Raw genomic sequence first — 57,671 nt, 5'->3', positions numbered from 1 at the left:
ATGCGCAGGGCGTCGTCGGCGAGCAGGCCGAAGTCGCGGCTGCGGAAGGAGTAGCCCACCGTCCGCTTGTCGTACGCCAGCGTGACGACGCCCGCCCTGGCCAGCCACTCGGCCTGCTGGGTGAACTCCCCGCCGTCGCCCGAGCCCGAGCCCTGCACGAACACCATCGCGGGATGGCGTCCGGGGGACAGGGGCGCCCGGATCGTCGCCTTCAGCGTCTCGTTCTTCGCCGGCACGAGGAGCGTCTCGGTGCGGAACCTGTCGGTGCGGGCGACCGGCCGCACTTCCGTGGCGGGCTGGGGAGGTAAGTCGCGGAACTGGGGCGAAGTGGACAGGGGTGGGGGATCGAAGGCCGGCGGGGAGAGCAGGTGGCCGACGGCGGCGAGCGCCACCATCAGCACACCGGCGATCATCCCGAGAGTGCCCCGGCCGACGTTCATGAGGCCGCTCCCCCATGCGTACTCGTGATACCGAACCCAGGCTAAGTCATTACTCCTTCTTTGCGTCGTGCACCAGAGGGGCGGTTGGGGCCGCGTTTGTCGGCGGGACCTGTTAGCTTCCTGCGACATGCGTGTCCTGCACAGCTCCGACTGGCACCTCGGCCGGTCGTTCCACCGGGAGAGCCTGCTCGGCGCCCAGGCCGCGTTCGTCGATCACCTGGTCGAGACCGTGCGGGCCGAGCACGTGGACGTCGTCGTGGTCTCCGGCGACGTCTACGACCGCGCCCTGCCTCCCGTCGACGCGGTCGCGCTGTGCAACGAGGCGCTCGCCAGGCTCAAGGCACTCGGCGTGCACACCGTGCTGATCAGCGGCAACCACGACTCCGCCGTACGGCTGGGCTTCGGCGCCGACCTGATGGAGCGGGTGCACCTGCGCACCGACCCCGGCCGGGCCTGGGAGCCGATCGTGATCGGCGACGTGGCGTTCTTCGGCATCCCCTACCTGGAGCCCGAGCTGGTCAGGGGGCCGTGGGAGCTGGCCGAGCGCAGCCACACCGCCGCCGTCACGTACGCGATGGACCGGGTGCGGGCGCATCCGGCGGCGCGCAAGGTCGTGCTCGCCCACGCGTTCGTCACCGGGGGAGAGGCCAGCGACAGCGAGCGGGACATCAGCGTCGGCGGGGTCGCGCACGTGCCGTTGAGCGCGTTCTCCGGGGTCGACTACGCGGCGCTGGGGCACCTGCACGGCCGTCAGGTGATGAGCGAGACGGTCCGCTACAGCGGCTCGCCGATCGCCTACTCCTTCTCCGAGGCCGGCCACACCAAGGGCTCCTGGCTGGCCGACCTCGACGCCGGCCGCACGGAGTTCGTCCCCGCACCGGTGCCCCGGCCGGTGAGCACCGTGCGGGGACGAATCGACGACCTGCTGACCGACGGCCGCTTCGAGCGGTACGAGGACCACTGGCTGCAGGTGACGCTGACCGATCCGGTGCGTCCGCGCGAGGCGATGGAGCGCCTGCGCCGGCGCTTCCCGCACACGCTGGCGCTCGCCTTCCAGCCGGACGGCGTGGCGGAGGGACCGGCGGGGAGGGCGAGGCTCGCCGGCCGGGCCGAGATCGAGGTGGCGCTCGACTTCGTGCGCGAGGTCCGCGGTGAGCCCGCGGACGACGACGAACGGCGCCTGCTGCAGGAGGCGGTCGAGGCGTGCCGGATCAAGGAGAGCGCGTGAGGGAGCGGAGCGGTGGGCGCCGGCGTACGCCAGACCCGCGGACGAGTGAGGAGGTCCGGTGAGGCTGCACAAGCTCCGCCTGGTCGCGTTCGGGTCGTTCCCCGGCACGGAGGAGGTCGACTTCGACGCGCTCGGCGAGGCGGGCCTGTTCCTGATCCACGGGCCGACCGGCGCCGGCAAGACGACCGTGCTCGACGCCGTCTGCTACGCCCTGTACGGCAGGGTGCCCGGTCAGCGGGAGAGCGCCCGTAGCCTGCGCTGCGACCACGCGCCGCCCGACCGCGGGCCGTCGGTGACGCTGGAGCTGACGATCCGGGGCAGGCGCCTGCGCATCACCCGTTCGCCCGCCTGGATGCGGCCGAAGCTGCGGGGTTCCGGCCTGGTCGAGGAGAAGGCCAAGGCTCGCGTCGAGGAGCTGACCGAGCCCGGCGGGCAGTGGGTCGTGCGCAGCACCCGCAGCGACGAGGCAGGCGACTTCGTGAACACGCTGACGGGCATGACCGCGGCCCAGTTCTGCCAGGTGGCGATGCTGCCGCAGGGCGAGTTCGCGAGGTTCCTGCGGGCCGGCGGCGAGGAGCGGCGGGAACTGCTGGAACGGCTCTTCTCCGTGCGGGTGTTCAGCGACGTGGAGCGGTGGCTGGCCGACCATCGCACGCGCACCTGGCGGGAGGCGCAGGAGCTCGGCCAGCGGGTCGAGTCGGTGCTGGACCGCATGCGCGGCGCGGCGGGCGACGACCTGCCGCTGCCCGAGGAGGCCGGCGACCCCGCGGCCTGGGCGGGGGAGGTGCTCGACCTCGCCCGCGGCGCGCTCGCCGACGCGGTCGCGGCCCGTGCGGCGAGTCAGGAGGCGCTGCTGTCGGCCCGCGCCCGTCTGGAGGAGGGCCGGGCCCTGGCCGACCGGCAGCGCAGGCACGCCGCAGCCCTCGCGCGGCGGCAGGAGCTCGACGGGGCGGCGGACGAGCGGTCGGACCTGGAGGCGATGCTCGACGAGGCGGCGCGCGCCGACCGCGTGGCGCCGCTGATCCGGCAGGCCGCCCAGCGGGCGGAGGCCGCCGCCAAGGCGCGGCGGGTGGCCGCCGACGCCGTGCTTCGCGCGCTTCCCTGCCTCGGGCCGGAGCCCGGCGGGGAACCGGCCGCGGACTGGCCGGAGGCCACGCGGCAGGGTGTCATGCAGCCGGGGACCGGGAGCGTCGCCGCCCGGCCCGGCGCGCAGGACCCGGATCCGATGGGCACTGCTTGGATCGATGCCGAGCTGCCGGATCTGGAGCGGATCGACACGGAGCTGCCGGATCCGGAGCGGGTGGCCGTGCTGGAGCGGGAGCGGCGCGACGAGGTCGCCCGGGTGCGCCAGATCCTTCCGGAGGAGGCGCGCCTGCGGCAGGTGCGAGGCGAGCGCGCGGACGCCGAACGCGCGCTGGCGGAGCTGGCCGGAGAGGAGGCGGGGCTGACGCGGCGGCTGGCGGCCCTGCCGGCCGAGCGGCTCGACGTCGAGGAACGGCTCGCCGGGGCGCGTGCGGCGGCGGCGTCCCTGCCGGGCCTGACGGCCGCCAGGGACACCGCGCTCCGGCTACGCCAGGTCACCGGGCAGGCCGCGCTGCTGGACGCCGAACTGGCGCGGCTCGCCGAGGACGAGGCCCGGGCCCGGGCCGCGCAGGCAGAGCTGCCGGAACTGCTGGCCGGGGCAGAGGAGCGGCTCAGGGGCCTGCGCGACATGGCCGCGCGCGTCCCCGCGCTGGAGGCCGCCGCTCAGATGGCGGGGGAGCGGCTGGAGGCCGCGCGGTTGCGCGACGCCCTGACCGCCGACCTGGAGCAGGCCGAGCACGACCGGCGCGCCGCCGTCGACCTGGCCCAGGAGCGTCGCGACCGGCTCCAGGAGGTCCGCCAGGCCAGGATCGACGGGATGGCCGCCGAGCTGGCGGCCGGGCTCGTGGCCGGTGCGCCCTGCGCCGTCTGCGGCGCCACCGAACACCCCAGCCCCGCCGCGCCCGCCGGACGGACCGCGACCGCGGACGACGAGCAGTCGGCGCAGGAGGCGTTCGAGGCCGCGCAGCGGGCTCGCGAGGAGGCGGAGACGACCGTCGCCGCGCTCTCGTCGCGGCTCGGCGACGCGGCGGCGCGAGCCGCGGACCTGTCCCAGGAGGACGCGTCCGCCGCCCTCGCGGACGCCCACGAGGAGCTGACGCGGCTGAGCGCGGCCGAGACGGCGGTCGCGGCGGCCGAGGCGGAGGCCGGACGGCTCGCGGCGGAGCTGGAGTCGGCGCGAGACCGGGCCGCCGAGCTGACCGGGCTGCTGACCGAGACCAGGACCAGGAGGAATGCCCTGCTCGCGGAGGGCGAGCGGCTCGCCGCCGGTCTGAAGGGCGACCTCGCGACGGCGGAGGCGGAGCTGGAACGCGCCCGCTCCCTGGCGGCCGCCGAAGAGGAACTGACCGCCCGCGCCGCCCGGCTCGCGGCCGAACTGGAGGAGCTGGGCGCGCGGGCCGCGCGCACCGGTGCGGCGCTCGCCGAGGCACGCGCGCAGCGGGACGGGCTGGAGGCCGACGAGCGCAGGCTGGCCGAGGTGATCGACGCCGCCCGGGGCGAGGACCCCTCGCTCGCCGCCCGCCTCGACCGGCTGGGTGAGGAGGCGGACCTGCTCAGGGAGGCCGCCGAGGCGACGGCCGCGGCGGCCGTCGCCGATCGCGAGAGCGAGACCGCGGTCGCCGAGGCGGCCAGGGCCGCCGGCGGGGAGGGGTTCGCGAGCGTGGAGCACGCGGCGGCCGCGGTGCGCACGCCGGAGGACCGGGAGACGATGTCCGAGCGGCTGGGACACCTGGACGCCGAGCGCGCCACGGTCGAGGGGCTGCTCGCCGATCCCGAACTGGTCGCGGCGGCGGCCGAGCCCACCGCGGACCTGCCTGAGCTGGAAGCCGGTCACGAGCACGCCGAGCGGGACCACACCGGCCGCACCTCGGCACGCGACCGGGCGAAGGGCAGGCTCGACCAGCTCACCGGGCTCGCCGGCGAACTGGACGCCGCGCTGCGCGCCTACCGGCCCGCCGAGGAACGGCACCGCCTGGCGCGCCGGCTCGCCGAGCTGGCGACCGGCACGTCCGGCGACAACCGGTGGCACATGAGGCTGTCGGCGTACGTGCTGGGCGAACGCCTCCGCCAGGTCGTCGACGCGGCGAACGAGCGGCTCGATCGCATGTCGAGCGGGCGCTACCTGCTGCGGCACGATCTGAACCGGTCCGCGGGCGACCGGGGCCGGTCGGGCGGCGGGCTGGGCCTGCGCGTGCTCGACGCCTGGACCGGCGTGGAACGCGACCCGGCCACGCTTTCGGGCGGCGAGAGCTTCATCACCTCGCTCGCCCTGGCGCTGGGCCTGGCCGACGTGGTGACCGACGAGGCGGGCGGGGCGGAGATCGGCAGCCTCTTCGTGGACGAGGGCTTCGGCACGCTCGACGACGAGACGCTCGACGACGTGCTCGACATCCTCGACGGCCTGCGCGAGGGCGGCCGGGCCGTCGGCGTGGTCAGCCACGTCGCCGAGCTCCGGGTGCGCATCCCCGCGCAGCTCCGCGTGGTCAAGGGCCGGTCCGGATCCACCCTGTCGCACCGCTGACCTGCGTTTCGTCCCCCGGCTCCGGCGGTTCCACCTGCGTGGGTCGCGAGGCGCCCAGCAGGGCACGACGCCCACATCGTGAGGAGGCCACCCGCCGGCGGCGGTGACCTCCGAGCCTGTGGCGCTCTTGACCGGCCACGGGCAGGAGCGCCGCAGGCAAGGGAAGGTCAAGCACTCTGCAACCCTCGGGCCCTATCAACGGCTTGTACGACCTGCGGAGTCCACCACAGGGCTCCGCCCGACCGGCCGACCGCCCGACTGGCCGAGCGGCACAGCGGCCGATGAGAGGTGAGCACGTCATGAAGAGCATCCGCAGGAGCACGATCATGGTCGTCGCCGTGGGCGCCCTCGCCCTCGGTCTGGCGCTCCCCACCGGGACGGCCAACGCGTCCGCCGGCTACAAGACGTTCACCTGGAAGAGCGGCTCGACCGCGGGCGACTGCACGATGTACAGCGGCGGCGCCGGCTGGACGGCCCCGACATGGACTCTCTATCCGGACGGCACGGCCCGGTTCGACGCCACGCTCACCAGCCTGTCAGGTGACGACGCCTGGCTGATGTGGGCGCATCTCAAGGACGAGAACGGCGCACTGCTCGCTGACATACGCATACCCGGCAGCACCGGCACCAAGTTCGTCAAGAACCTGCCCCTCGCCTGGCCGCGGAAGTATCGATGGCTGGCCGAAGGCCGGTTCGACCCCAGCCTGTACCCCTTGATCAAACGCATGTCACTGAGCAAGCACTGCTGAGGACGTCCACACCGGAACCGCCGGGCTCACCAAAGGGCGAGCGAACGGGTCAGGATGCCGGCGAGGTCCTCCTCCCGTACGGGCCTGGGGGAGGTGGTGAGCAGCCGCTGCTGCTTCATCGCCCCCTCGACCAGCGCCGGCACGTCGGCCTCCGCGTATCCCACGCCGCCGATGCCGTTCGGGATGCCGACGTCGCGCATGAGCGCGGTCAGCACGCCGGGCAGGAGCTCCGCCGGCTCGTCCGGCACGGCCGCCGTGGGATCGAGCAGTTCGGCCGCGCGCAGGTGCCGCGCCGGGTCCGCCTCGAAGGTGAACCGGAACGCCTCGGGCGCGGTCAGCGCGACGGCCATGCCGTGCGGCACCATCGGCTCGCCGCCGGGATAGCCGCGCGGGTGGAAGTCCTTCACCCGGCCCGCGATCGGATAGGCGTTGGCGTGGGGGATGTGCACGCCCGCGTTGCCGAACCCGAGCCCGGCGAACGTCGCCGCCAGGGCCATCGCGCCCCTCGCCCGCACGTCGTCGCCGTGCCGTACGGCGGTGCGGAACGAGCCCGCGAGCAGCCGGAGCGCCTGCTCCGACCACATGTCCGCCACCGGGTTCGACCCGCAGTACGGCACGCGCTCCTCCGGCCGCCTGCGCTCGTAGGAGGTGTACGGCCGGGCGGTGTAGCTCTCCAGAGCGTGGCAGAGGATGTCCATCCCCGCCGCCGCGGTCACCTCGGGCGGCTGCGTCATCGTGAGGTCCGGGTCCACGACGGCCAGCACGGGACGGAGGCGGGCGTGGCTGATTCCCGTCTTGACCTTCAGGCCGAGCACGTCGAGCACGCAGATCGTGGTGCTCTCCGAGCCGGTGCCCGTGGTCGTGGGCACCGCGACCAGCGGCTTGAGCGGTTCGGAGGGGACACGCCCGGCGCCGATCGGCGCGTTGACGTAGTCCATCAGCTCGCCCGGATTCGTCGTGAGCAGGTTGACGGCCTTGGCCGTGTCGATGCTCGATCCCCCGCCGACCGCAACGAAGGCGTCCCACGGGCCGCTCGCGCGGGCGTGCCCGATCGCCGCGAGCAGGCTCTCGTCGGTGGGCTCGACGTGCACGCCGTCGTACACCTCCGCGTGCATGCCGAACCCGGCGATCTGCTCGGCGATCCGCGCCGGAGCGCCCGTCGCGGCCACGCCCGCGTCGGTCACGACCAGCACGCGGCGCACGCCGTACTGCCCGAGGTCGAAGCCGATCTCGGCGGACGCGCCGGCGCCGAACTTCAGGGCGGGCGCGCCGTACGTGAAGACGGACTCGGGATTGCTCGGGACGATCACGATCGCCGGGCCTTTCACTCGCGGGGTCATGAGGGCACAGTCCGGGGGGCTACGCGGTGCGCGGCATGTCCGATGGGCAACGTGACATGTAGCATGCTGCATGTCAATGCGCCGCCGTACGCGGCCGGACCCACTCCGGAGGGTGGTCAGACGGTGCGAGCGGTCGCCGGCACCTCCAGTCTCACCGAGCAGGTCATCGAGGCGGTCAGAGAGGCCATCCACTCGGGGGAGCTGCGGCCAGGAGAGCTCTATTCGGTGTATCGGCTGGCCGAGCAGCTCAACGTCTCCCGCACCCCCGTACGCGAGGCGATGCTCCGCCTGGCGGAGGCCGGTCTGGTGCGGTTCGAGCGGAGCCGGGGTTTCCGGGTGCTGCGCCGCGATCCCCGGGAGATCGCCGAGGTGTTCCACCTGCGGCTGCTGCTCGAGGTGCCGGCGACCAGCCGGGCGGCCCGTCACGCCGGTCCCGGCCTCGCCCGCGCGCTGCGCGAGGAGCTGGAGGCCATGCGCGCCGCCGCGGCCGACCACGACGAGCCGCGCTTCATGCGGCACGACCGGGCGTTCCACGACGCGATCCTCGCCGCGGGGGCCAACCGGCGGCTCGCCGAGGTCGTCGCCGGGCTGAGGGACGCCACGGTGACGCTGGGCGCCTCCACCGTCGACCGCTCCCGCTCGCTGGCGGACGTCGCCGCGGAGCACGAGCCGATCCTCGCCGCCGTCCTCGGGGGCGACCCGGACGCCGCGGCCGCGGCGATGCGCGCCCACGTGGCGCACACCGGCGAGCTCCTCGTGGCCCAGGCCGCCGCCGAGAACGGCCGCCCCGCCGATCCCGCCGACGTCGCCCTCATTCACGACACAACCGGCGGATCTACAACGTAAAGGACCAGGCGGGCTGCGACGACGAGCGACCGCGCACATGATCGGAATATGGATGAGAACCGATCAGTACGAACCGTCGTCATCCCCCGGCGCGACGACCTGGAGCATGCCAGGCGGGTGGTGCGGGCCCACCTGCGCCCCACACCGGTGGACCTGGGGGCGGGTACGCCCGGCGATCCCGCGCTGAAGCTGGAGAGCCTGCAACCCACGGGGTCGTTCAAGGTCCGTGGCGCGCTCAGCGCCGTGGCCGCTGCACCCGCACCGCGTGTGATGACGGCGTCGGCCGGCAACCACGGGCTGGGCGTCGCCTTCGCCGCGAACGCGCTCGGCGGCAAGGCCACGGTGGTGGTGCCGAGGACCGCCTCGGCCGCGAAGACAGACCGGCTGCGCCGCCTGGACGCCGACCTCGTGTGCGTCGGTGAGAGCTTCGACGAGGCGGAGGAACACGCGCTCGCGCTCGCCGAGGCGTCGGGGTGGTGCTACATATCGGCCTACAACGATCCGTACGTCATCGCGGGTCAGGGCACGATCGGATTCGAGCTGGACGAGCAGCTCGACGGGCCGCTGACCGTGGTGTGCGCGGTCGGGGGCGGAGGGCTCGCCGCCGGGCTGGCGCTGTGGGCCGCGGGCCGGGCGGACGTACGCGTCGTCGGCGTGGAGGCCGCGGCCTCCACCGCCGTGTCCACGGCGGTTGCCGCGGGCCGCCGCGTGTCCGTCGAGGTCGGCCCGACCCTCGCCGACGGCTTGGCCGGGAACATCGAGCCCGGATCTGTCACCGTCGGCCTCGTCGCGCGGTATGCCCACCAACTGGTCACGGTGACCGAGGACGAGATCCGCGCCGCGCTGCGCTACCTGGCCGCCGAACGTGGATACGTGTCCGAGGGCGCAGGAGCGGTACCGGTCGCCGCCCTGCTCGCCGGAAAGGTCGCCGCGTACGGACGGGTCGTGGCGGTGGTCTCGGGCCGCAACATCGCCGCCACCGCGCTCGCATCCGTCCTCGCGGTCCTGTGAAGGCGCCGCCGTAAGCCGGGGCGTCTCGACGGACGTCGGGTCAGGGGGCGCGTTCGCCGGTGGTCGTCGTGGTGAGCGCGGCGACGGCGCGCAGCGTCGCCGCCGGGTCGTCGGCGAAGAACCGCACCCGCCGGACGGCCGCCGCCGGGCGGCCAGGCTGCCAGGGACGGCGTGGATGAGGCACCTCGATCGGTTCGCGCAGCTTGACCACGAGGTTGGTCTGGGACGAGACCGCGAGGGCGAGTTCGCCGTCCGACAGGCGCACGAGCCTCTTCTCGTCGTAGCGGCGGTCGAGCCGCGCAGACGCGATCAGCTCCGCCGGGACGTCCAGGCCGAACATCCGGCCATACCTCAGGCGCAGCCCGTCCGGCGACACGACGTGCGGCCGGCGGGCGCAGCTCACCATGACGCCGAGGACGGCGAGGGCCGACGACGCGTCGAGTGCCAGGATCACCAGGCGCGGCAGGTCCGGCAGCCCGAACCGGCGCAGCAGCAGGTCCATGGCCACGGTCTCCAGGACCATGACGAACAGCAGCGCCGCCATCGTCGGGGTCTGCTCCCGGCTGTAGCCCGCGGCGTGCCTCACGACGGCTCTCCGCCCGCGACCAGCGCCATGGCCTGCCGTACGACCTCGGCCTGCGCGGGGGACAGATCGGCGAGGAACGCCTGGGCGAACGGGTCGTCGGCGCCGGGCATCGTGCGGGCCAGCGAGGCGGCGAGTTCGGGGGGCAGGTGGGCGGCCAAATCGGCGGCGAGGGCGGCGACGCGGGAATCGGCGGGGTCGGCGCCGTCCAGCTCCGCCAGCCTCCGGTGCAACGTCTCGGCCCGGGCCAGCGCCTCGGGCGTGGTCATGGGCCGCATCAGCTCCAGCAGGCGGTCCCGGTCCTCCGGCTCCGCCGCGGTGTCGAGGAGGGCGAGCAGCTCGGCGTCGGCCGCCGCGAACGCGGAGCCGCGCACGGGTTCGAGGCATCGCAGGAACTCGGCCATCCTCGGCGAGACGGCGTCGTCCGGCGACGGCGAATCCTCGCTCAGCAGGGCCGCGAGCCGCTCGCGCCTGGCCCGGATTCCCGCCTCCTGCCGGGCGAGGTCGGCGTCCAGCTCCAGCAGGATCTCCCGCAGCTCACGGGCGGAGTCGCCGGCCAGCACGTCGCGCACCTCGTCCAGCGACAGGCCCAGCTCGGTCAGCCTGCGGGCCCGGGCGAGGCGGAGCGCGTCGCGCAGGCCGTACTCGCGATAGCCGTTGACCCGCCTCGGCGGCTCGGGCAGCACGCCCTGGTGGTGGTAGTGCCGCACGGTACGGGTGGACACCCCGGCCAGCGCGGCGAGTTCTCCGATCCGCATGCCCTCATTAGAGACGTTGTCGCCGCGTCAAGGTCAACGGCTCAGAAAGGGAGCCAGCGGGCGGTGAGGAGATATCCGCCGTAGACGAACGCGGCGGCGGAGACGAGCAGGAACAGCAGCACCCAGAGCGTGCCGGGCACGCGGGTCAGCCGGGCGAGCTGGTCGGCGTCGGAGTCCGGGGCGCGGCCGAGGCGGCGCTTGGCCTGCAGCTCCAGGATCGGCCGCACCCCGCCGAGCAGCAGGAACCACGCGGCGACGTACGCGCAGGCCGACTGGACATGGGGCGGGGCGAACCACGACAGCGCGAAGACCGCGCCGCCCACGGCGAGCAGCGACACGGCGCCGAAGAAGTTCCTGATCATCAGCAGCATGCAGGTCAGCAGCGCGAGCACGGCCCACAGCAGCATCGTGATCCGGCCGTCGGAGACCAGCCAGGCCGATCCGAGCCCGATCAGGGAGGGCGCGACGTACCCCGCCGCGGCTGTGGCGATCATGCCGGGGCCCGTCGGCCTGCCCCTGGTGAGCGTCACGCCCGAGGTGTCCGAGTGGAGGCGGATGCCTCGCAGTTTGCGCCGGGTCACCACCGCGACCAGCGCGTGGCCCCCCTCGTGCGCGATCGTGATCAGGCCGCGTGAGATGTGCCACGACGCCGGGTAGGCGACGACGGCGAGTGCGGCGAACCCGGACAGGGCGACCAGCCAGAGCGGGGGCGCGATCTGGACGGCGGTCAGGTGGTTCCACAGGGCCTTCAGGGGGTTCACCCCCGAGATCGTACGGCCCGCCGCACCGGCCCGCGCTCCCCGTGCTCCCCGGGTTTCGACCCTCGGCCCCCGCGGTCCGTCCGAGTAAGGGTGACGATGGAGGTTACCTTCTACGTGTGGCTGAGCGGCGTATGCGTGGACTGCGCGGATTGAGTGGGTTGATGAGGGCGAAACCGGAGCAGGCTCCCGAGCACTCCATGGACCCCCGCGCGGACCAGGGGGAGACGTTCAAGCAGAGCGTGATCGACAACGCGGTGTACGAGGACGGCGAGCGCGTGGACTCGCCGCTGTCGCTGGGCGACGCGATCGCCTCGCTGCGCTCGCGGCCGGGGGCGATGGCGTGGATCGGCCTGTACCGGCCGGAGGAGGCCGAGCTGATCAAGGCGGCCGAGGAGTTCGGCCTGCACGAGCTCGCCATCGAGGACGCCATCGTCGCCCACCAGCGGCCCAAGGCCGACCGGTACGGCGACACGCTGTTCGTGGTGCTGCGGGCCGCCCAGTATCTCGACCAGCCCGAGAAGGTGGCCTTCGGCGAGCTGCACGTCTTCGTCGGCCCCGACTTCGTGCTGACCGTGCGGCACAGCGAGGCGCCCGACCTGTCCAAGGTGCGCCGGCGCATGGAGTCGGACCCCGACCTGCTCCGCCAGGGGCCGCAGGCCGTGCTGTACGCGATCCTCGACGCGGTGGTGGACGGCTACGCCCCGGTGGTCGCCGGGCTGCAGAACGACATCGACGAGATCGAGGTGCAGGTCTTCGGCGGCGACCCGGCCGCGCCCCGGCGCATCTACAGCCTGTCGCGGGAGGTCATCGAGTTCCAGCGGGCGACCAGCCCGCTGGTCCCGATGCTCGACGGCTTCATCGCGGGCTCGCCCAAATACGGCGTGAACGAGGAGCTGCAGCGCTACCTGCGCGACGTGTCCGACCACGTCATCACGGTCACCGAGCGTGTGGCGGGCTTCCGGCAGATGCTCCAGGACATCCTCGTCGTCAACTCCACGCTCGTCAGCCAGCAGCAGAACGAGGAGATGACCAAGCTCACGGCCGCGAGCATCGCCCAGGGCAACGAGGTCAAGAAGATCTCCGCGTGGGCGGCCATCCTGTTCGCCCCGACGCTGGTCGGCACGATCTACGGGATGAACTTCGACCACATGCCCGAGCTGCACTGGCTGCTCGGATACCCCGTGGCGATCATGCTCATGGGAGTCGTCTGCCTCACGCTCTACCTGGTCTTCAAACGCCGCGACTGGCTCTGAGCCGCCGGGCACGGACTTTCACGAAGAGCGCGGTTCACTCCTCGCGGCGCTCCCGGAAGATCGCCACGAGCACGCGCAGCGCGAGGATGGCGCTCACCACCAGCAGGTTGTAGCCGATGAGCTGATAGAGAGTGACGGTGGGGGTCACCCGCGGCCCGCGCTCGGAGTCGAGCAGCAGCACGGCCATGATCCCCGCGGTGGCCGCCAGCACCGTCAGGAGTGCCTGGTGCAGCAGACCGGTCATGTGCCGCCGGTCCCGTGCGTCGGCGAACAGCCGCACGTTGACGCTGAACCTGCCGCTCTCCGCCGCTCCGACGATGCGATCCACGCTCCGGGGCAGCCGTCGCAGCAGGGGCAGCAGGCGCACCGCCTCCTGGGCCACCGCGGTCCGGATCTCCTCCCGGCCGCCGGGCGCGGACAGGCGGCGGCCGGCGAACTCCCGCGCCTCCTTCACGATGTCGAAGCCGGGCGCGAGGCCGGTGAGCGTGCCCTCGATGGTCCCGAGCGCCCGGAACACCGCCGCCACCTCCGGCGGCACCGACAGCCTGTGGGCGAACACCAGGCGGAACAGGTCGGCGAACATCCGGGAGTCCGGGACGATGCCGGGCACCAGGTGGCGGGCCATGAAGCGGCCGATCTCGCGCTCCAGCTCGCGCTCGTCGATCTCGTCGGGCCGGGGGACCAGCTCCAGCAGGGCGTCGCCGACGCCCGCGGGATCGGCCAGGTCCAGCGCGGCGAGCAGGCGCTGGAGCGCGGCCCGCAGAGCGCCGTCGAGACGGCCGACGGACCCGTAGTCCAGCAGGGCGACGCCCCCGCCGGACAGCAGCATGATGTTCCCCGGATGAGGGTCGGCGTGGAACACCCCGTTCAGCAGGATCTGCTCCAGCAGCGCGTGCAGCACGGCCCTGGCGACCTCCTCGCGCTCGGCGGGGCCGAGGCCGGCCTGGCCGGTGGCGAGCGGAACGCCGTTCAGCCGCTCCATCACGAGGAGGCGTCGGCCGCTCAGCCGCGGATGGGGCACGGGGGACCGTACGGCCGAGCCCTTCGACGTCGCGGCGACGGCGGCCATGTTCGCCGCCTCGACCCGGAAGTCGAGCTCCTCGCGCAGCGCCTCGGCGAACCCGCGAGCGAGGTCGCCGACGCCCACCCCGCGGGCCCAGCGCGTGCGCCGCTCCGCCGTACGGGCGAGGCGGGCCACGATGTCGAGATCCCTCTCCACCACGGGGGCGATCCCGGGCCGCTGGACCTTGACCACCACTTCCTCTCCCGACCGCAGCCGCGCGAGGTGGACCTGCGCGATCGACGCCGCCGCCAGCGGCTGCCGCTCGAACGAGGCGAAGACCTCCTCCACCGGTCCGCCCAGTTCCCCGGTGACGACGCGCTCGATCTCCTCCCAGGGGGCGGGCTCGACCCGGTCCTGCAGCAGGCGCAGTTCCCCGACGAACTCGGGCGGCAGCAGGTCGGCGCGGGTGGACAGGATCTGCCCCAGCTTCACGAACGTGACCCCGCCCTCGTCGAGCGCCTCGCGCAGCGAGCGGGCCAGTCGTAATCGGCTGGAGGGGGCGCCCAGGTCGGGGTCGCGGCCGCGCAGATAGGGGCCGAGGCCGTGGCGGATGAGAATGCGGGTGATGCGCAGATAGCGTCGTGATCGCCCTGCTCGCCGCCGGATGGCCGCCAGCGCCTCCAGCGGGCCGGGGATCGATCCCGTCGGCACCAGGGCCTCGGCGATCGCCAGGAACACCATCGAGGCCAGCAGCGAGCAGGCGAACGCGAGGATGATGAACCACAGCGGCGTGATTCCGGCCTGGTTCCCCGCCACCGGGCCGACCAGGGCCTGCGAGACCGGGCCGACCAGCAGGACGGCGAGGGCGGCGCCGAGCAGTGTGCGGACCGTCCCGAAGCGCAGGCCGAGAAGCCGCCGGGCGGCCAGGGCGAAGGCCGCGACCATCATGACGGCCGTCACTGCGAAGGCGATCAATATCAGCGCGTCCAACCGTCGCCCCCGATGCAGTGCTCGCAGTGTTCACTGTGATCGGCGAAACTCTAGCCGCCCCGGCCGACAGACGATCAAGGACGTGAACCGGCCCGGGGCGTGCGATACGCCCCGAGCCGGTTCAGCGATTCTCAGGTGGATCCTCTAGCGCTTCACACGCACCCAGTCGATCCGGCTGGTGGAGCGGTCGGCCTCGCCGTTGCCGGCGAAGACGACCTTCCAGTAGCCGGACGCCGACGCCGTGGTCTTGCCCCAGAACCTGCCGGTGCTGTTCGTCCACAGCGTCTTGACGTAGTGCCAGGAGCCGCCGGCCTTCTTGAACCACACGGTCACCTTCTGGTGGCCGTAGCCCTCCCAGCGGTGGTCCCACGCCTGGAGCTCGCCGCGGAAGGTGAGGTATCGGTGATACCCGACCGGCTCGGGCGCGGCGTTGAACTGGACGACCCGGGTGTGGGCCTTGGGCGCGGGCGGCGGAGGCGTCGGCCGGGGCACGCGGACCGCCACGTAGTCGGTCGCGCTCGCCGAGTAGCCCGCCTCGCTCGCGCCCTCGAACTCGGCCCGCCACCAGCCGGAGGTCCTGGCCTTGACGTCGGCCGAGAAGCGGCCGTAGGAGTCGGTCCAGTCGGAGGTGACGTGCTGCCAGTTGTAACCGCCGGCCGGCTTGAAGAGGATCTTCACCTGCCGGCTCGGGTAGCCGCTCCAGCCGGCGAAGCCGGAGATCTCCAGCCGGCCGCGAAGGTGCAGGGTCTTACCGGCGTCGACGGGCTCGGGGGAGGCGTCGAATCCGGTGATCCGGGTGCGGCCGGCCTGGGCCCTGACGTCGACCCTGTCGCTGTCGCTCGTCGCGGGCTCGGCGTCGGAGGCGCCCTCGAACTCGGCGCGCCACCAGCCGGTCCTGTCCGCCGTGCGGTCGACCGAGAAGCGGCCGCGCCGGTCGGTCGTCACCGAGCCGACCCGGCTGTAGGAGCCGCCGACCGGCTTGAAGGCGAGGTACACCCGCTGCCCGTCGTACGCCTGCAGGCCGTGGCCGTCCCGGTAGGCCAGCGCGCCGGTAAGCCTGATCCGGTCGCCCCGGTCGACGACGTCCGGCGCCGCGTCGAAGTCGAGGTCGGTGGTCCAGTGGACCTGGAACTCCGTGGTCGCGGTGCGGCCGGCGGCTCGCACCTGCAGCTTCCAGACGCCCGGCTCGTCCCTGAAGGTGAAGCCGTACCTGGCCGCGTAGGTGCCGGAGCCCGCGGGGCCGGGATCCAGCGTGACGGTGCGGCCGTCGCGGTCGACCAGCCTCGCCGCGCCCTCCTCGGACGCCTTGTAGGTGAAGGTCGCTGTCGTGCCCGCGCCGCTGCCGACGACGACGGGACTGGGGGAGACGGTCAGGTCGCTCGGACCCGCTGCCGTCGCCGCGCCGGCGGTGGCCGGGAGCGCGACGAGGACCGCCCCTCCCAGGGCCACCGCCGCGATCGCGGCATGAATGCGTTTCAACATTCCGGTGAACCATCCTTCCGGTGGTTGAACGCGGCCTGAGGGTGCCACGTCATTACAACGAGTAGACGGCCGAATACCGGCGACGGTTTAACCGTCTGACTTATCGTCATCGATTTGTGTCAAAGCATGATCCATAACCGTTCGTGGATGGAGTTGTCGCTGTGCGGGACGGAGCGTGCATCGTGCGACATAATCGACCGTGTGGTGCGGGACGCTGTGGAGACGCATTTCGTCGAGGCCGTCGGGTCGCTGACCCCTGGACCCTCCAGGGATCCGGACCTGCCGGTGCGGCCGGGCACGGGCCTGACGGGCACGCGGTGCCGTGAGCTGTTCGCGGTGCAGCTCGGCAGCCGGCTCCTCGACGTCGCCGCCCGCGTCATGCGCGAGCGCGACGAGGGCTTCTACACGATCGGGTCGTCGGGGCACGAGGGCAACGCCGCCGTGGCCGCCGCGCTGCGGGTGGACGACCCCGCGCTGCTGCACTACCGGTCCGGCGCCTTCTACTTGACGCGTTCGGCCCAGGCCGGCCGGCTGGCCGAGGAGGGGCTGCGCGACGTCCTGCTGGGGATCACGGCGTCGGCCGAGGAGCCGATCGCGGGCGGCCGGCACAAGGTGTTCGGCCACCCCGGCCTCGCCGTCATCCCGCAGACCTCCACGATCGCCAGCCACCTGCCGCGCGCCGTCGGCGTCGGCTTCGCCATCGAGCGGGCGCGCATGCTCGGCCTGCCCTCACCCTGGCCGGGGGACGCCGTCGCCGTCTGCAGCTTCGGTGACGCGTCGATGAACCACGCCTCCGCGCTGACGGGGCTGAACACCGCCGCGTACGGCCGGTTCCGCGGGCTGCAGATCCCGGTGCTCTTCGTGTGCGAGGACAACGGCCTCGGCATCAGTGTGAAGACGCCGCCGGAGTGGGTCGCGCAGGCCAGGCATCCCCTGCTGGAGTACTTCCAGGCCGACGGCTGCGATCTGGCCGAGACCTACGACGCGGCGCTGCGCGCCGCCGAGCACGTGCGCGTCAACCGCACCCCGGCGTTCCTGCACCTGCGCACCGTGCGCCTGATGGGCCACGCCGGCTCCGACGTGGAGATCGGCTACCGCACCCGCAAGGAGATCGCCGCGGACCTGGACCGCGACCCCCTCGTCCGTACGGCGCGGCTGCTCGTGGAGGCGGGCCTGGCCGAGCCCGACGACCTGCTCGCGCGCTACGAGGCCGAGCGTGACCACGTGCTGAAGCTGGCGTCGGAGTGCGCGCGGCGGCCCCGGCTCACGACGGCCGCGGAGGTGATGGCCCCGCTCGCGCCGCGTCGTCCCGAGGCGGTGGCCGCCGAGGTCGCGCGGTCCGCGCCCGCCGAGGCGCGCGAGCGCGCCTTCGCCACCCTGCCGGAGCAGGAGGGCAGGCTGACGGTCGCCCAGGCGGTCAACCGCGCGCTGACCGACGCGATGGCGGCGGACCACGGGGTCCTGGTGTTCGGCGAGGACGTGGCCCGCAAGGGCGGGGTGTACGGCGTGACGCGCGGGCTGCTGCGCAGGTTCGGGGCCGAGCGGGTGTTCGACATGCTCCTGGACGAGCAGGCCATCCTCGGCCTCGCGCTCGGGGCCGGGGTGTCGGGGCTGCTGCCGGTTCCGGAGATCCAATACCTCGCCTACCTGCACAACGCGCTCGATCAGATTCGCGGCGAGGCGTCGACCATGCAGTTCTTCTCGCAAGGCGCGTATCGCAACCCCCTTGTTGTGAGAGTCGCCTCATATGCCTATCAAAAGGGCTTTGGGGGACATTTCCACAATGACAACTCAATTGCCGCATTGCGCGATATTCCCGGGGTGATCGTCGCGTCTCCGGCGCGGCCCGACGACGCGGCCGCGATGCTGCGCACCTGCCTGGCCGCCGCCCGCGCGGACGGCAGCGTCTGCGTGTTCCTCGAACCCATCGCGCTGTACCACACGCGTGATCTCTTCGAGGAGGGCGACGGGGGCTGGCTCGCGCCGTACGTGCCGCCGGCGCGCTGGGCCGAGACGCACGTGCCGGTGGGCCGCGCCCGCTCGTACGGCGACGGCCGCGACCTGACCATCGTCACGTACGGCAACGGCGTGCGGATGAGCCTGCGGGCGGCGGTCAAGCTCACGGTGGAGGACATGAGCTGCCGGGTGCTCGACCTGCGGTGGCTGTCGCCGCTGCCGGTCGACGACATCATGCGCGCGGCCGAACTGACCGGCCGCGTGCTGATCGCCGACGAGACCCGCCACAGCGGCGGCGTCTCCGAGAGCGTGATCGCGGCACTCGTCGACAACGGCTTCCGCGGCCCGATCGCCCGGGTGACCTCACAGGACAGCTTCGTGCCGCTCGGCCCGGCCGCCGGCACCGTCCTGCTGTCGGAGTCCGACATCGAGCGCGCCGCCCGCAAGCTGCTCACGGCGTGATCGTGTAGTTTGCCGCACGTACGGGTTCTGACCTGCCTGTCTCTGTTTCGTGATCTTGCATAAAATCCGGCCCATGACTTGTGACCTCGGCCATCCTGCTCCGTGATCTTGCAGTTGAAAGATCACGGAAGGCGTACGCGCTAAACTACAAGATCACCCCCAAGGGGGAGAGGGCGGCGCGGGCCATGGCGCGGAGCAGGTCGGCCATGGCCTCGGGGGCGAGCTCCCCTGCGCTGCGCGGGGTGGAGTTGAGCAGGCCGAAGACCGCGTGCGTGGCGGCGCGCAGCCGTGCGGGCGGGCACGCGGGGTGCAGCTCGGACAGCACGGTCACCCACTCCTCCGCGTAGAGCCGCTGCAGCCGCCGGATGGCCCGGCGGGCCTGCTCCGGCACGTTGTCCAGCTCGCGCTCGTGCACGCGAATCAGCGCGGGGTGAGTCAGCGCGAACTCGATGTGCCCGGACAGCAGGGCGTCGAGCGCGGCCTCCGCGGTGTCGGGGTCGGCGGTGGTGGCCAGCCGTGCCCCCTGCTCGCGCAGCCGCTCGCTGATGTCGAGCAGCATCTCGGTGAGCAGGGCCTCCTTGCCGCTGAAGTGCCGGTAGAGCGCCGGCCCCGATACGCCCACGGCCGCGCCGATGTCCTCGATGGACACGCCGTGGAAGCCGCGCGCCGCGAAGAGGCCCGCGGCCGCGTCCAGGATCTCGGCCCGCCGATTGCGGGTAGGGGTCTTCTCGGTCCTCCCGGTCTTCACGGCACCATGGTAGACGGAGTCTGTTAACGGTGATTAACATTCCGAGCATGAGCACGAGTGACTGGCCGGTGCTGGAGAGCCGGTGCGACCCGGGCGGCGAGCCGTACAAGCGCAACGCGGAGGCGAACGAACGCCTGGTGGCGGAGCTGCGGGAACGGCTCGCGGCGGCGGCGCGCGGCGGCCCCGAGCGGGCTCGGACCAGGCACGTCCAGCGCGGCAAGCTGCTGCCGAGGGACCGCGTCGACACGCTTCTCGACCCCGGCGGGCGTTTCCTGGAGCTGTCCCCGCTCGCGGCCACCGGCATGTACGACGACCAGGCCCCGGCCGCCGGGATCATCACCGGCGTGGGGCGCGTCGCGGGACGGGAGGTCGTGATCGTGGCCAACGACGCCACGGTCAAGGGCGGCACGTACTACCCGATCACGGTCAAGAAGCACCTGCGGGCCCAGGAGGTCGCCCTTCACAACAGCCTGCCGTGTGTGTACCTGGTTGATTCGGGCGGCGCGTTCCTGCCCAAGCAGGACGAGGTCTTCCCCGACCGCGAGCACTTCGGCCGCATCTTCTACAACCAGGCCACCATGTCGGCGCGGGGCATCCCGCAGATCGCGGCCGTGCTCGGCTCCTGCACGGCGGGCGGCGCGTACGTCCCGGCGATGAGCGACGAGGCGGTGATCGTCCGCAACCAGGGCACGATCTTCCTGGGCGGGCCGCCGCTCGTGAAGGCCGCGACCGGCGAGACCGTCACGGCCGAGGAACTCGGCGGCGGCGAGGTCCACGCCCGCGTCAGCGGCGTCACCGACCACCTCGCCGAGGACGACGCGCACGCCCTGAAGATCGTGCGGGACATCGTCGCGTCGCTCGGGCCGAGAAGTCCTCGCCCGTGGGAGGTGGGCCCCGCGGAGCCGCCGCTCCACGACCCGCACGACCTGTACGGCATCGTCCCCCAGGACACCCGCCAGCCGTACGACGTGCGCGAGGTGATCGCCCGCGTGGTCGACGGCAGCCGGTTCCTGGAGTTCAAGGCCGAATACGGCCCGACCCTGGTCACCGGGTTCGCCAGGATTCATGGGCACCCCGTGGGCATCGTGGCCAACAACGGCATCCTGTTCGGCGAGTCGGCGCTCAAGGGCGCGCACTTCATCGAGCTGTGCGACCGGCGGTCGATCCCGCTGGTGTTCCTGCAGAACATCAGCGGCTTCATGGTCGGCAAGGCGTACGAGGCCGGGGGCATCGCCAAGCACGGCGCGAAGATGGTGACGGCGGTCGCCTGCGCCCGGGTGCCGAAGTTCACGGTGATCATCGGTGGCTCGTTCGGCGCGGGCAACTACGCGATGGCCGGCCGCGCCTACTCGCCCCGCTTCCTGTGGATGTGGCCGAACGCCCGCATCTCGGTCATGGGCGGCGAGCAGGCCGCCACCGTGCTCACCATGGTCGGCGACGCCGACGCCGACGAGATCCGGGCCCAGTACGAGCACCAGGGCAACCCCTACTACTCGACCGCTCGCCTGTGGGACGACGGGGTGATCGACCCGGTGGACACCAGGACCGTCCTCGGCCTGGCGCTCGGCGCCGCCGCGAACGCCCCCCTCGAACCCGTCGGCTACGGCGTCTTCCGGATGTGAGGCAGCGACATGACGCGTTCACCGGCTCCTCGCCCGCTCCCCGGGCGGCCGACCCGTCACGGGGTGCGGTCGTGATGTTCTCCAGTGTCCTGATCGCCAACCGGGGCGAGATCGCCGTCCGGATCATCCGCACGCTGCGCGCCCTGGGCGTGCGCGCCGTCGCCGTCCACAGCGACGCCGACCGCGACGCGCGCCACGTGCGCGAGGCCGACCTCGCCGTACGGCTCCCGCGCGGATACCTCGACATCGACGGGATCGTCGAGGCCGCCCGGACCAGCGGCGCCGAGGCCGTCCATCCCGGGTACGGCTTCCTCGCCGAGAACGCCGAGTTCGCCCGGCGCTGCGCCGAGGAAGGCCTGGTGTTCGTCGGCCCGCCCGCCGGGGCCATCGAGGCCATGGGCGACAAGATCCGGGCCAAGGAGACGGTCGCCCGCGCGGGCGTGCCGGTCGTGCCCGGCGGCGCGGAGCCGCACGACGACCTGGCCGAGGCCGCCGCGCGCATCGGCTTCCCCGTGCTGATCAAGCCGTCCGCGGGCGGGGGCGGCAAGGGCATGCTGCGGGTCGAGTCCGCCGACGGCCTGGCCGCGGCCGTCGAGTCGGCCCGCCGTACGGCGACGGCGGCCTTCGGGGACGCCACCCTGCTGATCGAGCGGTTCGTGGACCGGCCCCGGCACATCGAGATCCAGGTCATGGCCGACGGCCACGGCGACGTCGTCCACCTGGGCGAGCGTGAGTGCAGCCTGCAGCGGCGCCACCAGAAGATCGTGGAGGAGGCGCCCTCGCCGCTGCTCGACGACGAGACGCGGGCCCGCATGGGCGCGGCGGCGGTGCAGGCCGCCCGGTCGGTCGGCTACGTCGGCGCCGGCACGGTGGAGTTCATCGTCCCCGGCGACCGCCCCGGTGAGTTCTTCTTCATGGAGATGAACACCCGGCTGCAGGTCGAGCACCCGGTCACCGAGATGGTCACCGGCCTCGACCTGGTCGAGCTGCAACTGCGGATCGCCGCGGGGGAGCCCCTGCCGTTCCGCCAGGACGAGGTGCGCCTGCGCGGGCACGCCGTCGAGGCCCGCGTGTACGCCGAGGACCCCGCACGCGACTTCCTGCCGACCGGTGGCCGGATCCTGGCCCTGCGCGAGCCCGCGGGCGAGGGCGTGCGGTTCGATTCCGGGCTGGCCGAGGGAACGGTCGTGGGCAGCGACTACGACCCCATGCTGGCCAAGGCGGTCGCCTGGGCCCCGGACCGGGCGGGCGCGCTCGCCGGCCTCGACCGGGCGCTGGCCTCGACCGTGATCCTCGGGGTCACCACGAACATCGGGTTCCTGCGCGCGCTGCTGGCCGACCCGGAGGTCGCGGCCGGGCGGCTCGACACCGGGCTCGTCGAGCGGCGGCTCGGCGAGCTGGTGAGCGGCGAGGCGCCGGACGAGGTGCTCGCCGCAGCCGCGCTCGTCTTCCACTCCGGCTTCGACCGCTTCGCCTCGGGCGATCCGTGGGACGTCACGGACGGCTGGCGCGTCGGGGAGCCCGCCTGGACCGTGCACCGGCTCGGCGTGCCCGTACGGGTGCGCGGTGCAGCCGGCGACGCGGAGATCGAAGTTAACGACCGTTCACTTGGCCGTGCCCGGCTGGAGTGGACGGGCGCCGACGAGGCGGCGGTCACCCTCGGCGGCGTCACCCGGAGGTACGCGGTGGTCCGGAGCCGCGACACGGTGTGGCTCGCCGAGGGGGGCCGCGCATGGCCCGTCACCCGGCACGAGCCCGGCGACCCGAAGGACCGGCAGGGCGGGACGCTCGCCGGCGACGGAGTCGTACGCAGCCCTATGCCGGGAACGGTGCTGCTGGTGAAGGCGGCGGAGGGCGACCGGGTCACCGCCGGGCAGCCGCTGGTCGTCGTGGAGGCGATGAAGATGGAACACACCCTGACGGCGCCGGCCGACGGCGTGCTCGCCGAGCTGCGGGCCAGGCCGGGGCAGACGGTGGAGCTGGACGCGGTCGTGGCGAGGGTGACGCCGTGCGAGTGACGATCTACGAGGTCGGCCCGCGCGACGGCCTGCAGAACGAGTCCGCCGTCGTGCCCGTCGAGGTCAAGCGCGAGTTCATCGGGCGGCTGGCCGAGGCCGGGCTGACGACCATCGAGGCGACGAGCTTCGTCCACCCGAAGTGGGTGCCCCAGCTCGCGGACGCCGGGGAACTGCTGGAGAGCCTGACCCGGGTGCCGGGAGTCCGCTACCCGGTGCTCGTGCCGAACGAGCGGGGCCTCGACCGGGCGGTAGAGCAGGGCGTCACCGACATCGCGATATTCGGCAGCGCCACCGAGTCGTTCGCCCAGCGCAACCTGAACCGGACCGTCGAGTCGCAGTTCGAGATGTTCGCCCCTGTCGTCGAACGGGCCCTCGCCCACGGCATGCGGGTCAGGGCGTACGTGTCGATGTGCTTCGCCGACCCCTGGGAGGGGCCGGTCGCGCCCGAGCAGGTCGCCCGGGTCGGACGCAGGCTGCTCGACCTCGGCTGCTACGAGCTGTCGCTCGGCGACACGATCGGCGTCGGCACGCCCCGGCACGTCGAGGCGCTGCTCGACGCCTTCGCCGAGGCGGGGGTCGGGCCCGACCGGCTGGCCGTCCACTTCCACGACACCTACGGGCAGGCCCTGGCCAACACGCTCACCGCGATCAAGCGGGGGATCACGGTCGTGGACTCCTCCGCCGGCGGCATCGGCGGCTGCCCGTACGCCAAGAGCGCCACCGGCAACCTCGCGACCGAGGACCTGGTGTGGATGCTCGACGGCCTCGGCGTCGAGACCGGGGTGGACGTCAGGTCGCTGACCGCCACCAGCCTCTGGCTCGCCGAGATCCTGGGCCGGCCGAGCCCCTCCCGCGTCGTCCAGGCTCTTGCCAAGGAGATTTGAGATGCTGAACGACGAGCACGTCGAGCTGCGCAAGTCGGTCGAGGAGTTCGCCCGCGAGGTGGTGGCCCCCGTCATCGGGGACTACTACGAGCGGTGCGAGTTCCCGTACGACATCGTCCGCAGGATGGGCGCGATGGGCCTGTTCGGCCTGCCCGTCCCGGAGGAGTACGGCGGCATGGGCGGCGACTACTTCGCGCTGTGCCTGGCCCTGGAGGAACTCGCCAGGGTCGACTCCTCGGTGGCGATCACACTGGAGGCGGCGGTCTCGCTGGGCGAGATGCCGATCCTGCGGTTCGGCACCGACGCCCAGAAGCAACGGTGGCTGCCGAAGATGGCGGCCGGGGAGGTCCTCGGGGCGTTCGGCCTGACCGAGCCCGGCGGCGGGTCCGACGTGCCGGGCGGCATGCGCACCACGGCCGTCCTCGACGGCGGCGAATGGGTGATCAACGGCTCGAAGGCGTTCATCACCAACTCGGGCACCGACATCACCGGCGTCGTCGCCGTGGCGGCGATCACCGGCCGCAGGGAGGAGGGCAGGCCGGAGATCTCCACGATCCTCGTGCCGTCGGGCACGCCCGGCTTCACGGTGTCGAAGAAGTACTCCAAGGTCGGCTGGTCGGCCTCCGACACCCGGGAGTTGTCGTTCGCCGAATGCCGGGTGCCGGAGGAGAACCTGCTGGGCGAGCGCGGCAGGGGCTACGCGCAGTTCCTCCAGACGCTGGACGAGGGCCGGGTGGCCATCGCCGCGCTGTCGGTCGGCCTCGCGCAGGGCTGCGTGGACGAGTCGCTGCGGTACGCGCGGGAGCGCCGGGCCTTCGGCCAGGAGATCGGCCGCTACCAGGCCATGCAATTCAAGATCGCCGACATGGAGGCCAGGGTGCACACGGCCCGCCTGGCCTACTACCACGCCGCCGAGCGCATGCTGGCCGGCCTGCCGTTCAAGAAGGAGGCGGCGATCGCCAAGCTCGTCTCGTCCGACGCCGCGATGGACAACGCCCGCGACGCCACCCAGATCTTCGGCGGCTACGGCTTCATGAACGAGTTCCCCGTCGGTCGCTTCTACCGCGACGCGAAGATCCTGGAGATCGGCGAGGGCACCAGCGAGGTGCAGCGCATGCTCATCGCCCGCGAACTCGGCCTGCCAGCCTAGGTCGCTGTTACCTGGAGATACGCCGTGCTCGATCGTGCGAGCCGGGGTCGCGTACACGCATCCGGAGGCCGTCGTCGCCGGGGCGTCCCCCCGCGGCAACGAGCAGCTTGCCCCGAAGACGGCCTCAGGCGCTCGTGGCGCTCGGCCGGCGGGTGAGCGGCCGAACGTCGATGATCGCCATGCCCGCCGCCTGGGCGGCGGCGATGCCTTCGTCGCTGTCCTCGTACACGGTGCAGCTGTTTGGGGGGACGCCGATCAGCTTCGCCGCACGCAGGAAGATGTCCGGCGCGGGCTTGCCCCGTTCGACGTCGTCGCGGGTGACCACGGCGCCGAACCGGTGGCGGATCGGCAGGTGGCGGAGCGTGATCTCGATCACTCTCCGGGCGCCGCCGGAGGCCACGGCCATGGGCAGCCTTCCGTGGAAGGAGGAGACCACGGCCTCGATCTCCGGGTGCACGCGGATCTCGTGCGCCGTCCGCAGGAACCGTTCGTCGCGATCCGCCACTATCTCCTCCACGGGCCGCCGGAGGGTGAGCCCGCACTCGCGTACCAGCAGACGGACCATCTCGGCCGAGGAGAGGCCGGTGCGCGCGTCGAACCATTCCTGGTCCAGCTGTACGCCCTCCTCGGCCAGAGCTCCGGCCAACGCGACATAGTTCGCCCGCTGGCTGTCCACCAGCGTTCCGTCCCAGTCGAAGAGCAGGGCACCGGCGTCTCCGGGATGGAGTTCAGGCAACAAGGTCCGCCGCCTTCCGACGAGGGTGATCGATTCTCACTGTCGCACCGTACGCGTCTTGTCAATGGAGGGCCACGGCTCAGGCCCGCTCCGCACGCGTCCGACTTCGGCCTCCGCGAGGGGGTGGCCGGTCACAAAAGCTGAAGGACGCTGATCCGGACGCCGGAGGCGTTCAGCGGGGGGCGAAGTGCCGGACCTCGTCCCGGGTGTCTGGCAGCGAGGCAAGTCTGCAGGAGACGGAGGGCGGCATGGCGGTCGAGATCGTGTACGAGACGCATTCGATCACGGAGGACAACGAGAGGGGCATCGCCACCGGATGGCTGCCGGGCAGGCTCTCCGAAGCCGACCCACGGCTGCGCGAATGCGACTACGGCCCGCTCAATGGCGGCCCGGTCTCGCTGGTGGCCGCCCGGCGGGCCGCGCACATCGACGTGCCCTTCATGGGCGGCCAGAGCTACCGTCAGGTGGTCGAGGCCACGGGGAGCTTCCTGCATGATCTGGTCGCCGGCTGGGACGGCGCCCGCGTGCTGATCGTCGCTCACTCGGCCAACAGGTGGGCGCTGGACTGCCTGCTGACCGGCGCGCGCCTGGAAGACCTGGTGGACGCCCCTTTCGCCTGGCAGCCGGGCTGGCACTACACGCTGCACACCGGCTGGCGCGGGCCCGGAGACTGACCGTCCTCCGTGTGCGGCGGTCCCGCTTGCCGGCCACGCAGCTCTTCTCCTGCTGCCGCCGGGTCGGCGCGAGGCATAGGGCCTCGATCATGAGACGGATGTTCGTGCTCATGGGCGCGGAAGTCGCGGCCCTGGCCGGTGCGGCGCCACCTCGTCCCTGGACGGCGGCGGGCGCTGCTGATGGGCCCGCATCCCGTCAGGGCATGGTCCGGGGCGGGAGGACGGTGAGGTACAGCGGGGCGTGGCCGTCGTAGCCGAGTGCGTGCTGGTTCCAGGGGACGTCCGCGGGCCGGGGCTGGACGTTGCCCGCCTTGTCGCGGGCGCGTGACATCACGCGGTATCGGCCCGGCCGCGCCGCTCGCCACGGCACCTCGAATCGCACCCAGATCAGCGGCTCGGGCGGGGCGAGGAGCCCCGCCCTGCGCCAGGGCATCTCCGCCACCCAGCGCCCGGGGGCGATCATTCGCTCGATCGTGACGTCGACGCGGTCGATCGTCCCGGCGCCGGACCAGGCCCGGCCGTGCAGCGTGTGGTCGCCCGGCGCGAGCGTGACGCCCTCGTCGAGTTCGAGGGCGCTGCGGACCCGGCCGACGGTCGGCCGGACGGGGGTGGGATAGGCCGGGCCGACCAGTACCTGGTTGCGCTGCAGGGCCTGCGCGGGCAGACGCCGTACGGACGCCTCGATCGTGCCGAGCCACTTGACGGCCGTGTTGGCGCCCCACCCGGACATGAGGGCGCGCAGCGGGTAGCCGTGGTCGACGGGCAGGTCGGCCCCGTTCATGTGGTGCACCAGCAGGCTGTCGTCCCGCAGGGCCTTGTCCGCGGCGACGACCTCCGAGTAGTGCACGGTCCCCTCCGGGATGGCGATCTCGTCCAGGCCGGTGAACCGTACGTCGACGGCGTGGCCGAGCCCGGCCGCCGCGAGCACGTCCCTGACCCGTACGCCGGTCCACTCGGCGGCGCCGACCGCGCCGAAGTGCCACTGGGTGTAGCCGGTGGGAAGCCATTGGCCGTCGCCGGAAGGCGGGAGCTCGGGGAAGAAGGCCGAGCAGTTCGCGCCGCAGTCGAGGGTGCGGCGCACGGTGACCTGGGGCAGCGCGAGCAGGTCGGCGTACGAGAACGACCTGGGACGGGAGACCGCGTCACCGGTGATCTCCAGGTGCCACGACGAACGGTCGATGTGCGGCGGGCGGGCCCGGTTGTGGATGTAGAACCGGTCGTTGGGGATCAGGTCCCCATATCCGCCGACCGGGCCCCACCTCATCTCCTCCGAGCCGTTTCCCCGGTGGGAGAAGTAGCGGGACGGGGTCTCCTGCGCGACGAAGTCCTGCCGGGCGGATCCGGGGCCGGTCCGCCGCGGCGGCGCCTGTCGTACGCCGGCGAGGGCCAGCGGACCCGCCGCCGAGTAGACGAGGAACCTGCGGCGGGAGCACCCGGTCTCCCCGCTTCCGGACCGGTCTTGCCCGCGATGATCTTCCATGGCCCTCACCTCGAGCTGTATCTGCCCGTTTCGGGGCAAATGTCGCAATCAGGCGATGGTGTAGCGGAGTTCCGGGCGGCCGGGGCCGCCGTATCGCGGGACCCGTCGTGCGACGCCGGTGTCGACGAGGTGTTCCAGGTAGCGCCGGGCCGTCACCCGGGACACGCCCACGGCCGTGCCCACGGCCTGGGCCGACAGGCCGTCGGCGGCGTCCCGCAGCGCGCCCGCCACGGCCTCCAGGGTGTCGGCCGTCATCCCCTTCGGCAGGTGGGGGCGGGCGGTCCCGCGCAGGGTGGACAGCGCCCGGTCCACCTCGCCCTGGCCGCTGACCTCGCCCGGCCCGCTGATCGACGACCGGAACGCCGCGTATCGTTCGAGTTTCTCCTGCAGCAGGGCGAAGGTGAAGGGCTTCAGCAGATACTGCACGACCCCGGCGGACACGGCCGACCTGACCACCGACAGATCCCGCGCGGAGGTGACGGCGATGACGTCGGAGGGGAGGCCCGCGGCCCGCATGGCCCGGCAGACGTCCAGCCCGTGCATGTCCGGCAGGTAGAGGTCGAGGAGCACGAGATCCACCGGCTCGCGGCGCAGCGCGCGGACGGCCTCGCCGCCGGACCTGGCCACGCCGGCGACCCGGAAGCCGGGCACCCGCTCGACGTACAGACGGTTCGCCTCGGCGGTGAGCTCCTCGTCCTCCACGATCAGAACCGAGATCACGGCCGCACCTCCGCGCGTGCCGGGCCGCCGCAGGAAGCGCCCGCGGGCGTGGCCGCCCGGGGCGGCAGCGGGAGCCGCACGGTGAAAACCGCCCCCCGACCATCGGCGGCCTGATCACCGATGTCCTGACCACCGGGGCCTTGACCATCGGGGTCTTGACCACGGGGGCTTTGACCACCCGGGCTTTGACCATCGGGGTCCTGACCGCCGGCGCACGCCTCGATGCCGCCGCCCAGGCGCCGGGCCGCCTGCCCCGCCATCGCGAGGCCGAGCCCCCGGCCGTCCCCCTTCGTGGACCAGCCGCGCCGGAACACGTCCCGTACGACGCCGGGGTCGATCCCGGGACCGCTGTCGGCGACCCTGATCAGGAACGTGCCGTCCTCGGCGCGCAGGCATACGCGGACCCGGGCGGGCGGGGCGCCCTGTACGGCGGCGTCGATCGCGTTGTCGATCAGGTTGCCCACGATGGTCACGAGGTCGCGGGAGTCGAGGGCGACGTCGCCGAGCTCGCTGTCCGGGCTGATCACGAGGTCGACTCCGCGTTCGGCGGCCGCCGCGCTCTTGCCGAGCAGCAGTGCCGCGAGGACGGGTTCGCGGATCGCGCCCACCACGCGGTCGGTGAGCCGCTGGGCCGCCCGCAGCTCCGCGGTGGCGAACTCCACGGCCTGGTCGGCGCGGCCCAGCTCCACGAGCGCGACGACCGTGTGCAGCCGGTTGGCCGCCTCGTGCGCGGCCGAGCGGAGCGACTCGGCGAAGCCGCGTTCGGCGTCGAGCTGCCCGGTGAGGGCCTGCAGCTCGGTGTGGTCGCGGAGCGTGACCACCGTGCCGAGTGAGCGGGCGCCGGAACGCACCACGGCGGCGCTCGCCACCAGCACGCGCTCCCCGGTCAGGTGGATCTCGTCCGACCGGCTCTCCCCGGAGCCGAGCATCGCGGCCAGCGAGGGCGACAGGCCGAGGTCGCCCACGTGCCGTCCCTCCGCGTCCCCGGGCAGGCCGAGCAACTCGCGGGCGCCGTCGTTGGCGAGGGTCAGCCGGCCGTCCCGGTCGACGAGCAGCAGCCCCTCGCGCACCGCGTGCAGGATCGCGTTGTGGTACTCGTACATGCGGCTCAGCTCCGCCGGGCCCAGCCCGTGCGTCTGACGGCGCAGGCGGGCGCCCACCAGGTAGGCGCCGGCGATGCCCGCCGCCAGGCCGAGCAGGCCGGTGAGGACGGCCGAGCCGATCTGCCCGCGCACCTCGGCACTGATCTTCGCCACCGTGATGCCGGCGCTGACCAGCGCCCGGACCCGGCCGGCGGCGTCCCGCACGGGGGTGACGGCCCGTACGGACGGACCCAGCGTGCCGGTGTAGGTCTCGGTGAACGTGCGCCCGGCCAGCGCCGGCGCCGTGGTGCCGAGGAAGTGCCCGCCGATCTGCCTAGGGTTGGGATGCGTGTACCTGCGGCCCTCCCTGTCCATGATCGTGATGAAGTCCAGCCCGGCCTCCGCGCGCACCCGCTCCGCGTACGGCTGGAGCACGGCCGAGGGATCGGGGTCGTCCAGCGCGTCGAGCACGGTGGGCGCGTCGGCCACGCTGATCGCCACCGCCCTCGTCGTCCTCGCGGCCTCGTCGCCGAGAAGCTCGCGCGTACGCAGGAAACCGAGGAGGGTGGCGCCGGCCACGGTGATCCCGACGACCAGGATCTGCAGCACGAGCACCTGCCGGGCCAGGCTCCAGCGTCCGAGCCTGGCGGTCATCGTCGTCACGGCTTTCAGCGTCCTCGCTCCCGGTGCGGGTCGTACGCGGATTCACGGCCGCGGGGCGCGCCGGTGAAAACCGCCGTGAACGAAATGTACGCAATAGTGACCCAGGTCACTACCGCGCGCATAGTCACCGACCAGATCGCATCTTCGCCCGCGTCGCGGGCCGCTTGAGGACGAGGAGGGTCGCGTGACGACCACACCGAACCCGGCACCACTGAACCCGGCACCCCGTGACCGGACCCATTATCTGTACCTGGCAGTGATCGTCGCGGTCCTCCTCGGGATCGCCGTGGGGCTGGTGGCGCCGGACGCCGGGGTCGCGCTGAAGCCGCTGGGCACGGCCTTCGTGGCCCTGATCAAGATGATGATCAGCCCGATCATCTTCTGCACGATCGTGCTCGGCGTCGGCTCAGTGGCCCAGGCCGCGAAGGTCGGCAAGGTGGGCGGGCTGGCCATCGGCTACTTCCTCGTGATGTCCACGGTGGCGCTGGCCATCGGCCTGCTCGTGGGCAACGTCCTGCACCCCGGCGAGGGGCTCCAGCTGACCGACGAGCTGCGCAAGGCCGCCGAGGAGCAGGCGGCCAAGGGCGGCGAGAGCGACACGACGTCCTTCCTGCTCGGTATCATCCCGGCGACGTTCGTCTCGGCGTTCACCGAGGGCCAGGTGCTCCAGACCCTGCTGGTCGCGCTGCTGACCGGCTTCGCGCTGCAGGCGATGGGGGAGCGGGCGGCGCCCATCCTGCGGGGGCTCGGCCACCTGCAGCGGCTCGTCTTCCGCGTCCTGGCGATGATCATGTGGGCGGCCCCGGTCGGCGCGTTCGGCGCGATGGCCGCGGTGGTCGGCGCGGGCGGGTTCGACGCGCTGCGCAGCCTGGCCGTGCTGATGGGCGGGTTCTACCTGACCTGCCTGCTCTTCGTGGGGGTCGTGCTCGGCGCGGTGCTGTGGCTGGGCGCGCGGATCAACCTGCTGTCGCTGCTGCGCTATCTCGCCCGGGAGTTCCTGCTCATCCTGTCCACGTCCTCCTCCGAGTCGGCGCTGCCGCGCCTGATCGCCAAGATGGAGCACCTGGGGGTGAGCCGCGCGGTCGCCGGCATCACGGTCCCGACCGGCTACTCCTTCAACCTCGACGGCACCGCCATCTATCTGACCATGGCGACGCTGTTCGTGGCGCGGGCGACCGGTTTCCCGCTCTCCGCCGGGGAGCAGATCGGCCTGCTGGTCTTCATGATCATCGCGTCCAAGGGGGCGGCGGGCGTCACCGGCGCCGGGCTCGCCACGCTGGCGGCGGGCCTCCAGTCGCACCGGCCCGCCCTCGTGGACGGCGTCGGCCTGATCGTGGGCATCGACCGGTTCATGTCGGAGGCCCGGGCGCTGACCAACTTCGCGGGAAACGCGGTCGCCACCGTCCTGATCGGCACGTGGGTGGGCGACTTCGACCGCTCCCGGGCCGAGGAGGTGCTGGCCGGCCGGCTTCCCTTCGACGAGGCGACGTTCGTGGACGACGAGGGCGCCGCCCCGGCCCCCGAGGCGGACCGCGCCCCCGCCGCCGCCCCAGCGGCTCAGTAACCGGATCAGCGGGCGGGCGGCTGGAACTCCGGCTGGTCGAGCACCCGCAGCCAGCTTCCGTCGGGCTGGCGCCGTACGACCTGGGCCCGGGCGCCGGCGCCGTCCTTCGGCGGGGTCGAGGTCAGCGCGATGTCGCCGCTGACCAGCGTCGGGAGGGGCTCCTCCGGCTCGAAGCGGGGGCGGTTCGCCAGCACCTTCTCCCAGAGGGCGCGGATCGCCTCCCGGCCGGCCGTCACGCCGCCTGGCGGGTAGGCCAGCACGGCGTTCTCCTCGTACAGCGCCGCCACTCCCGCGGCGTCGCCCGCGTTCGACCGCTCGACGAACAGGCGGGTGATGTCCTCCGGCCGCATGGCCTTCTCGTATTCCGGCATCTCGTGTTCCGGCATCTCGTGCTCCGGCATCGTTCCTCCCGAACTCTCGTACGGCCTCCAGCCTGCCGATTCGCTTTTCAGAAATCCAACAGATGGATCGGATGGGAACTAGAATCGGCGGTTATGGAACTGCGCCAGCTGGAGTATTTCGTCGCGGTCGCCGAGGAGCGCAACTTCACCCGTGCGGCCGAGCGGGTGCACATCAGCCAGTCGGGCGTCAGCGCCCAGATCCGGCAGCTCGAACGCGAACTCGGCGCCGAGCTGTTCGACCGGTCCGCGCGGAGCGTCACCCTTACCGTCGCGGGGAAGGCCGCGCTCGAGCACGCCCGCGCCGCGCTCGCCGCGGCCGGGGCGCTGGGGCAGGCGGTGGGCGAGGTGACCGGCCTCATCCGGGGCCGGCTCACCGTCGGGATGGTCGTCGGCTGCACCGTCACGCCGCTGTTCGACGCCCTCGCCGCGTTCCACCGGGCGCACCCGGGGGTCGAGATCGCCCTGCTGGAGGACAACTCCGACCGGCTCGTCGAGGGGGTGCGCTCCGGCGCCCTCGACCTGGCCCTCGCCGGGCTCGCCGCCGCTCCGGACGGCCTGGAGACGCTGACGGTCATCAGTGAGCGGATCGTCGCCGCCGTCCCTCCGGACCACCCCCTCGCGGGGCAGGACGGCGTCACCCTGAGCGACCTCGTCTCGCACCCGATCGTCTGCATGCCGTACGGCACCGGCCTGCGCACGGTCTTCGACCGGGCCTGCGCGGCCCGGGGCCTCCAGCCGGTGATCGCGCTGCAGGCCGGGGCGGCCGACGCCGTCGCCGGCCTCGCGGCCCGCGGGCTCGGCGTCGCCGTCCTCAGCGAGTCGATGGCCGCGGCCCACCGGGACCGGCTCGCCGCGCTCACCATCGAGGACGTCGAGACGCCCGCCCTGCTCGCGCTGCTGTGGCGCGCCGGGCAGGGCCCGGCCGTACGCGAGTTCGTGCGGCACGCCCGGCGATCCTTCGCTGTGGCTCCAGCATGAGAACCGCCGCACCCCGGATTGGACGTATGTGCCTGGGTACTCCTAGAGTCCATTTCATGACGTCTGGTGATCTCCAGCTCCGGAGGGCCGAGAAGACCGACGCGGACGAGATCTTCGCACTCGCCCGCGAGTTCGCGGTGACGTTCCGGCCCGAGCGCGCGCCGTTCGACGCGGCGCTGCCGCAACTCCTGGAGAACGAGGACGCCTTTCTCATCGTCGCCACCGTCGAGGGGACCGTACGCGGCTACCTGCTGGGCTTCACCCACCTCACGCTGTTCGCCAACGGCAGGGTCGCGTGGGTGGAGGAGGCGATGATCGAGAGCGGCTACCGCCGTCACGGCATCGGGCGGCGTCTCCTGGAGGAGTTCGAGACGTGGGCACGCTCACGGCAGGCCGGATACGTCGCGCTGGCGACCCGGCGGGCCGCCGAGTTCTACGGCGCCCTCGGCTACGAGGTGTCGGCCACCTACTACCGCAAGATGCTCAGACCGAAGATGTGAGCTGGGCGTCCAGGCGGTAGCCGTCCACGGTCACGTAGACCGAGTCGCCGGGCCGCGCGTTCAGCCGCATCAGGACCGGCTGGAGCGAGTCGAACACCGGCTGACGATCGCGCCACACCAGCACGACGGCGTTGTCCCCCGGGCCGGTGACCGACAGCAGCGTTCCCGGGCGCATGCCGAGCTGGGCGGCGTACCCCTCGGGGACCGCTACCGGCTCGCCGCGCAGATGGCCGCTGGTGACGTCGATCCGCTGCCAGCGGCGCGGGTCGGAGGCCGGGCTGGAGGTCGGGCGGGGGTTCGGCACGAGATGCGGCCGGGGCACGCCCCCCGCCAGGTTCCCGTTCAGATTGCCGCCCACATTCCCGTTCGGGTTGCCGTTCGGGGTTCCGTTCAGGTTGCCGTTCGTGAGCGCGTTGAGCGCGGCGAGCGCGGTGGCGGCGTCGGGCCCGTTGTTGGCCTGCGAGGGGATCGGGACCCCGCCGCGGCCGTGGTGGTGCCCGTTCGCACCCGGTGTACGGCGGGGCAGCGGCGCGGATCTCGCCGTCTGGTCGGGGCCGTGCCGGGTGGGCAGGGGTCCGTGTTCGGACGGGGAGCCGGCCTGCGGCATGGAGTCCAGCCACGCCTTGGCGGAGTGGGCGCGGATGCCGAGCTGGCCGAGCAGTTCCACGACGTCGGCGTCCGCCGGCTTGTTCGCCAGCAGCTGGCGGGTCTTCTCACGCAGCCCCAGGAGGTCGCCGACCACGAGCCAGCCGTCCTGCAGGCGGCGGTCCGGCATCAGCGTCACCAGCACCCGCCACAGCGGCGTGCCGAGGGCCGGCACCTCGACGGGGTGGGACGGGTCCGCCGCGATGAGCTGCTCCTGGGTGGCCGCCGCGCCCAGCCACTCGGTGAGCCCGAACAGGTGGCCGGTGAGGGGCGCGGAGTCGGGGGAGCGCAGCCACAACAGCACCCGCTCCTCGGCCGCACGCTGGGCCTGGGAGAGCAGTTCGCGGTCCACGTTGAGGTTGTGCGCCAGCGTGCGCAGGCTCACCGGCTCGGCGGCGAACAGCCGCTCGGCCGCGACGGCCCTGGCCAGCGGGTCCCAGCCGCGGAACAGGCCTTCAATGACCGCGACCATCGGGTGCGCGCTGAGGTCGGCCGGCTGCCGCTCCCGTGCCACCTCGGCGGCGGGCTGGGCGGGGGCGGCCGCGGGCTGCGGGAGCGAGGCTCCGGCCTGCCGGGCGAAGGGCTGGGTGGAGGGTTTGACCGGCCCCGCGGCCGGCGCCTGCCCCGCCGTCGGCGCCGGCATAGCGGGCGCGGGCATGCCGGGCGACGGCATGGCGGGGGACGGTATGGCGGTGGACGGCGCGGCGGGTGCCGGAGCGCCCTGCCCCGGCCCGGCGGGCGCCTGCCCCTGCTGCGCCTGCCCCTGCTGAGCCGGGCCTTGCTGAGCCGGCCCGTGTCCCTGCCGCGCGGGCGTCTGGGCGGGTGCCTGAGCGGCAGCGGCCTGACCGGGCGCCGGCGTGGCCGGCCGGGCGAACGGCTGAGACGTGGTTCCCGGGGCGGCGACCTGGGGGAAGGCCTGAGACGAGGTGCCGGGTGCGGCCTGCGGGAACGGCTGAGACGTCGTCTCCGGTCCGGCGACCTGCGGGAAGGCCTGAGAGGAGGTCCCGGGTGCGGCCTGCGGGAGGGGCGCCCCGGCGGGACCGGAAGGTCCCTGCGTCTGGACCTGCGCCTGCGTCTGTGCCTGCCTCTGGGGCGCGGCCTCGTCCCCAGCGAGCGCCTGCGCGGACCGCCCGGACGCCGGCTCGCTTTCCAGGCGCCCGAACACCTCACGGAACACCGTGGTCAGGAGGACCTCGGGCGAGGCGGGGGCGGCCGGGGCCTGAAGGTCGCACGGCGTCAGGCGGCGCAGCCGGTACCAGCCGCCGAGGTGGTTGACCACCGTGCGTACGGGATCCGGCCAGCCGGGCATGGCCGGGTCCACCGTGTGCACCTGGAGCGCCGGAAGCAGATCGGTGAGGGGCAGGTGGTCCCAGCGGCCCACGGCCAGGCGGGCGAGCCGCTCGCAGAGCCAGTCAACGCCGGTCGCCCGTATCGCGTGGCCGATCCCGACGGATGCCCACCAGCCGCCGGGCAGGCGCGGGTCGGCCAGCAGCTCGGCCACCTGCTGAGGACGGCTCCAGCGCAGGGCCGGGACCAGGTCGCTCAGGCAGATCGTTGACTCGGCGTCCATCGGTATGACCGCACCCTCCCGAGAGTGACGCATGTTGCTAATGGTGCAGCTTACGCCGCAAACCAGCAATTGGTGTCAATAGGGTAAAGTTCCCAGGATCCGGCCGGGCGCCGACCTGCGCGACCGCCGCCGCGCCCGCCTCACACCCCTTGCGCAGGGCTTCCTCGGGCGTGCTCCCGGCCATCGAGGCGACCAGGAACCCGGCGGCGAACGCGTCTCCCGCGCCCGTCGAGTCGACCACCTCCGCCGGGGGTGCGGCCGCTCTGGCGACTATACGGCCATCGCGGGCCAGCAGGGCACCGCCGGCCCCCAGCTTGACCACCGCCGTGCCGTAGTGGGCGCTGAGCGTGCCGGCCGCCGCCTCCGGATCCGCGGCGTCCGCGAGCAGCAGCGCCTCCTCCAGGTTGGGGATCACGATGCTCGCCGGGGCGCTCTCCCGGAGGAACCGCTCGGGCCCGAACGCGCGCAGCGGCCCGCAGGAGGCCGGATCGACGCTGACGGGGATCCCGCGCCGGCCGGCCTCGCGCATGGCGAGCCGCGCGAGCTCCAGGCCCGGCTCGGCGAACATCGTGTACGCCGACAGGTGCAGGTGCCCGACCCCGTCGAGCAGGTCGGGCGCCCAGTCCCCGGCCCCGATGTGGCCGCTCGCCCCGCGGTTGGTGAGCATGGACCGCTCCCCGGTGGAGTCGACCATCGCGATCACGACGGCCGAGGGCCGTTCCGGGTCGATCCGCAGGTGCGGCCGGACCCCGGCCTTGGTCAGCTGGGCCGCGTGCCACTCGCCGGTGTCGTACCCGGCCCGCGCGAGCAGGCGGGTGTCCGCGCCGAGCCGGGCGGCCCAGCAGGCGGTGTTCGCCCCCGAGCCGCCCGGGCGCAGCGCGATGTCGGCGGGTGTGTCGGTGCCGGTGGCCGCGGGGCCGTCGTGCAGCGCGACGACGTCGGTGACCACGTCGCCGATCACCAGCAGACCGCTCACCCGGCCGCCCAGGCGGCCGCGATCTCCCCGGCCAGGCGGGTGTTGCCGCGTACGGCCGCGAGGTTGGCCTCCAGCGACGCGCCGCCCGTGCCCTCGACCAGGTACTCCAGCAGGAACGGGGTGATGGCCTGCCCGGTGACCCCGCGCTCCTCGGCGGCGCGCAGGCCCTCCGCGAGCACCCGGTCGTGCAGGTCCGGGTCGAGCTGGAGATCCACCGGAACCGGGTTCGCCACGATCAGCGCCGTGTCCAGCCCGCCGAGCGCGTCCTGGGCCCGCATGACGCCGGCGGCCTCCTGCGGCGTCTCGACGCGCCAGTCCACCGGCTCGCCGGAGCTGTGCAGGTAGAAGCCGGGGAACTCGTCCGTGCGGTAGCCCACGACGGTGACCTGCTTGGTCTCCAGTCGCTGGAGCGTCGCGGGCACGTCGAGGATCGACTTCACCCCGGCGCACACGACGGTGATCCTGGTGCGGCTGAGCGTGTCGAGGTCGGCCGACTCGTCCTGCACCGTGGTCCAGCCGCGGTGGACGCCGCCGAGACCCCCGGTGGCGAACACCCGCACGCCGGCGCGAGCGGCCAGGAACGAGGTGCCGGAGACGGTCGTGGCGCCGCTCAGCCCGAGCGCGGCGGCCGGGGAGAGGTCGCGGAAGCCGAGCTTGCGCAGGCCCGGCTCGGTCGCGATCCGCTCCAGCCCGTCCTTGTCCAGGCCCACCCGGGGGACGCCGTCCAGCACCGCCACCGTCGCCGGCACGGCCCCCGCCTGCCGGACGATGTCCTCCAGTTCGAGGGCGACCTGGAGGTTGCGGGGCTGGGGAAGCCCGTGGGAGATGATGGTGGACTCCAGGGCGACGACCGGACGGCCGGTGGCCAGCGCCTCGGCGACCTCATCGGAAACGCGCATGTCTCTCCTGTGTTTCCCGCTTACCATCGGGGCGCTCACTTCCGCCTGGTCGTGCCGAAGGCGCGCCATTGGCGCTTCCCTCGTCGCGCCTAGTCGCTTCGCTCCCATGCGCTCCTCAGTCCAGATCGGCGGCGCGCCCCTCCGGATCGCTCGGTTTATTTCCCGCACTAGCGGAAGATTGTCCGCTTCGGCATATTCTGCCCGAGTATTGCGGGAGATCTTGCGATAAGTTGCGGGCATCCGCCCAGGCCCACCCGTCGCCGTCCTCCCGTGACCCCTCCAGACCCTCCCATGCCCGCCGCCACGACCCGCATCCGGCCCGCACCCGCCCGCGACACCGAGCCACGTACGACCCGGGAGAACGCCTCCATGCCACGCTCGCACTACGACGTCGTCATCGCCGGCGCCGGGCACAACGGCCTCGTCGCCGCGGCCTACCTCGCCCGGGCCGGGCGCAGCGTGCTGGTCCTGGAACGCCTCGGCCACGTGGGCGGCCTCGCCGTGTCGGCCCGCGCGTTCCCCGGCGTGGACGCGCGGCTGTCGCGCTACTCCTATCTGGTCAGCCTGCTGCCCACGAAGATCGTGAAGGATCTCGGGCTGCGTCTCGACCTGCGCCGCCGCCGCTTCGCCTCCTACACCCCGGCCGGCGACACCGGCCTGCTCGTGGACAACGAGGACGCCGCGCGCACCGCCGCCTCCTTCGAGGCGGTGACCGGGGGACGGCACGACCTGGCGGCCTGGGAGCGGTTCTACGGGATGACCGCCCACGTGGCCCGGAGGGTCGCGCCGACGCTGCTCGAACCGCTGCGTGCCCGTACGGACCTGCGGGAGGTCGTGGGGGACGACGAGGCGTGGCGCGACCTGTTCGAACGGCCCGTCGGCGAGGTGGTGGACGAGCGGTTCGCCGACGACACCGTGCGCGGGGTCGTCCTCACCGACGCGCTGATCGGCACCTTCGCCGACCCGGCCACCGACCTGCTGGCCAACCGGTGCTTCCTCTACCACGTCATCGGCGACGGCACGGGCGACTGGAACGTCCCTGTCGGCGGCATGGGCGCGGTGACCGCCGAGCTCGCCGAGGTCGCGCGGCGGCACGGCGCCGAGATCCGCACCGGCGCCGAGGTGCTGGCCGTCGACCCGGACACGGGAGAGGTCACGTTCGACGACGGCGCGGAGCACGCGGTGACCGCGGGGAAGGTGCTGGCCAACCTGCCGCCCGCCGTGCTCGCCCGGCTGCTCGGGGAGACGCCCGAGCGGCCCGAGGGCGCCCAGCTCAAAATCAACATGGTGCTGTCGCGGCTGCCCCGGCTGCGGGACCCCGCCGTGGACCCCGCCGAGGCGTTCAGCGGCACCTTCCACATCAACGAGACCCGCGACCAGCTCGCCGCGGCGTACGCGCAGGCCGCCGCGGGGAGGGTGCCGGACCTGCCGCCCGCCGAGGTCTACTGCCACTCGCTCACCGACCCCTCGATCCTCGGTCCGGAGCTGCGGCAGGCGGGGGCGCACACGATGACGCTGTTCGGCCTGCACATGCCGGCGCGGCTGTTCGCCGATCCGGCGGCCAAGCGGGAGGCGCTGGACCGCACGCTCGCCTCGATCGACTCGGTGCTCGCCGAGCCCATCGAGGACTGCCTGCTGCGGGCGCCCTCGGGCGAGCCCTGCCTGGAGGCCAAGACCCCGCTCGATCTGGAGCGCGACGCGGGCCTGCCCGGCGGCCACATCTTCCACCACGACCTGTCCTGGCCGTACGGCGAGGAGGACGGCCACGGGGCCCGGCCGGCTCAATGGGGCGTCGAGACGGCGCACGAGCGGGTGCTGCTGTGCGGCGCGGGCGCCCGGCGCGGCGGCGGCGTCAGCGGCATCCCCGGTCACAACGCCGCGATGGCCGTCCTCGGCAGCGCCTGAGAACGCGCCCGGCGGCGGCACGCTCGCCACGGTCGAGCTTTCCGGCGACCCGTCCGCCGCCTGACCCGTGCGGGCTCGGGACGCGCGCCGGTTGACCGAGCGAGGGCCGTCCAGAGCGCCATGCGGTCCGCCTGAAACCACGATTTCTCTGAGTCCCTAAAGATGCCTTTCTGAGACCTTTGACTACTGACATCCACTCTCGTAGTGATTAAAGTCATTTTGCTGTCGATCTTCGGCGATGCGGCTTACGTCCGCTTCGCTGCCCCTCAAGGAGGGTTTGTGAGAGTGAAGCCTCTCGTAGCGGCCGCTGCCGCCCTGTTAACCGCGGCGGCGCTGCAGATCCCCGGAGCCGGCCCGGCGTTCGCCGACCCGCCGCCCCCTCCGGGCCCGTCCGACAACTCCGCCCACGGCGGACCGATCCTGGATGACGTGCACAACGTCCCGACGACCGCCGTCAAGAGCAACGTCACGTTTGTGGACAACGTCAAAGGCGTGAGCGGCTATTCAGGGCTCAACTTCATCGGCTACGACAAGTACGGCTACGACTTCATGTTCGCCAACGGCACCGGCGGCCTCGCCGTCTGGTCGCTGAAGGATCCCGAGCACCCGGCGCTGGTCTCCACCGTCACGGCGGCCCAGCTCCGTCAGCCGGGGGACACCCAGGACAGGTTCTGGGAAGGCGAGAACATGACCGTCGACCCGAAGCGCAAGCTGGTCTTCCTCAGCAGGGACCCGCGGGGCTTCGGCGGCACCGTCTCGACCGGCCAGTCGGGCGTGTACATCGTCGACGTGAAAGACCCCTGGAAGCCGAAGGTCGTCGTCTTCCAGCCGATCCCGGCCGGACACACGGCCACCTGTATCAACGACTGCTCCTACCTGTGGTCGGTCGGACCGGCCAACACCGGTACGCCGGGCCAGGACCCGTCGTGGAAGGGCGTGCCGGTCCGGGTGACCGACATCCGTGACCTCAAGCACCCGAAGACCCTGGACCTGGCGCTCGACCTCGGCCGGTTCGACGGCGTCACCGACTACGTGCACAGTGTCGACGTCGACAAGAACGGCGTCGCCTGGGTCTCCGGCGAGGGCGGCGTCCGCGGTTACTGGACCAAGGGCAACCACTACGACCCGGTGCGGAAGACCAAGCGGGTGGCGACGGCGTACGACCCGATCCCGTACGCGGGTGGCACGGCCGTGCCGACCAACCCGCAGGGCACCGAATTCTTCGACTACTTCGACCACAACGCGTACCACAACACGGAGAAGCTCGGCTCCTTCGACAAGGGCGAGCTGGTCTACGTGACCAACGAGAACATCACCACCTGCTCGCAGGCGGGCGAGTTCAAGATCGTTTCGTTGAAGGGCAGCTACGACGGCGAAGGCTGGAAGTCCACGCCGGAGAAGCCGCTCCGGCTCGACCTGGTCAGCCACTGGTCGCCGTGGGGCAAGGAGGGGTCGGCCACCAGCGGCAGCTGCTCCGCCCACTGGTTCACCGTCAACGGCAACATCGTGGCGATCGCGTGGTATGGGCAGGGCACCCGGTTCCTCGACGTGTCCGACCCGACCAAGCCCACTCAGGTCGGCTACTTCCGCGTTCCGTCCGGCACGGGTGTGACCGCGGGTTCGGCGTCGGCCTCGTATTGGCACAACGGCCTGGTCTACGTCGCGGACTACAACCGGGGCGTCGACGTGCTGCGGTTCGACGGCAAGCTCGCGGGCGCGCCGGACGACAAGATCTGCTGGAACTCCTGCGACAAGTAACCGCCGGAGCCGGAGCCGGCCCGGGGCGGGGAGCTCCCCGCTCGGGCCGGCTCCGCCCTGACGGAGTGGAAGGGTGACGGTGCGACGCCGACATGTCACGCGGGGGACGACCGCCGCCGTGCCCGCCGCCGTGCCCTGTGCGACGCCTCCCCGGGCCCGGCTGGTCGCGCGGCTCGTGGCGATCGTGTTCCTGGCGGCCGGCGGCCTGGTCGTGGGCCTCCTGCCCGGTGTGGCCGCCCGTCCAGCGTACGCGCACGCCTACCTGCTGGAGAGCACGCCGGTCGACGGCCAGGTGCTGTCCTCGCCCCCGGCCGAGGTCCGGCTCCGCTTCGACGAGGCGGTGAGCCTGGGCCGCCGGTCCATCCAGTTGCTCGACCCCACCGGCAAGGAACTGGCCATCGGCGCCGCGGAGTACGCGGACGGGAAAGCGGACACGGCGCGGGCGAGCCTGCCTCGGGACCTGGCCGAGGGAACCTACGTCGTGTCCTGGCGGGTGACGTCCGTGGACTCGCACGTGGTGTCGGGAGCGTTCAGCTTCAGCGTCGGCCACCCGAGCGCGACGGCCGCCCCCGTTGAGCAGGACACCGGCCGCGTGGTCCCCGTCGTCGCCGCGGTCGGCCGCGCCGTGGCGTACCTCGGGGTGGCCCTCGCCCTCGGCGGCGGGGTGTTCGTGGCCGGGCTCTGGCCCGGGGGCCGCGACGACCGGCGCGGCCGGCGCGTCGTGTGGTCGGGTTTCGCCGCGCTGGCCGCCGGCACCGCGGTGGTACTGCTCGCCCAGGGACCGTACGCCGACGGCAGGCCGCTGACCGCGGTGTTCGACCCAGGCCTGCTGGGCGCGACGCTGTCCACCCGGCTCGGTCACGCGTTGCTGGCCCGGCTGGTGCTCGTGGTCGTCCTCGGCGTGGTCTTCCTGATCGGGGTGGGCCGCCCCTCGCCCGTCACCGGCTCGGAGCCGGCCGATTCCGAGACGGCGCGTGCCGAGACGACGCCTGCCGTGCCCGCCGATTCCGAGACGACGCTTCCGGTGACGACGCTTCCGGTGACGACGCGTGCGGAGCCGGCCGGCGTCGCCCGCAGGACCGTGCTGCCCGCGGTCGCCGTGGTCGGCGCCATCGCCATGACGCTGACCTGGACGCTGGCGGACCACGCGCAGAGCGGCGCGCAGATCTGGCTGGCCGTCCCGGCGACCAGCCTGCACCTGCTCGCCATGGTGCTGTGGCTGGGCGGCCTGGTGACGCTCGCGGTCTGCGTGCTCGCCCCGGCCGGCAGGCGGGACCCCGCGCTGCTCTCCCTGGAGCCCGCGCTCCCCAGGTTCTCCCGGCTCGCGCTGCTCTGCTTCACGGTGATCGCTGTGACCGGGCTGTACCTGTCGTGGCGTCAGGTGGGGACGTGGGGCGCACTCGGCGCGACCGGCTTCGGGAGGCTGCTGCTCGGCAAGCTCGCCGTCGTGCTCGGTGTGCTGGCGCTCGCCTCCGGAGCGCGGCGGTTCGTGCACCGGCGCGACCGCGCCGGGCGTGCCCCCCGGGACCTCGGCGCCGCGGTGCGCAGGCTGCGCCGCTCGGTCGCCGGCGAGGTCGTGCTCGGGGTCGTCGTCGTGTCCATCACCGCCGTCCTGGTCGACACGGCGCCCGCCCGCACGAGCTACGCGCCGCCGGTGGACACCACGGTCCCGTTCCCCGCCGCCGTGAACGCGTCCGGCCCGTACGGCGGGCTGCGCGGCGGCTCGATCCAGGTGAAGATCGAACCGGCGAGACCGGGCGGCAACACGGCCGACATCTACCTGACCGGCCGGGACGGCAGGCTGGTCCCGGTGCCCGAGATCTCCGGTGCGCTCGAATCGCGGGACCGCGCCGTACCGGCGCTGCCCGTCAAGGTGACGGCGGCCGAACCCGGCCACTACGTGGCGGGCTCGATGTCCGTCCCCTACCCCGGGGAGTGGGCGTTGCGGCTGGACATCCGCGTTTCCGACTTCGACGAGACACGCGTACGTGTCCCGTTCACCGCACATTGAGAGGCTGTCGACACATGCGAGGCGCTGACCGCACGGCCCCCGCGCCGCGGGTGGCCCTGGCCGCCGCCGGCGCGATCGCCGCCGGTGTCCTGGCGGGATGCTCCGCCGGGACACCCGAGCCCGTGGCCAAGCCGCCCTACACGGTGGAGACCATCCGCTCCGGCTTCGTCGGCGCCGCCGACCTGGGAAAGGGCGCGATCGCGTTCGAGGACGACGACCACGCCTCGCACACGATCTACACCCCGCCGAACAGCATCCCCACCTGCCCGTACGTCCAGCGTTCCGACGACGTCCAGGTTCCGGTGGAACCGGCGGTCGAGCCGGTGGGCGGCAACCCGACCGGCCGGTTCATCGTCGCCCCGCCGAAGGTCGGGCCGCAGACCCTCCCGGTCGTCACCCAGGGCGCGGTGGTCTTCGAGAGCACCACCCTCGCCGGCAACGCGATGAACGCCGTGACGGCCGAGTCGGCCAAGTGCCCGGCGACGTTCACCATCCTCGGCGGGCCGCCGTCCATCGTGGGCGGCTACACGACCGGCAGCCGGCCCTTCGAACTGGACGGGTGGCGGGGGTTCGCCCAGCACCTCGTGCACACCCCGCCGGCGGACCTGGGCTCGGACACCTATGACGACCTGGTCACCGTCGTGGTGCAGAAGGCGAACGCGGTCCTCTACGTCGGCTACACGCAGATCAAGAAGGTGGGCGAGCGGTCCGACACCGAGGAGAAGGTCAAGGACCTGATGACGACGACGCTTGCCCGCCTCGGCTAGCGCGTCCCGGCAGATCACCGATGAACAGAACGGCGGAAGTCCCGCCGATGGGAGGAACATTGAGCGGCAGAGCACTTCGGGCGGGTGCGGCGCTCGCCCCCACAGGCGCCGGTCCCGCGCACCCGTTCACCCGTGGTGAGGCGGCTGTGCCGGCACGCCCGGGGCCGGCCGGAGCCGCGCACGGCAGGGCGTCCCGTACGCCCCGTATGGTGCGCGCGCTGCGCCGCGCGGCGCGCGGGCTGGTGGTCGCGGCCGTGGCGGCGTGCCTGGTCGCCGTCCTGCCGGCGACCGCGTTCGCGCATGTGAAGGTCACCGCGGACACGGCCGTCCAGGGCGGCTACGCCGCGCTGACATTCAGGGTCCCCAACGAGCGTGACGACGCGAGCACCACCAAGATCGAGGTGCAGCTCCCGGTCGACTTCCCCCTGGCCTCGGTCTCGGTGAAGCCGCACCCCGGCTGGTCGTACGCGATCGAGAAGACCACCCTTGCCACGCCCATCGAGTCGCACGGCGCGAAGATCGGCGAGGTCGCCTCGAAGATCACCTGGACCGCGTCGGGCGAGGACTCGGGCATCAAGCCGGGTGAGTACGACGAGTTCTCGGTGAGCGCCGGGCCGCTGCCGGAGACCGACCGGCTGACGTTCAAGACGCTCCAGCACTACAGCGACGGCGAAGTGGTGCGCTGGATCCAGGAGCAGAGCGGCGGGGACGGGGAGCAGAGCGGCGGGGACGGAGAGCAGAGCGGCGGGGACGGGGAGCAGAGCGGCGGGGACGGAGAGCAGAGCGACGGAGACGAGGAGCCGGAGCGGCCCGCGCCGGTGCTAGGGCTCACGGCCAAGGGGGCCGCCGTGTCAGGCCCGGCCCCGGCCGCCGGATCGGCCGCCGTCGTGTCGGCGGTCGGATCGGCGGCCGTCGTGTCGGAGTCCGGCATGGACACGGGGGTCGCGTGGGCGATCGGGCTGTCCGCGGCCTCGCTGGTGATCTGCCTGGGGTGCGCCGCGGCGCTGGCCCTGCGGTGGCGCCGGACGGGATAGGCGGACGGCCCGGCCGGACGAGCGGCGCCGAGCCGGCCCCCCGGCCGTCACCGCCTGGTGAAGGCGCACGGCACGCAGGGCTGACGGCGTTCGGCGCCGCCCTCGGCGGGTACGTGATGGGCCTTCCGACCGACGAAAGGACTCCCATGGACACGGAGGGCTTCATCGCCCTGCTCAATGAGGACCTGGAGAGCGAGTACCGCTCGATCGTGCAGTACGTGCAGCACACGGCCACCATCAAGGGCGCGGAGTATCTGTCGATCATCGAGGAGCTCAGGCAGCACCTCGGCCAGGAACTCGACCACGCGAGCACGCTGGCCGAGCAGATCGACTTCCTGGGTGGCGTCCCGAGCGTCCGCGTTCCCGAGGTGCCGGTGGCGACCGACGGCGCCGACGCCCTCCGGCTCGACCTGGAGCTGGAGCAGGAGCAGCTGCGCCGCTACCGCGAGCGCGTGGAACAGGCCCAGGAGCTCGGCCTGAGCGACGTGGCCGAGGCGCTGCGCCCGCTGCTGCAGCAGACGCAGGACCACGTCATGGACCTGCGGACCGCGCTGGGAAAGTGACCGGGCGGCTGCAGGTGGAGTGAGGCGGGACGGCGCGGCCGGGGCCGGGCCGCGAGTCCCGCATCCGGGTGCCGGGGACGACCAGCGCGACCAGCCGGCCAGCGCGGCCGGATCAGGGCGGCCGGGCCAGGGCAGCAGGGCCAGGGCAGCCGGATCAGAGCGGCCGGGCCAGGGCAGCCGGATCAGGGCGGCCGGGCCAGGGCGGCCGGGCCGGGGCAGCAGGGCGGCAGGGGTCAGCGCGGCCGGGCGTAGTCGTCGAGGGCGCGCACGATCAGCGCCCTCGCGTCGTCGTGGAAGGCCGCCACCTCACAGAGCTCCTCGAACGCCTCCGCGTAGAAGACGACGTCCTCGACGTCGCGGAGCAGCAGGTCCCTGGTCCTGGTCGCCACCCCGACCAGGCAGTCGTCGTAGATCCAGAACGAGTTCATCAGCGCGGACGGCAACTGCGCCTCGAACGGCAGCAGCCCGAACTCCACGTTCGGCAACGTGGTCACCGCGATCAGCCGGTCGAGCTGGCCGCGCATCACGTCAGGGGGCGCGAGCCGGTAACGCAGCACCGCCTCCGGCATGACGAACCGGAACCGCCGTGCCGGGTCGTACAGGATCTCCTGGCGCCGCATACGGACGCGGATCGCGTTGTCCACGTCGTCGGTGGACTCGTACACCCGCCTGACCTTGCCGAAGATGTGCCTGGCGTACTCGGTGGTCTGCAGCAGGCCGATCACCACGCCCGGCTCGAAGGCCCGGAACAGCCGGGTGCGCGTCTCCAGGTCCCGGACGTCCTGCTGCAGCGCGGCGAGGCCGTTCCTGTTCCGCTGCCGCCAGGTGTCGTGCCGCTCCAGCAGTCCGGCCGCCTGCCGGATCAGGCCGTCGATGGCCTGCGGGTCGGCCTCCACGGCCTTCCCCCACGCGGCCACGTCGTCCTCGGTGGCGGTCTGGCGGGCGTTCTCGATGCGCGAGACCTTCGACGGCTGCCAGCGCAGCCGCTCGGCGAGGTCCTTTCCGGACAGGCGGGCGTTCTCCCGCAACCGGCGTAGCTGGGCTCCCAGGTCCATGCGGGCCTGATGGAAACCGCTCATGCCCACCTCCGGCCGTGGTGCGGTTCAAGGTAGACCCGGCACGCCGGAACATGCCAGAGGGGGGCGCTCAATGGTGATCGGGCAGGGCCCGCCGGGCGATCTCGACGAGGAGTTCCCTCGGCACCTCGACCGCGGTCTCCCCGTCGAGCACATGGCGCAGGTCGGCGCGGGCCTCGCGGTCCACGACCTCCAAGCCCTGGACGACCAACGTGCCGCGGTCGGTCTCGTACAGGGAGGGGCAGGCCCCCGCCTCCGACGTGGAGCCGAGAAAGCGCAATCGCATGTTCTTGTCTCTCGATTGGCGGCGATCGGGCGCAATCCTAGTCATCGGGGAATGGGCACGCACACGGCGCGAAGACGCTCGCCAAGCGCCTTCGCCTGGGCGTCGAGGAGCGGGCTCGCCGCCACGCCCCGGCCCAGGAGCCCATGGACGACGAAGTTCAGCGCGTGCAGGTTCGGCAGCGCGAACCGGTCGATCGGCAGGTCGCCGACCTCCGGCAGCAGCTCCCTGAGCCGGTCCACGGTCAGGAACGCCGCGAGCCACGGATAGCGTGCGGGGTCGCGCACCCAGACGCCGAGGTTGGCGTCGCCGCCCTTGTCGCCCGAGCGGGCGCCGGCGACCGTGCCGAGCGGCGCGACCTGCCCGGCTGCGACATCCCCGGCGTACGGTGGGATCGCGGCGTCGGCCGCGCCGCCGGGCGGCGGTCCGCCCGCCTGCTCGCCCAGCAGCGGCCCGGACGGCGGGGCGTGTGGCACCTCGACGCGGATTCCGTTCACGGTCACCACCGGGAGCACGGCCCGCGCGTCGACCGACGAGGGCCAGTAGACCCCGTAGGGGGAGGCGTCACCTGGCGGCGTCAGGCCGTAGAAGCCGGGGTAGCTCGCCAGGCCGGTCTCCACCACGGCGGAGGAGAACGCCCGCCCGGCCCTGCGCTGATCGGGGTCCATGACCGTGATCCGCAGCAACGCCGTCCCGGCGTCGTCGCGGCGGTTCACCTCCCCACGGCCGCCGCCCGTGTGCCCGGTGCCCGTGTGCCCGGTGCCCGTGTGTTCGGTGCTGGTGTGCTCGGTGCTGGTGTGCTCGGTGCTGGTGTGCCCGGCGTCCATATGCGCGGTGCCCGTGTGCGAGGGGCTCGGGGAGCCGGATCCGCCGTCCGCGCCGAGGGGGGTCAGCTCCACGTGGACCTGCTCGAACGACTCCCGGGGGACGCGCGCCCAGATCGCCTCCTGCGCGATCCGGGACTTGGCCGCGATGTCGAGGCCGGTCAGCACGAGCGTCATCGTGTTGCGGTAGCCGCCGAGGTAGGTGACGGCGACCTTCAACGTGTCCGGCGGGGGTTCGCCGCGCACGCCCGTGATCCTGACCCGGTCGGGGCCCTCGTGCTCCAGCCGGATGGTGTCGAACCTGGCGGTCACGTCGGGCCCGAGGTAGCGGGGCGAGGCGATCTCGTACAGCAGCTGCGCGGTCACGGTTCCGGTCGAGACCAGCCCGCCGGTACCGGGGTGCTTGGTGATCACGCTCGACCCGTCGGCGTACAGCTCGGCGATGGGGAAGCCGCAGTGGGCGAGGTCCGGCACCTCCTCGAAGAAGGCGTAGTTGCCGCCGGTCGCCTGGCAGCCGCACTCGATCACATGCCCGGCGACGACGGAGCCGGCCAGCGGGTCGAGGTCACCCGGGTCCCAGCCGAACCACCACATGCCGGGCCCGGTGACCAGCGCCGCGTCGGTGACCCGCCCGGTCACGACGACGTCCGCGCCGTGCTCCAGCGCCACGGCGATCGGCCGGCCGCCGAGATAGGCGTTGGCGGTCAGCGGGGTCGCCCGCAGGGTCTCACCGGTGTCCGCGTTGACCGGCGGTCCGGCGAGCGGCATGAGGTCGTCGCCCGTGACATGGGCGACGGCCGCGCGCAGCCCGAGCCGCTCGGCCAGGGCGGTGACCGCCTCCGCGCACCCGGCCGGATCGAGGCCGCCCGCGTTGGCGACGACTCTGATGCCGCGGTCGAGGCAGGTGCCGAGGACTCGCTCCATCTGGGTCAGGAACGTGCGCGCGTAGCCGGGGCGGCCCTTGAGCCGGTTGCCGGCGAGGATCGACATGGTGAGCTCGGCCAGCCAGTCGCCCGTCAGCACGTCGATCGGCCCGCCCTCGACCATCTCCTCGGCGGCCGACAGCCGGTCGCCGTAGAAGCCGCCGCAGTTCGCGACCCGGATCGGTCCCGGCCGCCCGGCCTGCGCCGGGATAAGGCCGGCCTCCGGCGTCCTGGGCCCGGCCTCCGGTGTCATCGCCCGGCTTCCGCGGCCGGAGCCTCGGCGGGCACCCAGGCGGCGGGCCGCTTCTCGGCGAAGGCCCGGATGCCCTCCTGCCCCTCCTCCGAGGTGAAGCGCTCGGCCGACAGCGCGGCCATCGCGCGGAACCCCTCCTCGACGGGCAGCTGCGGCACCTCCCGCACGAGCCGCTTCGTGATCGCCAACGCCTCGGGGCCGCCGCGCAGCAGCATGCCGGTGTAGTGCGCCACGGTCGCGTCCAGGTCCTCCTCCGGGGCGGCCCGGGTCAGCAGGCCGATCTCCACCGCGCGCTCGGCGGTGAAGACCTCGCCGGTGAGGAAATACTCCGCCGCGGCCCGGGGCTCCAGGCGGCGCAGGCAGGTGACCGCGATCATGGCGGGCACCACCCCGAGCCGCACCTCGGTGAAGGCGAACGACGCGGTCGCCGGGGCGACGGCGAAGTCGCAGGCCGCCACCAGGCCGAGGCCGCCCGCTCGCGCCGTGCCGTTCAGGCGGCACACGACCGGCTTCGGGCTCTCCCAGATTCGCAGCATGATGTCGGGGAACGACGCGGTGACCGGCGCCCCTCCGCCGCGCTGCTCCTTCAGGTCGGCGCCCGCGCAGAACACCGGTCCCGCGCCAGTCAGCACGATCACCCGTACGGCGGGCTCGTCCAGCGCCCATGACAGCGCGTCGTCGAGCTGCCGCAGCAGCCGGGACGACAGGGCGTTGCGGTTGTGCGGCGAGTCGAGCGTGATCGTGGCCACGCCGCCCGCCTGCTCGCGGCGTACCAGCACATCCTGGGGTTCGCTCACGGCTGCGTCGCCTCCCCGCCCCGATCCGCGCCCATCTGGCCGCCGATCTCCGGGCCGATCTCCGGGCCGGCCTCCGGGCCCAGCTCTCTGCCGGTCGCTGTGCCGGTCTGTGCGGCGATCTCTGTGCCGATTGCTGTGCCGGTCTCCGCGCCGCCCCGCGTGCCCGGATCCGCGCCCGTCTCGGCGCCTGGGCGAGCGCCCGTCTCGGCGCCGGGGGGAACGCCCGTCTCCAGACCCGGGTGCGGGCCGGTTCCCGTACCCGGATGCCCGACGGTGTCCGTTGCCGGATGCCCGCCGATGTCCATCACCGGCGGCGCGCCCGTCGCGGGGCTCGCCTCCGGTCGCGCCTCCGGGAAGCCTTCCGCGCCGGTTGCCGTGCTGGTCGCCGTGTCCGGCTCCGCCGCGGTCCCCTCCGTCTGCGGGCCGCCGTCCGGTTCCCGCGGCGGCGACGGCTCGATCACGGCGAGCGGCACGCCCGCCTCGACCTGCGTGCCCGGCGTCACGTGCAGCGCGGCCACCGTGCCCGAGGCGGGGGACACGATCAGGTGCTCCATCTTCATCGCCTCCAGCACGACCACCGGCTGCCCGGCCTCGACGACGTCACCGGGCTTGACCTCGACACGCAGGACCGTACCCGGCATCGGGGCGGGCAGTGCCCCCGGCGTCACGCGCGCGGCCGGTTCGGGCAGCCGCTCGACCGTGGTGAGCCGCACCGGACCGAGTGGGGAGTCGACATGCACCACGCCGGGGCGAACCTCGGGGTAGGCGGCCACCTCGAAGGTGCGCCGCAGGCCCGCCGTCTCCAGCACCACCCGGCCGGGTTCCGCCGACACGAGCGTGACGTCCTCGAAGCCCTCGGCCCGCAGCCCGTCCCTGGTCAGCCGGTAGGCGACCTCCACGCGTCCGCCGTCCTCGGTGCCGAACGCCGTGCGCTGCGGCTGGGACGGCACGTTGCGCCAGCCGCTCGGCAGCCCGCCCAGCACGCCGTGGCGGCGGGCGGCGGCGCGGCCGGCCGCCGCTCCGGCGAGCGCCGCCGCGAGCGCGGACAGCCGTACGGCCTCGGGACCGGCGAGCGGGGCCGGCACGGGATGCCGGTCGAGGAAGCCGGTGTCGAGCGCGCCGGACAGGAAGTCCGGGTGCCGCAGCACTCCCACGAGCAGGTCGCGATTGGTCGTCAGCCCGTGGATGCGCGCCCGCGCGAGCGCGTCCGCCAGCCGCCGGGCCGCCTCCGCCCGGTCCCGGCCGTACGAGACGACCTTGGCGAGCATCGGGTCGTAGTGGACGCCCACCTCGGTGCCGGGCATCACTCCCGAGTCGAGCCGCAGCCGTGCCCCGAGCCCGAACTCGCCGTCCACGCCGGGGATCTCGAAACGGCGCAGCACGCCGCTCTGCGGGCGGCCCTCGGAGTCCTCCGCGTACAGGCGGGCCTCGATCGCGTGACCGACCGGGCTCGGCGGCAGCGCGGCGAGGTGGGCGCCCTCGGCCACCTCGATCTGCAGCCGGACCAGGTCGACCCCGTAGACGCACTCGGTGACCGGGTGCTCCACCTGGAGGCGGGTGTTCATCTCCAGGAAGAAGAAGCCCTCGTCCGACAGCAGGAACTCGACGGTGCCCGCGCCCTGGTAGCCGATCGCACGTGCGGCCCGGATCGCCGCCTCGCTCAGCTCGCGGCGCAGTTCGGGAGTGACCGCAGGGGAGGGGGCCTCCTCGATCACCTTCTGGTGGCGGCGCTGGATCGAGCACTCGCGCTCGCCGAGCGCCCAGACCGTGCCGTGGGCGTCGGCGAGGATCTGCACCTCGATGTGGCGGGCGCCCTCCAGCAGGGGCTCGGCGAACAGCGTGCCGTCGCCGAAGGCCGACAGCGCCTCCCGCCGGGCCGACTCGACGGCCCCGGCGAGATCGGCCGGATCGCGCACCACCCGCATGCCGCGCCCGCCGCCGCCCGCCGACGCCTTGACCAGCAGCGGAGCCGTCATCTCCACCGGGCTGTCCGGGGACAGCGGGACGGTCGGCAGGACCGGCACGCCGGCCTCCGCCATCAGCGCCTTCGCCTCGATCTTCTTGCCCATCGCGGCGACGGCCTCGGGGGAGGGGCCGATCCAGGTCAGCCCTGCCTCCAGCACGGCGCGGGCGAAGCCGGCGTTCTCCGACAGGAAGCCGTATCCGGGATGGACCGCGTCGGCGCCCGACCTGCGGGCCGCCTCGACGATCCGCTCCGGGTCGAGGTACGCCAGGGGGGCGCCCAGCCGTACGGCCTGGTCGGCTTCGGCGGTGTGCGAGGCGGACGCGTCGGCGTCGGCGAAGACGGCTACGGTCTCGATTCCCAGTTCGCGGCAGGTGCGGAAGACCCGGCGGGCGATCTCCCCGCGGTTCGCGACCAGCAGTCGCCCGATCATGACCCCTCACCCCCGTCGATCCGCGTGAGCCCGCTGCCGGTAAGAACGGTGCCGTTGAGCATGATGCCGTTGAGCGTGGTGCCGTTGAGCGTGGTGCCGTTGAGCGTGGTGCCGTTGAGCGTGGTGCCGTTGAGCATGCCGGTCACATCCGGAAGACGCCGTAGCCGGCCCGGCCCGCGTCCGGTGCTCCCGTCACCGCCGACAGGCACAGCCCGAGCACCGTACGGGTGTCGCGGGGGTCGATGACCCCGTCGTCGTACAGCCGGCCGGACAGGAAGAACGCCGCCGACTCCGACTCGATCTGCGCCTCGACCGCGGCACGCATCGCCGCGTCGGCCTCCTCGTCGTAGACCTGCCCCCGCGCCTGCGCGGCGGCCCGGCCCACGATCGACATGACGCCGGCGAGCTGGGCCGGGCCCATGACGGCCGACTTCGCGCTCGGCCAGCTGAACAGGAAGCGGGGGTCGTAGGCCCGCCCGCACATGCCGTAGTTGCCCGCGCCGTAGGAGGCACCCATGACGATCGTGATGTGCGGCACGGTCGAGTTGGCCACCGCGTTGATCATCAGCGCGCCGTGCTTGATGATGCCGCTCTGCTCGTAGTCCCTGCCGACCATGTACCCCGTGGTGTTCTGCAGGAAGACCAGCGGCGTGCGCGACTGGTTCGCGAGCTGGATGAACTGGGCGGCCTTCTGGGACTCCGCGCCGAACAGCACGCCGCTGGCGTTGGCGAGGACCCCGACCGGGTGGCCGTGGACGCTCGCCCACCCGGTGACCAGGCTCGGCCCGTAGAGCGGCTTGAACTCGTCGAAGTCGCTGCCGTCCACCACCCGGGCCAGGACCTCGCGGGGGTCGAAGGGGACCTTCAGGTCCTCCGGCACGATCCCCAGCAGCTCGTCCTCGTCGTGCAGCGGAGCGGCGTAGCCGGACGCGGGAACGTTCCCGCCTTCGCGCCAGTTGAGCCGCCGCACGATGCGGCGGCCGATCCGCAGCGCGTCGTACTCGTCGGCGGCGAGGTGGTCGGCCAGCCCGGAGGCCCGCGCGTGCATCTCCGCGCCGCCCAGCGACTCGTCGTCGGACTCCTCGCCGGTGGCCATCTTCACCAGGGGCGGGCCGCCGAGGAACACCTTGGCCCGCTCCCGCACCATGACGACGTGGTCGCTCAGGCCCGGCACGTACGCGCCGCCCGCGGTGGCGTTGCCGAAGACCAGTGCGATGGTCGGGATCCCCTCGGCCGACAGCCGGGTCAGGTCGCGGAAGACCTGGCCGCCGGGGATGAATATGTCCTTCTGCGACGGCAGGTCCGCGCCGCCCGACTCCACCAGGTTCACGTACGGCATGCGGTTGCGCAGCGCGATATCGGCGGCGCGCAGGGTCTTGCGCAGCGTCCACGGGTTCGACGCGCCGCCGCGCACGGTCGGGTCGCTGGCGGTGACGACGCATTCGACGCCCTCGATCACCCCGATGCCGGTGACGACGCTCGCGCCGACGGGATACTCGGTGCCCCAGGCCGCCAGCGGGGACAGCTCCAGGAACGGCGAGTCGGGGTCGACGAGCAGCTCGATCCGCTCGCGGGGGAGCAGCTTGCCGCGCTCCCGGTGCCGCTCGACGTACTTCTGCCCGCCTCCCGCGACGGCCTTGGCGTGCTCGGCCTCCAGCTCGGCGAGCTTCGCCAGCATGGCCTCGCGCCGCGTGCCGTACTCGCCGCTGGAGGTGTCCAGCCGGCTCACGAGCACCGTCATCGCATCACCGAACCGAATTCTGTCACCTGATGATCCTCCTGGTGAGCCGCCGCCGCGTCAACGAGCCGGGCCCGGCCGCGGGGCCGGCCCGTGTGGATCAGTCCCCGGCATCGGTCCCGGCGCCTCCCGGGTCACCCCCGGCGGCTTCGGGATCAGCCCCGGTGGTTTCGGATTCAGCCCCGGGATCAGCCACAGTGCGACCACGCGCTGCTCCAGGCGGCGGTGCCGTAGCCGCCGCCCCAGATGACGCACTTGCTCTTGGCCGCGAGCCGGATCGGCCCGGCGTAGGTGGTGTAGCTGCCGGAGTCGGTCTTCGACGACCCGCCCTGGACCTTCAGCACCGCGCTCATCTTGATCTTCCCGGGCACGACGTACTTCGACATCGTGATCACGCAGTTGTAGCCGTTGGACGCGTTGTAGAGCAGGTACGTCGTCGCCTGCCCGTAGGAGTGCGAGTCGACGACGGCGTAGCCGCCGCCGCACACGCCGGCGGCGGTGTACGGGTTGGGCTTGGGCGCCGCGGTCTTCGTCGGGGTGGCCTTGGCCGTCGCGCTGGGCTTGGGGGCCGCGGTGGTCTTCGCCGGAGCCGGGGTGGTCTTCGCGGGCGCCGGCGTGCTCTGCGTCGGCGTGGTGGTCTTGTAGGTGGGCTTGACCTGCTGCGGGACCGTGTGGGAGGGCGACGGCCGCGCCTGGCGGGTGCGCGCGGGGGAGGCGGCCGGCTTCGGCCACACGCTCGGCCGGCGTGCCGAGGGATTCGGCGAGGGCTTCCTGTCCTTCGGCCGCGCCGGGTTGGTGACCAGCTCGGACGGCTGCGGGACGGGCACCTCGTCGTCCAGGGACTGCGTCACCGTGGGCGACGCGGTGGGGCCGAGGGCGTCCTCGGACGAGATCTGCTGGGCGGACACCCATGTCGGCACGAGGAAGGCCGCCGCCGCGAGGACCGACACCCCGAGACCGGCCGCCGTCCACGTCAGCACCGGCCGCCGCGCTCGCGACCCGTCGGCGCCGGGCCCGCGCCGCGCGGGCGGCGTGGGGGCTCCGGCGCCCCGCGGCCCCGGAGCGGGCGCGTGCGGCCCCGGCGCGTGTGGTCCTGGTGCGTGTGGTCCCGGCGCGTGCGGCCCGGGCGCCGGACCGGCGCCGTGCGGCCCCGGCCCCGGCCCCGGTGTGTGCGGCCCCGCTGCGTGTGGGCCCGGTGCGTAGGGTCCGGGCGCGTGCGGCCCGGGTGCCTGCGGACCGGGTGCCTGCGGACCGGGTGCCTGCGGCGCCGACGGGGCGGCGACGGGCCGTACGGGCACGGTGGGCTGTCCGGTGAGCCGCGCGACCACGTCCTCGGCCGAGGGACGCAGCGTGGGGTCCTTCGACAGGCACGCGGCGACGATGTCCCGCAGGGGTGCCGCGAGGTCGCCCAGGTCGGGCTGCGCGTTCAGGATCCGGGTGATCACCGAGGGGATCGAGTCCGCGCCGAAGGCGGGCCTGCCGGTGGCGGCGAACGCCATCGTGACGCCCCAGGCGAACATGTCGGCGGACGCGCCGGCGGTGCCGCCGGAGAGCACCTCGGGGGCCAGGTAGGCGGGCGTGCCGATGGACGCGCCGGTCGCGGTGGACTGGGGCGAGTCGGGCGCCCTGGCCACCCCGAAGTCGATGACGACCGGGCCCTCGGGGCCCATCAGGACGTTGGCCGGCTTGAAGTCGCGATGGGTGATCCCAGCCCGGTGGATGGCGGCCAGCGCCGTCGCCGTGCTGATGGCGAGCCGTTCGAGTGCGGCGCCCCGGCGCGGCCCCTCCCGGTCGACGAGCTGCCGCAGCGAAGGCCCCGGCACGAACTCGCTGACGATGAACGGCTGGTTGCCCGCGAGGTCGGCGTACAGGACGGGGGCCGTGCAGAAGGGCGCGACCCGCTGCGCCAGCGCGACCTCGCGCAGGAACCGCTCCCGCGCCTCGGGATCGGCCGTCAGCCGGGTGTGCAGCAACTTGACCGCGACCTGCTCGCCCGCCGGGCCGCGCCCGAGGAAGACGATCCCCTGGCCGCCCTCACCGAGCCGGTCGACGAGCGTGAACGGGCCCAGGCGGTCGGGATCCCCAGCCTCTAACGCCACCATCGCCCCCGAATAACACGCAACCTGACAATGGGACCAAACGCTACCAGTGGTCAGATGGCCTTACCGGGGTTGAGGATGTTCAGCGGGTCGAACACCTGCTTGATGCCGTGGTGCAGTTCGGCGGCCACCGGGCCGGTCTCCAGGCCGAGCCAGCGCTTCTTCAGCAGGCCGACACCGTGTTCGCCGGTGAGCGTGCCGCCCAGGTCGAGCGCGGCGCGGAAGACCTCGTCGGCCGCGGCCCAGACCTCCTCCGGCGGCTCGGCGAGGCCGCGGTCGAACACGAACACCGGGTGCACGTTGCCGTCCCCCGCGTGGGCGACCGTCGCGATCAGCACGCCGTGCCGGGCCGCGGCCTCCTCGATCGCGGTGATCATCTCGGGGAGCACCGAGCGGGGCACGCACACGTCCTCCACCAGGCACTGGCCCAGACGCTCCTTGGCCTGGTAGGCCAGGCGCCTGACGCCGATCAGCTCGGCGGCCTCCTCCGGCGTGGACGACACCGCGACGAACGACGCGGCGCCGCACAGGTCCGCCATCTCGTCCGCCGAGCCCTCGGCCTGGGCGATGAGCATCGCCCTGGTGGACGGCTCCAGCCCGATGTTCTTCCAGTCGTCGATGGCCTGCAGGGTCGTGCGGTCCATCAGTTCGAGCATCGACGGCTGGCAGCCCGCGGCGACGATCGCCGACACGGCCGCCGCGGCGTCGCGCAGCGAGGTGAACTCGGCGGCGACCGTCGCCATCTCGCGCGGGGCCCGCCGCAGCCGCACGGTCGCGGCCGTGATCACGCCGAGCGTGCCCTCCGAGCCGACGAACAGGCCGGTCAGGTCATATCCGGCCACGCCCTTCATCGTGCGGCGGCCGGTGTTCAGCACCCGCCCGTCCGCCAGCACGACCTCCAGGCCCAGCGCCGAGTCGCGGGTCACGCCGTACTTCACGCACCTCAGGCCGCCCGCGTTGGTCGCCAGGTTGCCGCCGATGGTCGAGATTTCGTACGACGAAGGGTCGGGGGCGTACATCAGGCCGTGCTCGCGGGCCGCCCGGTCGAGGTCGGCGGTGATGACGCCGGGCTCCACGACCGCGATCTCGTCCTGCGGCGACAGCTCGCGGATCGCGGTCATCCGGGCGAGGGACAGGACGACGCAGCCGTCGACGGCCGTAGCGCCGCCGGCGAGGCCGGTGCCCGCGCCGCGCGGGACCACCGGCACCCGGTGCTCGCTCGCCCAGCGCATCGTGGCCACGACGTCGTCGCGCGTCTCCGCCAGGACCACGCCGAGCGGCCTGCCCGGCTGCACGAACGTGCGGTCCCTGGCGTACGAGTCGGTGACGTCGGGATCGGTGAGGACTCGTCCGTCCGGCAGCGCCGCGGCGAGCGCGGAGGTCAACTCGTTCACGTCTGGACTTTACGGCACGGTTCGGTATCGGGTGTCATCCGGAATTATTAACGGTTTTCGGTACAGATCACATT

Annotated in this window: 45 protein-coding genes and 1 pseudogene (1 of these 46 running past the window's edge); 21 read left to right on the top strand and 25 right to left on the bottom strand. The window is 73.1% G+C overall.

What is annotated here, in order from left to right; all coding sequences use genetic code 11:
- On the bottom strand, positions 1–440 hold the 5' end (the start) of the coding sequence (locus BXA11_RS07185) for an alpha/beta hydrolase family protein (protein WP_076433755.1). It extends 1,066 nt beyond the left edge of the window; 440 of the gene's 1,506 nt are visible here — the first part of the coding sequence; its start codon is at positions 438–440; its stop codon lies off the left edge, out of view.
- Between the two features lie 127 nt (positions 441–567).
- Between BXA11_RS07185 and BXA11_RS07180 the strand changes: the two genes are divergently transcribed.
- The 3 genes from BXA11_RS07180 (at position 568) to BXA11_RS07170 (ending at position 6,021) form a co-directional block, all read left to right on the top strand.
- Entirely contained in the window at positions 568–1,668 is a 1,101-nt protein-coding gene (locus BXA11_RS07180; RefSeq protein WP_076433753.1) for an exonuclease SbcCD subunit D, read from the top strand.
- 58 nt (positions 1,669–1,726) lie between these two features.
- Complete coding sequence (locus tag BXA11_RS07175; RefSeq protein WP_076433751.1) at positions 1,727–5,272, top strand: AAA family ATPase; 3,546 nt, start codon at positions 1,727–1,729, stop codon at positions 5,270–5,272.
- A gap of 299 nt (positions 5,273–5,571) precedes the next feature.
- Complete coding sequence (locus BXA11_RS07170) at positions 5,572–6,021, top strand: DUF6294 family protein (RefSeq protein WP_076433749.1); 450 nt, start codon at positions 5,572–5,574, stop codon at positions 6,019–6,021.
- 26 nt (positions 6,022–6,047) lie between these two features.
- Here BXA11_RS07170 and BXA11_RS07165 read toward each other — a convergent pair whose 3' ends face one another.
- A complete protein-coding gene (locus tag BXA11_RS07165) occupies positions 6,048–7,361 on the bottom strand; it encodes a hydroxyacid-oxoacid transhydrogenase (protein WP_076433747.1) in 1,314 nt (437 codons plus the stop codon).
- Between the two features lie 63 nt (positions 7,362–7,424).
- Between BXA11_RS07165 and BXA11_RS07160 the strand changes: the two genes are divergently transcribed.
- On the top strand, positions 7,425–8,207 hold the full coding sequence (locus BXA11_RS07160; RefSeq protein ID WP_083744025.1) for a GntR family transcriptional regulator: 783 nt from the start codon (positions 7,425–7,427) through the stop codon (positions 8,205–8,207).
- 48 nt (positions 8,208–8,255) lie between these two features.
- Positions 8,256–9,218, top strand: coding sequence for a threonine ammonia-lyase (locus BXA11_RS07155; protein WP_076433743.1), 963 nt, complete (start codon positions 8,256–8,258; stop codon positions 9,216–9,218).
- Positions 9,219–9,258: 40 nt separating this feature from the next.
- Here BXA11_RS07155 and BXA11_RS07150 read toward each other — a convergent pair whose 3' ends face one another.
- From BXA11_RS07150 to BXA11_RS07140, 3 genes are read right to left on the bottom strand one after another with little or no spacing between them, the layout of a single operon-like run.
- Positions 9,259–9,804 (bottom strand): hypothetical protein, encoded by a 546-nt coding sequence (locus BXA11_RS07150; RefSeq protein ID WP_076433741.1) that lies wholly within the window; start codon positions 9,802–9,804, stop codon positions 9,259–9,261.
- Positions 9,801–10,559, bottom strand: a complete 759-nt coding sequence (locus BXA11_RS07145; RefSeq protein ID WP_076433739.1) for a MerR family transcriptional regulator — start codon at positions 10,557–10,559, stop codon at positions 9,801–9,803. Before BXA11_RS07145 ends, BXA11_RS07150 begins: the two co-directional genes overlap by 4 nt.
- 41 nt (positions 10,560–10,600) lie before the next feature.
- Complete coding sequence (locus BXA11_RS07140) at positions 10,601–11,311, bottom strand: M50 family metallopeptidase (RefSeq protein WP_143734134.1); 711 nt, start codon at positions 11,309–11,311, stop codon at positions 10,601–10,603.
- A 170-nt stretch (positions 11,312–11,481) separates the two neighbouring features.
- On the opposite strand from BXA11_RS07140, the gene BXA11_RS07135 reads away from it, so the two are divergent.
- Positions 11,482–12,573 (top strand): magnesium and cobalt transport protein CorA, encoded by a 1,092-nt coding sequence (locus BXA11_RS07135; RefSeq protein WP_231513686.1) that lies wholly within the window; start codon positions 11,482–11,484, stop codon positions 12,571–12,573.
- A gap of 34 nt (positions 12,574–12,607) precedes the next feature.
- Here BXA11_RS07135 and BXA11_RS07130 read toward each other — a convergent pair whose 3' ends face one another.
- Together BXA11_RS07130 and BXA11_RS07125 are read right to left on the bottom strand one after the other, a co-directional pair.
- The gene (locus BXA11_RS07130; protein WP_239104914.1) at positions 12,608–14,536 is read right to left on the bottom strand and encodes an ABC1 kinase family protein; all 1,929 of its coding nucleotides are present in this window, start codon (positions 14,534–14,536) and stop codon (positions 12,608–12,610) included.
- Between the two features lie 174 nt (positions 14,537–14,710).
- The gene (locus BXA11_RS07125; protein ID WP_076433733.1) at positions 14,711–16,048 is read right to left on the bottom strand and encodes a hypothetical protein; all 1,338 of its coding nucleotides are present in this window, start codon (positions 16,046–16,048) and stop codon (positions 14,711–14,713) included.
- Between the two features lie 201 nt (positions 16,049–16,249).
- Here BXA11_RS07125 and BXA11_RS07120 point away from each other — a divergent pair, with 201 nt between their 5' ends.
- Positions 16,250–18,466 (top strand): thiamine pyrophosphate-dependent enzyme, encoded by a 2,217-nt coding sequence (locus BXA11_RS07120; RefSeq protein ID WP_204053561.1) that lies wholly within the window; start codon positions 16,250–16,252, stop codon positions 18,464–18,466.
- A gap of 145 nt (positions 18,467–18,611) precedes the next feature.
- On the opposite strand, the gene BXA11_RS07115 is transcribed toward BXA11_RS07120, so the two are convergent.
- Complete coding sequence (locus tag BXA11_RS07115; protein ID WP_030505283.1) at positions 18,612–19,214, bottom strand: SACE_7040 family transcriptional regulator; 603 nt, start codon at positions 19,212–19,214, stop codon at positions 18,612–18,614.
- A 47-nt stretch (positions 19,215–19,261) separates the two neighbouring features.
- Between BXA11_RS07115 and BXA11_RS07110 the strand changes: the two genes are divergently transcribed.
- From BXA11_RS07110 to BXA11_RS07095, 4 genes are all read left to right on the top strand, one after another.
- Positions 19,262–20,836, top strand: coding sequence for a carboxyl transferase domain-containing protein (locus BXA11_RS07110; RefSeq protein ID WP_076433731.1), 1,575 nt, complete (start codon positions 19,262–19,264; stop codon positions 20,834–20,836).
- 74 nt (positions 20,837–20,910) lie between these two features.
- A complete protein-coding gene (locus BXA11_RS07105) occupies positions 20,911–22,854 on the top strand; it encodes an acetyl/propionyl/methylcrotonyl-CoA carboxylase subunit alpha (protein ID WP_076433829.1) in 1,944 nt (647 codons plus the stop codon).
- Positions 22,845–23,738, top strand: a complete 894-nt coding sequence (locus tag BXA11_RS07100; RefSeq protein ID WP_076433729.1) for a hydroxymethylglutaryl-CoA lyase — start codon at positions 22,845–22,847, stop codon at positions 23,736–23,738. The genes BXA11_RS07105 and BXA11_RS07100 overlap by 10 nt, the downstream gene beginning before the upstream one ends.
- A gap of 1 nt (position 23,739) precedes the next feature.
- Positions 23,740–24,888 (top strand): acyl-CoA dehydrogenase family protein, encoded by a 1,149-nt coding sequence (locus BXA11_RS07095; RefSeq protein ID WP_030505279.1) that lies wholly within the window; start codon positions 23,740–23,742, stop codon positions 24,886–24,888.
- A 124-nt stretch (positions 24,889–25,012) separates the two neighbouring features.
- On the opposite strand, the gene BXA11_RS07090 is transcribed toward BXA11_RS07095, so the two are convergent.
- Positions 25,013–25,627, bottom strand: a complete 615-nt coding sequence (locus tag BXA11_RS07090) for an HAD family hydrolase (RefSeq protein ID WP_076433727.1) — start codon at positions 25,625–25,627, stop codon at positions 25,013–25,015.
- A 245-nt stretch (positions 25,628–25,872) separates the two neighbouring features.
- On the opposite strand from BXA11_RS07090, the gene BXA11_RS07085 reads away from it, so the two are divergent.
- Positions 25,873–26,298 (top strand): histidine phosphatase family protein, encoded by a 426-nt coding sequence (locus tag BXA11_RS07085; RefSeq protein ID WP_076433725.1) that lies wholly within the window; start codon positions 25,873–25,875, stop codon positions 26,296–26,298.
- 196 nt (positions 26,299–26,494) lie between these two features.
- On the opposite strand, the gene BXA11_RS07080 is transcribed toward BXA11_RS07085, so the two are convergent.
- The 3 genes from BXA11_RS07080 to BXA11_RS07070 are packed head-to-tail and all read right to left on the bottom strand — an operon-like array spanning position 26,495 to position 30,234.
- Positions 26,495–27,778, bottom strand: coding sequence for a molybdopterin-dependent oxidoreductase (locus tag BXA11_RS07080; RefSeq protein ID WP_076433723.1), 1,284 nt, complete (start codon positions 27,776–27,778; stop codon positions 26,495–26,497).
- A gap of 48 nt (positions 27,779–27,826) precedes the next feature.
- Positions 27,827–28,498: a response regulator gene (locus BXA11_RS07075; protein WP_030505267.1), complete on the bottom strand. Its 672-nt coding sequence runs from the start codon at positions 28,496–28,498 to the stop codon at positions 27,827–27,829.
- Positions 28,495–30,234, bottom strand: coding sequence for an ATP-binding protein (locus tag BXA11_RS07070; protein ID WP_083744035.1), 1,740 nt, complete (start codon positions 30,232–30,234; stop codon positions 28,495–28,497). Before BXA11_RS07070 ends, BXA11_RS07075 begins: the two co-directional genes overlap by 4 nt.
- Positions 30,235–30,427: 193 nt before the next feature.
- Here BXA11_RS07070 and BXA11_RS07065 point away from each other — a divergent pair, with 193 nt between their 5' ends.
- Positions 30,428–31,807, top strand: coding sequence for a cation:dicarboxylate symporter family transporter (locus BXA11_RS07065; protein ID WP_081903174.1), 1,380 nt, complete (start codon positions 30,428–30,430; stop codon positions 31,805–31,807).
- Between the two features lie 5 nt (positions 31,808–31,812).
- On the opposite strand, the gene BXA11_RS07060 is transcribed toward BXA11_RS07065, so the two are convergent.
- Positions 31,813–32,208: a YybH family protein gene (locus BXA11_RS07060; protein ID WP_239104913.1), complete on the bottom strand. Its 396-nt coding sequence runs from the start codon at positions 32,206–32,208 to the stop codon at positions 31,813–31,815.
- A gap of 93 nt (positions 32,209–32,301) precedes the next feature.
- On the opposite strand from BXA11_RS07060, the gene BXA11_RS07055 reads away from it, so the two are divergent.
- Complete coding sequence (locus tag BXA11_RS07055; protein ID WP_076433721.1) at positions 32,302–33,186, top strand: LysR family transcriptional regulator; 885 nt, start codon at positions 32,302–32,304, stop codon at positions 33,184–33,186.
- Positions 33,187–33,242: 56 nt separating this feature from the next.
- Complete coding sequence (locus BXA11_RS07050; RefSeq protein ID WP_030505262.1) at positions 33,243–33,686, top strand: GNAT family N-acetyltransferase; 444 nt, start codon at positions 33,243–33,245, stop codon at positions 33,684–33,686.
- On the opposite strand, the gene BXA11_RS07045 is transcribed toward BXA11_RS07050, so the two are convergent.
- Genes BXA11_RS07045 through BXA11_RS07035 form a run of 3 tightly spaced genes read right to left on the bottom strand, consistent with a single transcriptional unit; the run spans position 33,670 to position 37,776 of the window.
- Positions 33,670–35,901, bottom strand: coding sequence for a hypothetical protein (locus BXA11_RS07045; protein WP_076433719.1), 2,232 nt, complete (start codon positions 35,899–35,901; stop codon positions 33,670–33,672). The genes BXA11_RS07050 and BXA11_RS07045 overlap by 17 nt on opposite strands.
- Positions 35,902–35,938: 37 nt before the next feature.
- Entirely contained in the window at positions 35,939–36,877 is a 939-nt protein-coding gene (locus tag BXA11_RS07040; protein ID WP_076433717.1) for a carbohydrate kinase family protein, read from the bottom strand.
- Positions 36,874–37,776, bottom strand: coding sequence for a pseudouridine-5'-phosphate glycosidase (locus tag BXA11_RS07035; RefSeq protein WP_076433715.1), 903 nt, complete (start codon positions 37,774–37,776; stop codon positions 36,874–36,876). Before BXA11_RS07035 ends, BXA11_RS07040 begins: the two co-directional genes overlap by 4 nt.
- A gap of 291 nt (positions 37,777–38,067) precedes the next feature.
- Between BXA11_RS07035 and BXA11_RS07030 the strand changes: the two genes are divergently transcribed.
- The 6 genes from BXA11_RS07030 (at position 38,068) to BXA11_RS07005 (ending at position 45,814) form a co-directional block, all read left to right on the top strand.
- Positions 38,068–39,681, top strand: a complete 1,614-nt coding sequence (locus tag BXA11_RS07030; RefSeq protein WP_239104912.1) for a phytoene desaturase family protein — start codon at positions 38,068–38,070, stop codon at positions 39,679–39,681.
- A gap of 285 nt (positions 39,682–39,966) precedes the next feature.
- The gene (locus BXA11_RS07025; protein WP_076433713.1) at positions 39,967–41,439 is read left to right on the top strand and encodes an LVIVD repeat-containing protein; all 1,473 of its coding nucleotides are present in this window, start codon (positions 39,967–39,969) and stop codon (positions 41,437–41,439) included.
- Between the two features lie 73 nt (positions 41,440–41,512).
- Entirely contained in the window at positions 41,513–43,450 is a 1,938-nt protein-coding gene (locus BXA11_RS07020; protein ID WP_143734123.1) for a copper resistance CopC/CopD family protein, read from the top strand.
- Between the two features lie 14 nt (positions 43,451–43,464).
- Positions 43,465–44,217 (top strand): hypothetical protein, encoded by a 753-nt coding sequence (locus tag BXA11_RS07015; protein WP_076433709.1) that lies wholly within the window; start codon positions 43,465–43,467, stop codon positions 44,215–44,217.
- Positions 44,218–44,363: 146 nt separating this feature from the next.
- Positions 44,364–45,251 (top strand): YcnI family copper-binding membrane protein, encoded by an 888-nt coding sequence (locus tag BXA11_RS07010; protein WP_208865551.1) that lies wholly within the window; start codon positions 44,364–44,366, stop codon positions 45,249–45,251.
- 146 nt (positions 45,252–45,397) lie between these two features.
- Positions 45,398–45,814 (top strand): ferritin-like domain-containing protein, encoded by a 417-nt coding sequence (locus BXA11_RS07005; protein WP_076433705.1) that lies wholly within the window; start codon positions 45,398–45,400, stop codon positions 45,812–45,814.
- A 233-nt stretch (positions 45,815–46,047) separates the two neighbouring features.
- On the opposite strand, the gene BXA11_RS07000 is transcribed toward BXA11_RS07005, so the two are convergent.
- The 9 genes and pseudogenes from BXA11_RS07000 to BXA11_RS06965 form a co-directional block, all read right to left on the bottom strand.
- Positions 46,048–46,893 carry a helix-turn-helix domain-containing protein gene (locus BXA11_RS07000; RefSeq protein ID WP_076433703.1) on the bottom strand — a complete coding sequence of 282 codons (846 nt, stop codon included), beginning with the start codon at positions 46,891–46,893 and terminating at the stop codon, positions 46,048–46,050.
- Positions 46,894–46,960: 67 nt separating this feature from the next.
- The gene (locus BXA11_RS06995) at positions 46,961–47,176 is read right to left on the bottom strand and encodes a hypothetical protein (RefSeq protein WP_036404419.1); all 216 of its coding nucleotides are present in this window, start codon (positions 47,174–47,176) and stop codon (positions 46,961–46,963) included.
- A gap of 41 nt (positions 47,177–47,217) precedes the next feature.
- On the bottom strand, positions 47,218–49,173 hold the full coding sequence (locus BXA11_RS06990) for an acyclic terpene utilization AtuA family protein (protein ID WP_083744023.1): 1,956 nt from the start codon (positions 49,171–49,173) through the stop codon (positions 47,218–47,220).
- The gene (locus BXA11_RS06985; RefSeq protein ID WP_204053558.1) at positions 49,170–49,970 is read right to left on the bottom strand and encodes an enoyl-CoA hydratase-related protein; all 801 of its coding nucleotides are present in this window, start codon (positions 49,968–49,970) and stop codon (positions 49,170–49,172) included. The genes BXA11_RS06990 and BXA11_RS06985 overlap by 4 nt, the downstream gene beginning before the upstream one ends.
- Before the next feature lie 446 nt (positions 49,971–50,416).
- Positions 50,417–52,366, bottom strand: a pseudogene (locus BXA11_RS06980) (acetyl/propionyl/methylcrotonyl-CoA carboxylase subunit alpha); the annotation flags it as partial.
- Positions 52,363–52,503 (bottom strand): pentapeptide repeat-containing protein, encoded by a 141-nt coding sequence (locus BXA11_RS41955; protein WP_143734122.1) that lies wholly within the window; start codon positions 52,501–52,503, stop codon positions 52,363–52,365. The gene BXA11_RS41955 and the pseudogene BXA11_RS06980, both read right to left, overlap by 4 nt.
- Positions 52,504–52,508: 5 nt before the next feature.
- On the bottom strand, positions 52,509–54,107 hold the full coding sequence (locus BXA11_RS06975; protein WP_076433697.1) for an acyl-CoA carboxylase subunit beta: 1,599 nt from the start codon (positions 54,105–54,107) through the stop codon (positions 52,509–52,511).
- A 185-nt stretch (positions 54,108–54,292) separates the two neighbouring features.
- Positions 54,293–56,206 (bottom strand): serine/threonine protein kinase, encoded by a 1,914-nt coding sequence (locus BXA11_RS44385; RefSeq protein WP_076433695.1) that lies wholly within the window; start codon positions 56,204–56,206, stop codon positions 54,293–54,295.
- A gap of 50 nt (positions 56,207–56,256) precedes the next feature.
- Positions 56,257–57,597, bottom strand: a complete 1,341-nt coding sequence (locus BXA11_RS06965) for an FAD-binding oxidoreductase (protein ID WP_239104911.1) — start codon at positions 57,595–57,597, stop codon at positions 56,257–56,259.
- Between the last annotated feature and the right edge of the window lie 74 nt (positions 57,598–57,671).

The organism is Microbispora rosea (assembly GCF_900156315.1).
GTDB classification, from domain to species: Bacteria; Actinomycetota; Actinomycetes; order Streptosporangiales; family Streptosporangiaceae; genus Microbispora; species Microbispora rosea.
This window is presented reverse-complemented; position numbering and strand designations above follow the sequence as displayed.

Bases quoted from the DNA above. Each gene is read 5' to 3' on its own strand.
- BXA11_RS07050 (WP_030505262.1), top strand. From the start codon at position 33,243: ATGACGTCTGGTGATCTCCAGCTCCGGAGGGCCGAGAAGACCGACGCG.
- BXA11_RS06975 (WP_076433697.1), bottom strand. From the start codon at position 54,107: ATGACGGTGCTCGTGAGCCGGCTGGACACCTCCAGCGGCGAGTACGGC.
- BXA11_RS07080 (WP_076433723.1), bottom strand. From the start codon at position 27,778: ATGGAAGATCATCGCGGGCAAGACCGGTCCGGAAGCGGGGAGACCGGG.
- BXA11_RS07085 (WP_076433725.1), top strand. From the start codon at position 25,873: ATGGCGGTCGAGATCGTGTACGAGACGCATTCGATCACGGAGGACAAC.
- BXA11_RS44385 (WP_076433695.1), bottom strand. From the start codon at position 56,206: ATGGTGGCGTTAGAGGCTGGGGATCCCGACCGCCTGGGCCCGTTCACG.
- BXA11_RS07000 (WP_076433703.1), bottom strand. From the start codon at position 46,893: ATGAGCGGTTTCCATCAGGCCCGCATGGACCTGGGAGCCCAGCTACGC.
- BXA11_RS07005 (WP_076433705.1), top strand. From the start codon at position 45,398: ATGGACACGGAGGGCTTCATCGCCCTGCTCAATGAGGACCTGGAGAGC.
- BXA11_RS07105 (WP_076433829.1), top strand. From the start codon at position 20,911: ATGTTCTCCAGTGTCCTGATCGCCAACCGGGGCGAGATCGCCGTCCGG.
- BXA11_RS07145 (WP_076433739.1), bottom strand. From the start codon at position 10,559: ATGCGGATCGGAGAACTCGCCGCGCTGGCCGGGGTGTCCACCCGTACC.
- BXA11_RS07135 (WP_231513686.1), top strand. From the start codon at position 11,482: ATGAGGGCGAAACCGGAGCAGGCTCCCGAGCACTCCATGGACCCCCGC.
- BXA11_RS07125 (WP_076433733.1), bottom strand. From the start codon at position 16,048: ATGTTGAAACGCATTCATGCCGCGATCGCGGCGGTGGCCCTGGGAGGG.
- BXA11_RS07060 (WP_239104913.1), bottom strand. From the start codon at position 32,208: ATGCCGGAGCACGAGATGCCGGAACACGAGATGCCGGAATACGAGAAG.
- BXA11_RS07045 (WP_076433719.1), bottom strand. From the start codon at position 35,901: ATGGACGCCGAGTCAACGATCTGCCTGAGCGACCTGGTCCCGGCCCTG.
- BXA11_RS07035 (WP_076433715.1), bottom strand. From the start codon at position 37,776: ATGCGCGTTTCCGATGAGGTCGCCGAGGCGCTGGCCACCGGCCGTCCG.
- BXA11_RS07165 (WP_076433747.1), bottom strand. From the start codon at position 7,361: ATGACCCCGCGAGTGAAAGGCCCGGCGATCGTGATCGTCCCGAGCAAT.
- BXA11_RS07095 (WP_030505279.1), top strand. From the start codon at position 23,740: ATGCTGAACGACGAGCACGTCGAGCTGCGCAAGTCGGTCGAGGAGTTC.
- BXA11_RS07170 (WP_076433749.1), top strand. From the start codon at position 5,572: ATGAAGAGCATCCGCAGGAGCACGATCATGGTCGTCGCCGTGGGCGCC.
- BXA11_RS41955 (WP_143734122.1), bottom strand. From the start codon at position 52,503: ATGCTCAACGGCACCACGCTCAACGGCACCACGCTCAACGGCACCACG.
- BXA11_RS07055 (WP_076433721.1), top strand. From the start codon at position 32,302: ATGGAACTGCGCCAGCTGGAGTATTTCGTCGCGGTCGCCGAGGAGCGC.
- BXA11_RS06990 (WP_083744023.1), bottom strand. From the start codon at position 49,173: ATGACACCGGAGGCCGGGCCCAGGACGCCGGAGGCCGGCCTTATCCCG.
- BXA11_RS06995 (WP_036404419.1), bottom strand. From the start codon at position 47,176: ATGCGATTGCGCTTTCTCGGCTCCACGTCGGAGGCGGGGGCCTGCCCC.
- BXA11_RS07070 (WP_083744035.1), bottom strand. From the start codon at position 30,234: ATGACCGCCAGGCTCGGACGCTGGAGCCTGGCCCGGCAGGTGCTCGTG.
- BXA11_RS07110 (WP_076433731.1), top strand. From the start codon at position 19,262: ATGAGCACGAGTGACTGGCCGGTGCTGGAGAGCCGGTGCGACCCGGGC.
- BXA11_RS07160 (WP_083744025.1), top strand. From the start codon at position 7,425: ATGCTGCATGTCAATGCGCCGCCGTACGCGGCCGGACCCACTCCGGAG.
- BXA11_RS07155 (WP_076433743.1), top strand. From the start codon at position 8,256: ATGGATGAGAACCGATCAGTACGAACCGTCGTCATCCCCCGGCGCGAC.
- BXA11_RS07030 (WP_239104912.1), top strand. From the start codon at position 38,068: ATGCCCGCCGCCACGACCCGCATCCGGCCCGCACCCGCCCGCGACACC.
- BXA11_RS07015 (WP_076433709.1), top strand. From the start codon at position 43,465: ATGCGAGGCGCTGACCGCACGGCCCCCGCGCCGCGGGTGGCCCTGGCC.
- BXA11_RS07180 (WP_076433753.1), top strand. From the start codon at position 568: ATGCGTGTCCTGCACAGCTCCGACTGGCACCTCGGCCGGTCGTTCCAC.